This is a genomic window from Streptomyces sp. NPDC032161 (assembly GCF_040636995.1).
Classification (GTDB): Bacteria; Actinomycetota; Actinomycetes; order Streptomycetales; family Streptomycetaceae; genus Streptomyces.
This window is the reverse complement of sequence record NZ_JBEZVN010000037.1, coordinates 1-45762: the sequence shown is the minus strand read 5'-3', so window position 1 is coordinate 45762 and position 45762 is coordinate 1. Positions and strand designations below refer to the sequence as shown.

Genomic DNA, 45762 nt, shown 5'->3' with positions numbered 1-45762 from the left:
TCAGCCCGCCACCCTGTGGATACCTCACGCCCCGGTGATACCGCAGGAGACCACAGCCCGTCAGCCCCTATGACATCACGAGTTCAAACTCAGTAACTCTGGGTGCCGGCACGGTTGCTGAGGCGGAGAGGCGGCACGTGCCCGACCTGGGATGCGAGCGTGCCGTTCTCGGGTCAGGCCCGCACGAGCAACGGGGACGGGAGAAGAGACTTGAACTCGACTCAGGTCAGGCCGCATCGAAGAGCAGGCCCCGCCCTGCCGTCCCAAGGAATTCATGGAGCGAATTCCGTCTGGCCGAATTGCTTAGCAATTCGAGCCCGGGTCGGCAAATTAGGTTGCATTCGACGGTGAACCCGTCGAATTGCTGCAGAGGCACGGGGCAGCCCTTGGGTTCGGCCGAAGAATGCCGCCAGAACGTTGCGCGGCAGACGCTGCCCAGCTCCACACGTCCGGGACAGCTTCCTGGCGACCGGCGCTTCCTGTCAGCTGAGCTCGATCCTTTGGGATTCATCTCGAACGTTGATGATCCCGCGGGGTGCACCAGAGGACTTGAATGCGGAGTTGCCGACTACGAGCGCTGAAGCGGCGGCCCTTCGGCGCATCCATCACTGGCCTCCTCGCTACTCCACTCGTCAGTGCACCCGGCGCCGTCATCCTTGCTGCTCCAGGTACCCCACCGCCGTTGCTCCTCCCTCCGCTGGGCAGCGACACCGGGGATGGCGGCGATGGCCTCGGCAGGGCGGTTCTGTCTGATCAGCAGCTCGGCAAGGTCTGTGGCGATGCTGCGTTCGGCATAGGACCGGAGCAGGTCGATGGCTTCGTCCACTCGGCCGTCCTGTGCCAGCAGCCAGGCGATTGTGGTGTCCCGCTCGTCCGGCTCCAGTCCGGGCATGGCTTCAACCTCCGCGATGGCTTCGCGGCAACGTCCTGATTCCCCCATCAGGAGCCATCGGTTGGACGGTACCCAGTCCAGGCTCTCTTCGAGAAACTCCGGGCTGCGCTCATCCAGGAGTCGCAGTGCCCGTTCGTGGAGTCCGTTTTCGGCGAGCATGAGCACCGCCGGTTGTAGAAGGCCTTCCCAGGGGTCTTCGAAGGTGGTCCGCACCGCCTCGACGGCCTCGTCGATCCGTCCCTGTCGGGCCAGCAACTCCATCAGGAGGGACTGGTAGTTACGCGGGTAGTCGGTGGTGTCGATGAATTCGCGCAGCATCGTCTCGCCTTCAGGTGCCCGCCCCGCGTTCTCCAAGGCCATCACCAACGGACGGAATGCCTCGCGTGCGTGGCCACCGGTGGCCGCCTGGCGCAGCTCCTCCATCCGTCCGTGCCGGGCGAGAAGTTCCGCGTAGGACTGGACCGTGTTCTGGGGGCCATACCGGCGCGCGGCCACGTCCGCGCCGAGGATCCGTATCGCCTCGTCGACCCGACCCGACCTCTCCAAGACTTCGGCCTGCAAATCCAAAGCTCTCCACAGCGCGTGCGGTCGGCCTCCGGCCTGGCCCCTCCTGGCCTCCTCCGCGAGCGGGACAAGCAGTTCCAGGACCCGCTCGTCCCTGCCCTGTCCCTCGGTCATCTCTACCAGTGACGGCAGCACCCACCCCTCCATCAGGTGAGGCTCCAGGACCGTGATCGCCTCGTCCACCCGCCCGGCCTTCACCAGGACGTCGGCGTAGGCCTGGCACACCTCGCCTGCCTTCCACGTCGCTCCGTCCGGGCGCGCCAGCGCCAGCGCCTCCTCGACCCGGCCCCACCGGAGCAGGATGTCGGCGCCCGCCGAAACGGCAGGCAGCCAGTTGGTCTCCGTGAACGGCTTCATCACCGCCCAGGCCCGTTCGAATTCCTCCAGGGCACATAGCTCACGCACCGCCGCCCGTGCGCAGAACCAGTCCCCGCGCTCGTTGGCGGCCTGCACCACGAGATCCAGGTGCCCACATTCCACAAGGGAGTCCACCACCCGCGGGGAGACTCCGCCCCAGGTGTCTGCCTGCCATTCAAGATCTTCAACGTTCACATGGACAGCCTGGAAACCACCGCTACCAAGCACTGCTCGGCTCTGGAGCATGCCAGAGACCTGTACCGCAACTGCCACTACGAGGACGAAATCCGGAGTCACGATCTGAAGGCTCAAGTGTGCCCGCACGTGGACGAGGTGCTCACCCACATCGACGACCTCCGCAGTCAGGCCGGTTCCGGATTCTGAGTCGTGCCGGCCGGCCCTCCCGTCTGTCACGTTCTCCGACGTAAACGCCTCGGAGTTCCAGTCCCAGAGGTGGAGGTGGCCATGTGGCGGGACGCCAATGGTGGAGCAGGGGACGACGCCGGTCTCGTCCCTCGGCGCAAGTCCGGGACAGGCGTCAGAGGTGAACCGCTGAGCGTGCTCACCGCTCCATGCTCGCAGTGCAGAGCCTGGCCCCACCACCGCGCCACGACCGCATTCGCCGGCGCGCTCCCAGGCCCCACACCGACCCGCACGACGCACCGCACCGACGGCGAGTGGGGTCTCGACCCGGGGATTCTCGTGTCCGGCGGCCCGGCGACTACGTATCCCGTATCGCGAATTCAATAGATCGTGTGGTTCATCGGCGTATTGGTCGCTTTGCCGATCTTGTCTGCCGATGATCGAAAGACGCCCGGCTGCCGTCCTGCGGAACGTGTTCGTGATCTCCGGCCCGCCTGGCCGCATGCACTGCCCGACCAAGAGAAATGGCTCATCGTGCATTTGACTCCGCATGAGCAGGAGCGCCTGCTGATCCATGTCGCAGCCGACGTTGCACAGAGGCGCCGCGACCGCGGGCTGCTCCTCAACTACCCGGAAGTAGTGGCTCTGCTGACGGTGCACGTCTTCGAGGCGGCGCGCGACGGCAGGACGGTCAGCGACATCATGGACTCGGGCCGGCGTCTGATCACCCGGGACGAGGTGATGGACGGCGTCCCGGAGATGATCAACAGCGTCCAGGTGGAGGCCACCTTCCCGGACGGCACCAAGCTGGTCACCATCCACGATCCCATTTCGGAGGCCATGGAGGAGACCGAGGTCCATCCGGGCAAGGTCGAGCACCCCCGGCCGCCCCGCACGCCAGGATCGCCGGTCGACTGCGACGACGGCGGCAACTCGCCCGTGGGCTGGGACGAGTACGACGACACGGCCTCCCGGTACGACGCCATCCACTTCAACGTGCACCTCGACGGGGACACGCAGAGTGTCAGCCTGCAACAGGACGCCACCACCTTGCCGGGCCCGGGCAAGACGAAGATCAAGGTGAAGAACGAGTCGGACCGTCCCATTCAGGTCGCTTCCCACTATCACTTCGCCGAGGTCAACCCGGGGCTCAAGGTCATCGGTATCGAGATCCCTGCCGGTCAGGCAGTCCCGCGTGGCGGCAGGCTCTGGGACTGCGATGCGGCGAAGGGCCGACGGCTCAACATCGCCGCAGGCACGGCCGTGCGCTTCGAACCGGGTGACGAGTGCTGCGTGGAGCTGGTGCAGATCCAGGGCGATGTCACGGCCGGCGGCAGCAACACCAGCGACCTCACCAAGATCCAGGGACTGCGCGAAGGAATCGTCCGATGAGCAATCTGCGGGGACAGGGGCGCAGCCGGATGCCGAAGCCCGTGAAGGGCCGGCCGCAGCCGAGCAATGAGCTGACGCGGGCGGACTACACCGCGCTGTACGGGCCGACCACGCGGGACCGGGTCCGGCTCGCCGACACCGACCTCACGCTGGAGATCGAGGCCGACTGGAGCGGCGGCCCTGCGTACAGCGGCAATGAGATGGTCTTCGGCGGCGGCAAGGTGATCCGGGAGTCGATGGGAATGTCCCACCTCGCCAGGGACGGGAGGAACAGCGAAGGCGAGATCACGGATCACAGGCCCGTGGACACCGTCATCACGGGCGCGCTGATCCTCGACTGGTGGGGCGTGGTCAAGGCCGACATCGGCATCCGCGACGGCGAGATCGCGGCCATGGGCAAGGCGTACAACCCCGAGACGATGGACCCGATCCCGAGCGACAGTTTCGAGATGCCGAACCGCGCGACGAACGGCAATACGGTGCCGGTTCCGGTGACGCCGGTGAGCTTCGCGGTCGGGCCGAGCACCGAGGTCATCTCCGGCAACGGGCGGATCCTCACCGCGGGTGGCGTGGACACCCATGTCCACTTCATCTGCCCGGGGGAGATCCACGAGGCTCTGGCCTCGGGTGTGACCACCCTGATCGGCGGCGGCACAGGGCCGGCCGAGGGCAGTACGGCCACCACCGTGACCCCGGGCGCCTGGCACATCACGCGGCTCTTCGAGGCGCTGGACGAGTTTCCGGTCAACATCGGCCTGCTCGGCAAGGGCAGCACGATGAACAAGCACGAGCTCAACGCACAGGTGGACGCCGGTGCCTGTGGCTTCAAGGTCCACGAGGACTGGGGCGCCACGCCCGCGGTGATCGACCGGGCGCTGGACGTCTGCGAAGAGCGCGGCGTCCAGCTCGCTCTGCACGCCGACTCGCTGAACGAAGCGGGGTTCCTGGAGAGCACACGAGCAGCCTTCACGGGCGACGGAAAGGACGCAGAAGGGGAGTGCACGAAGAAGAAGGCACGATCCATCCACATCTTCCATGTCGAGGGTGCCGGTGGCGGTCACGCACCGGACATGATCGAGCTGGTCAAGGAACCGAACGTGCTACCGGCCTCGACCAACCCGACGCGCCCCCTGACGGTCAACACCGTCAAGGAGCACGTCGACATGATGATCGTGTGCCATCACCTCAACCCCGAGGTTCCGGCGGACATGGCCTTCGCCGACTCCCGGATCCGGCCGTCCACCATGGCCGCGGAGGACCTCCTCCACGACATGGGTGCCATTTCCATGATGTCCTCCGACGCCCAGGCGATGGGCCGCATCGGGGAGATGATCATGCGTACCTGGCAGACCGCGCACGTCATGAAGCGCCGCTACGGAGCGCTGACGGAGGACCTCGAAGCCGCGAATGTCCGCAGGATCACCGAGGATGCGACCCACCCCTTCAACGACCAGCAGCTGCAACCGAACGACAACGTCCGGGCGCGCCGGTACGTCGCCAAGTACACGATCAACCCGGCGATCACGCACGGCATCGACAGCCACGTCGGCTCCGTGCAGACCGGGAGACTCGCCGACCTGGTGCTGTGGGAGCCGCGATTCTTCGGTGTCAGACCTCACATGCTCCTCAAGGGCGGTCAGCTCGCGTACGCGCAGGTCGGCGACGCCAATGCGTCGATCACGACGCCGCAGCCCTACCTGCCGCGCCCGGTGTGGGGCTCCACCGGCCGCTCGCCGGGACGCAACTCGGTGAACTTCGTGGCTCCGGGCGTGGCCGGCAAACTGAACGGAGACGGCACCAGCGGCAATCCGGGTCTCGGCCTCGACAAGGACTTCGTCGACATCACGAGCACCCGGCACGTCACGAAGGCCGACATGAAGCTGAACGACGGCACGGCGCTGACGAGCCTCGAAGTCGACCACAACAGCTTCGAGGTCACCATTGGCGGTGCGACCACGACCGACGCCCGCACCGAACTCAATGGCGCGACCGTGCCGCGCTCCTACGTCGACGAAGTGCCCCTGGCACAGCGGTACTTCCTCTTCTGAACCGACACCGGCCCGGCCGTCGGAGCAACAGCATCGAGGCCGGGCCATCGGGGCCGGCGCACCATGCCCGCCCGCGCCCGGCACAACTTCCGACCCTGCGAAAGGCAGCCGCTCGACCATGAGCCGTGCAGCCCTGCTCCTCCTGGCCGACGGCCGCTTCCCCGCCGGAGGGCACGCCCACTCGGGCGGCGTCGAAGCCGCCGTCGCCCACGGAGCCGTACACGACACCGACAGCCTGGAGGCATTCTGCGTCGGCCGTCTGTACACCACCGGCCTGACCGCGGCCGGCCTGGCCGCCGCGGCCGCCGCCGGACATGACCCGCTGCTGCTGGACGACGCCGCCGACGCACGTACCCCCGTCCCCGCGCTCCGAGCCGTCGCCCGTCGGCTCGGCCGACAGATGATGCGCGCAGCCCGTGCGACCTTTCCGTCCGAAGACCTGGAACTACTGGCCGCCGAACGCCCCCAGGGCGCCCACCAGCCGCTCGTGCTGGGCCTCGCCGCCCGGGCCGCCGGGCTCACCCCTCTGGACGCCGCCTGTGCCGCCGCGTACGAGAACGCCGGCGGCCCGGCCACCGCGGCAGTGCGCCTGCTGAGCCTCGACCCCCTCGACGTCTCGGGGCTGCTGGCACGCCTCGGCTCCGATATCGACGCCGTCGCCACAGTTGCCGTCCAGGCCGCGGACCGGGTCACGACCGAGGGTGTCGACGCACTGCCGTCCGCGTCCTCTCCGCTGCTGGACATCACCGGCGAACAGCACGCTGCCTGGACCGTCCGGCTCTTCGCCTCCTGAAACCCTCTCTCCTCACCTGGAGTTCTTCGTGCACCTCGACCCCCCTGTGACCATGCCGCAGCGCCACACCCACAGCGCCGAGCCGCTCCGCGCCGACGGCAGCCGCCGAGCCCTCCGAGTCGGACTGGGCGGGCCCGTCGGCTCCGGCAAGACGGCCAGCGTCGCCGCGATCTGCCGCACCCTGCGCGACCGCTGGTCCATCGCCGTCGTCACCAACGACATCTACACACGCGAGGACGCCGAGTACCTGCTGCGTGAGGCCGTGCTACCGCCCGAGCGGATCACCGCGGTGGAGACCGGCGCGTGCCCGCACACCGCGATCCGCGACGACATCTCGGCCAACCTGGAGGCCGTCGAACACCTGGAGGAGACCCTTCACCCCCTCGATCTCGTGCTCGTCGAGTCCGGTGGCGACAACCTCACCGCCACCTTCTCCAAGGGCCTCGTCGACGTGCAGATCTTCGTCATCGACGTCTCCAGCGGCGACGACATCCCCCGCAAGGGCGGCCCCGGCATCACCACCGCCGACCTCCTCGTCGTCAACAAGACCGACCTCGCCCCGCACGTGGGAGCCGACCTCGTCACCATGGCCGTCGACGCCCAACGGCAACGCGGTGACCTTCCCGTCATCTTCACCAGCCTGATCTCCGACGACGGCATCCGCGAGGTCGCCGACTGGGTCACCGCGCACCTCTCCGAGTGGCGTGCCAAGGCAGCCGTATGAGCCCCGCCGCACGACTCGTCGACGACCGGGCGGCGTCGACCGTAGCCCGCTCCGCCGCCGAGGAGCCCGCCGGGCACCCGCACGGAGTGCGGGCCACAGCCCGCATCCACGCCACGCACAACGGACGCGCCACCACGCTTCCGCGGCTACGCAGTGACGGCCCGTTCCACCTTCGACGCATGCGCACGGACGGGAACTCCGCCAAGGTGGGGATCATCGGTGCGATGAGCGCCCCACTCGGCGGCGACCGACTCACCATCGACGTCACCGTGGAGGACCGGGCCGTCCTGGAGGTCACGACAGCCGCCGCTGCAGTCGCCCTGCGTGGCGCCACCACGGCCCCGGCCACCTACGACGTACGGCTCACCGCCGGGGAACACGCCGGCCTGCGCTGGTTGCCCCAGCCGCTGATCAGCGCCGCCGGCAGCAACCTCCGGCAGACGTGCAGAGTCGAACTCGCCCCCACCGCCCGTTTGTTGCTGCGGGAGGAGCAGATTCTGGGCCGGGCCGACGAGGACCCGGGCCACCTCGTGAGCCGACTCCTGGTCCACCGTGCCGGAAGACCGCTGCTCGACCAGCAGGCGGCATATGGGAGCCCGGAACCCGGCTGGGACGGCCCGGCCGGGCTGAACGGACACCGCGCCGTCGGCCAAATCCTGCTCGTGGACCCGAAGATGGGCACGCGCCACGACCCGGTCCTCCTCCGCGAGGGCTCCCGGGACGGGTGCGCTGTTCTCACACCACTGGCCAACGGCCCGGCACTGCTCGCGACCGCCGTCGCACCGACCCCCTCAACCCTGCGGGAACTGCTTGACGAGGCCCTCGCACACGCCCTCTGCGATGGAGGGGTTCCTGGCGGTCGTCTCATTTGGTGATTCTGCGGGAGCAGATGGGGGTGCAGGCGATGGCGGTGAAGGCCAGGAAGCCCGGCCTTGTGTTCGTAGCGGCGGTGCGGGCGGCGGCAGCCGGCGGGCCGGGACATGGTGCGCTCGATGGTCCGGCGGCGCCGGCCCGGCCGGACGAAGGACTCGATGCCCTGCGAGCGATGCGGCGGCGGGGCGCGAGGTGTCCGGCGGCCCGCCGGCAGGGCCGGAGCGCGGCGGCGCTGGCCTCCCGCACCTCCTCTCCGGGCTTCCACACATCCCGGCTTCCGGCAGGTCGAGCAGCCTCTTGCGCCGCACCTACAGCTTCGCGGCCCGCGGTGACTTCCACCGCTGGGGCGCCCACCGCCCAGCAGGGGGTCCTTCGTGACGTCGGCCTCGGCCCCCAGTGCCGGCCGGCGCCACGAGCATGCGGACGTACGTCACGAGCACGTCTCCGAAGCAGGTTCGGAGAATCGGCGAGCGCTGCGACCAGCAGGCCCGTTACTTCGACGGGCGCCTTGATCAGGACGTCAGGGTGACCCAGCGGCCGGTGCCGCCTGTCTCGACGCATTGCTGATACGGATTCAGCGGGCCCGGCCTTTCGCGACAGCGCCAGGAGGATCCTGAGACGTGGACGGTCGTGGCCCCTTCGCCGTCGCTGTCCCAGCTCCGCGTGTAGGCGCTCGCGACCTGGAGTGCTGTGGCGCAGTCCCTGGCGTGGGCCGTCCCCACCGAGAGCCCCGTTCTGCCGTCGGTGCCGCAGAGGACGCCGACTGCCTCGCTCGTGTTCTCGCCGACGGCCCTCGCCGCCGGTGCTGTCAGCGCCAGTAGGGCGATGCCGACCGCTCCTGCGGCTGCAGTTCTCATCGATGCGTTCATCCTTTTGTCTCCTTCGTGGGATCCATGTCGACCGACGACCAGTCCTCCGCCTCCGCCGCGCCCAGCACAGCAACGGCGGCCTCCGTCAGCCGGCGAGCCGGCCGAGCAGGGATTCGGAGTCGTTGCCGTCCACGTACGGAAAACGACACCCCGGCCGACCGGACACCCTTCGGCAGCATCGCCGACGACCACACCGCCGATCCGCGCATACGCCAGGCAGCACGCAAGGGCGCTGCACCATGACCATCCCGTGCGGTCCGCAATGCGGCTACAGACCGAATGCGACACACCGACGGCGGGAACCGGGGCGGAGGAGCCGGTGGCCACGGCCTCCGCCACCACGCAATCCCGCCATGTCTCCGGCGTAGGGCCGGCTCGCAGCAGCGGCGGCCGGACCGAGCTGAGATGTCTCCCTCCACGAGGAGCCCGGGGGAGTGGCCCGTACTCGATGAGTGAGGCCCGCCCAGCGCCACGCGCACCGCTGAACAAGGCGGTCGTGGTGACGTCGATGCCCGCGTACACGAACGTCGCACCGATGCGTTCGGTGAGGTCTTTGAGGAGGTCGGCGGCCTGGGCGCCGCTGGTGGTGCGGGGGTTGAGGGGAAGGATCTCGTCGATGAGGACGAGGCGGACACCGGCCTGGCTGCAGGTGCGGCAGACCGCGCCGGCGGTCTGGGCCTGGAGTATCCGGGTGGTGACAGGAATGTCGAGGTAGCGGGGCGAACTCCGCGGCGAGGGTCTTCTCGGTGGCGAGGGACGCGACGAAGAGGTGGGGTGCAGGCCGCTGCAGCTGCGCCGCCGAGGGTCCGGATGCCATCGCCCCGGCCCTGCTCGGCTGTTACAAGACAGCGACAATGACCCAGTGAACGTGCGCCTCCGCTGTGTCGTCGTTTCTAGTGACTACGCCAATCGGCATGTAGGTGCTCTTTGGCGCGAAAGGCTGTTCTCATCATCGAAAGGGGCAGATCTGTGATGGTCTCGAAACGGCGCTCCCTGCGCATTGCCGTCGTCGGTGTCCTCGGCGCGGCTTCCCTTGCCCTCGCGGGCACCGCAACGGCAGCCACGCCGGCTACGGACACCACGACCCCGGTCGTCGCACAGAAGGCCGTGCCCGCCAAGGCCGACATCACGGCAGAGCCGTCGGTGTCCTCCGTCCGCGCCTGGCAGTTGTTCCGCGTCACGGGCGGGACCACCGGTCTCAAGGCGGGCAGCAAGGTGACCCTTCAGCAGAAGCAGCACGGCAAGTGGGTCGGCCTGCCCGCATCCACGAGCATCTCGCGGGACGGCTCCTACTCGCTCGGCGTCAAGCTCGGGCTGAAGGGCAAGAACGACCTGCGCATCATCAGCGGCACCACGGCCTCCCCGGTCTTCAACGTGACGGTCCGCTGAGACGCACCGCCACCGCAGCAGAGGCTTGTCGGCACCGGGGTGGTCCCATCCGCCCCGGTGCACGCGCCGTACATCAGAGCCAACGCCGTCGGCAGCCACGCGGACGTGCCCACGGCGGCTGTTGTCTGGGGTTCGTCACGAGGCACGTCGGCGGAACTCCTCCGGACGTCTCCCGCGGCGACCACCACGACGACGCCGCGCCAGATGAAGGCGATCTTCCGCAGGCAGTCCTCCGAGTTCGGTATCGGCGTGCGGGCGGGGCACGCCTCAGCCGCCTTGTACCCCCGGTACAGGGTGCGATCGGTGGGCAGCCAGGTGGTGTGCGCCCGGCAACCCTCACCGAGCCCGAACAGTTCCGGCTCAATAAGTCCGCACCCACTGCCCCGAACTCGACGCCCCACCCGGCACGACCGCTCCTTCGCGGTCATGCTCACCGACCGCCGGGGCGAGCGCCTGCCGAACTGGCTCGACGCCGCCCGGCAGGACGACCTGCCGAGCGTTCATACCCTCGCTGCGGGTATCGACCGAGACCGCGATGCCTTCGTTGCCGGTCTCACCCTGCCCTGGAACTCGAGCGTGGTCGAAGGCCATGTCAACCGGATCAAGATGCTCGAGCGCCAGATGCTCGGCCGTGCAGGGTTCCAACTCCTCTGCGAACTGGTGCCATTGGCGTATCGGGGAGTGTTCGCTGCACGGAAGGTGTGCCAGAACCCGAGAGCGAGGGGCGTTTCGACAGCGGCTCGAGAGGCAGCCGAGCGTCAGCGCCGGTGCGAGCATCCGCGAGTTGCGGCAGCGTCGGGGCGGGAGGGCGTTCGCAAAATAGGCCAGTCACGCTTCGGGCTCCTCTCGAACCGCTCGTCTCCCGACGGCCGGCAGGAAGCGTCCGGTGCCGGCGCTGTAGGCGGCGTAGTCGTCTCCGTGGACAGAGGCGAGATAAGGCTCCTCGACCACTCGGACCTGCAGCTGCACTGCCGCGATCAGGGCCACGAGGGCGGCGCCTGCGATCAGATTGGGCACCATCAGTCCGAGCCCGAGTGCGGTGACGGCCATCGCGGTGAAGACGGGGTTGCGCACATGGGAGAACACTCCGGAGGTGACCAGCGCGGTGCGTTCACCGGCGTCCACCCCGACGCGCCACGAGGCGCCCATGGCCAGCTGGGCGACTGTGGTGAGCGCCATCCCGGCCAGTGTGAGGGCCAGGCCCGACCCGTGCAGCGCCGCGCCGAACTTCCACGTGGGAAGCCCCGTGAGCGCCGCCACCGGGGCGGCGGCTCCGCCCAGCAGAGCGGCGACGAACAGCACACCGGCCCACCAGGAAGCTTCGCCGGGGCGGCCGGCGATGCCGCGGAAGCCCGCATCGCCGGTGCGGCGGCGCTGGAGAGCTGCGCGGATACCGAAGGCGAATCCCGCCCACCCCGAGTAGAGGACGAGCGCCGCCCAGGCCCAGCCCTTCACCGGCCCGCGTCCGCGCCCGGAGCGCAGCAGGCACAGCCCGGCTGGCAGCCGCACGCGTCCGCGCCGGCCGACGGCACCGCCGGGGCGGCGGCGGTGGGTGCGCAGCAGCCCTTGCCCTGCCAGGCGTCGCGGCCCTCCTTCACCGCGACGGCGGCGATGACGAGCGCGGCGATCGGGTCGGCCCAGGACCAGCCGAGTGTGGCGTTGAGGACGAGGCCGACCAGGAGCACGGCGGACAGGTAGGTGCACAGCAGCGTCTGCTTGGAGTCGGCGACCGCGCTGGCGGAGCCGAGTTCACGCCCGGCCTTGCGCTGGGCGGCGGACAGGAACGGCATGATCGCCAGCGACAGGGCCGCGATGACGATGCCGGGGATCGACCGATCGGCCTCGCCGGTCCCGGTCAGGGCGCGGACGGCGTCGATGGCGACGTACATGGCGAGCGCGAAGAAGGAGATGGCGATGATCCGCAGGGCCGTCTTCTCCCGGGCCTCGCGCACCGCGTGCTCGCGGGCGGAGAACTGCCAGGCGACCGCAGCGGCGGAGGAGACCTCGATGACCGAGTCGAGGCCGAAGCCGACCAGGGCCGTGGAGGAGGCGATCGTACCGGCGGTGATGGCGACGATCGCCTCGATGACGTTGTAGGTGATGGTCGCGGCGACCAGCAGCCGTATCCGGCGCGTGAGCGCATCACGCCGGGTCGGGCACGGCCCGAGGGAGATCGCCGTCATCAGCAGCAGCCCTTCTCGTCGGCGTCCGGGCACGACCGGCCGGTCTCGACGGCAACCACGGCGGTGCGCAGGTCGTCGAGCGCGTGGCCGAGACGTTCGTCGGCGAGCTCGTAGCGGGTGCGGCGCCCGTCCGGGGCAGTGACCACCAGGCCGCAGTCGCGCAGGCACGCCAGGTGGTTCGACAGCCGGGTTCGGGAGATGCCGAGGGCGTCGGCAAGGTCGGCCGGGTAGGCGGGGGCCTCGCGCAGGGCGAGCAAGATGCGGCAGCGGATCGGGTCGGCGAGCGCACGGCCGAACCGGGCCAGCACCTCGATGTCGGAGGCAACGGTCAGCATGCCACGACAGTACATTCATTCATGAATCCACGAAACCCTGAACTGTCGAGCTGCTTGGCTCACCGAGGAAGGCAGGTGCTGCCCGTTTCTCGTGAACCTCAAGTCACCCGCCCACCCAGTGCTGCTCGACGACGCGAACAACCGTTGCTCAAACTCGCCAACGGCACCCCAGGCACGTTCCCCTGTTCGGGGGCTGGGCGGCGTCCCTCATGTGCCCTTGACGTGGTGGAGGGTGTCGGCGAGTTGGCCGTGGGTCATGGCGGAGCGCCCGCGGATGTCGGCCTTTGTTGCCTTCTCCTGCGGCTCGGCCTTGGGTAGAGACCGAGGCGATCCACCCTTCGATGTGCTGGCGGCACCCTTCTTCAAGGCGGGCTTCTTCCCGGGGCTGTTCGGTGAGCGCGCGTTGCAGCAGACCGTGGGTCTGCCGCACTGCTCGCCGTACGGCCCGAGGCAGTACGTCTTGTCGAAGAAGATCGGGTCGACCGCGTCGAGGTCGACGAGCCTCTGGACCTCGATGGCCCTGGGCCGGCCGGGCGCGATGTCGTCGAGTTCGCCCGGTTCGACGATCACGTACTCGCTGCCGGCGGCGCAGCCCTTGACGACGTCGCCGACGTCGACCTCGGCGCCGGTGCGCTCGTCGACGCGGCGGTTGCGGATCCGGTCGGCGGTGCCGTGCTGGAACTGGTGTACGCGGATCGTGTGGCTGTCGGTCGCGGTGTACAGCGCGACCGGCAACGAGACGAGCCCGAAGGAGACGGCCCCTGTCCATACGGGTCCGGCCACCATGGATCAACACTCGACCTGCGGTGTCGTGCGGCTGGGCGCCTTCCCCGCTCCGCCCGATCACCCCTGTTGGGCCGATCGGAGCGTCGGTAGCCCCAGCAGGATCGGTCCGTCGGACGTCGTCGAGTCGATCTGGCCGATCTTGAGCGCAGCGTCGGCGGGGCTGACGCGAAGCCCCTCGATCGCGCCGAGCCCGCTCTATCGCTCGGCCTCGGCGATCCGGTCGAGCGGGTTGTCGCGGATCTCCAGCAGCCGGCCGCGCGCTGGGCTGGGTCAGGCGCAGGGGGGAGGGGCGGACGCGGGCTTCTCCGAACCACCAGTCGGCTCGCGTCGAATGAGCCGGCGAGCTCAGCCATCCCAGCAGGCGGGTAGCGCGCACCTTGCGACCTTCAGGGCATCTTCCCGATCTCCAATGCTCGCGCTCGCTCTCCGGCGTTCTCTGGGCGGATTCGTTCGGCCAGACAGTGCCGGTGGGAGATGATGGTGTGGCTTCCTGGACCGTCGTTGCTCCGCGAGTCCAGGACGAGAGCGTCTCTCTACCCGTCCTGGTCCCGATGGGTCACCCTCGCCGTGCTCGCCCACGCCTTCCCGACCGTCGTCCGCGCCGGCGAACACACCCGCCATCCCGCACCGGACAACCTGATCCCGCTGACCTGCAACGAGGTCGCGCGCCTGTTCATCACTGTCGTCATCCAGGGCGTCCACGGCATGACGCACCGGCTTCGCCGGTCCCGCTGGAGACGCCGCCACCAGGCTCGTTCGCAGGTCAGCCACTATCACCGCCAAGCCGCTGCCCCAGCCTGATCACGATCTGCCGCTGGAGTATTGGGCCGTCCGGAGGCATCCGGATGGTGATCCGGCGGATTACCGCGGACGATGATGCTCGAACCACCTGGCAGCGACGGGATTTCCGGGGCCGCTGCGGGGGTCGGAAATCCGCGACGCACCGTGAGGTACGTGCCGCAGGAATTCGGCAGGGATTTGTCGGAGGGCGATTGACCCGTTCAGTGCCCCAGTAGCGGTCGAAGGAGACACCCCGTGGGTCCTCTTGGCGTACTCCGGTGCCGACCGGCGGGACCTTTCCCGGTCGCCTTCGGGCGCGAATCCGGTCGCCGTCAGCGCGCTCGACGCATGGCGTGCGGCCTCAGGGGGATCACGTGAGAATCCCCTCCAAGTCGGCCACCACCACCCGCCTGCGGGCGCAACGGAACATGGTGAAGAGCAGACGCTCGCGGGTCTCCATGGTGGTGATCCTGGTGGTCCTCCTCGTGACGACTGTGGTGATGGGTCGGTTCGGCACTGAGAACTTCAGCGGGGCCCTGACCTTCCCCGGTCGCATCACCGGTGCCGTCCTCATCGTGGTCGCTTTCACCACGTTGCTGGGCGCTGCCGCGGTTGCGGACCACTGGGTCTGGCACAGCTTCCCCCACTCCGGACTGGTGGCGCTGATCGGTGCGTTGGCTGCTTTGTTGGCCAACCTCCTGCTCCTGGCCGACGTACTGAAAAACGGTGATTCCGTGGCCTACCCGGCGCTGCTCGGAGCGCTCACGGCGGGCTCGGCATGGGCTGTCTTCGCGGTGTGGCGGACATCGGTCGTCATCCCCGCTCCGAAGAGGGTGGCTGCGGCACTGATCATTTCTTCCGTCATCGCGATAGCAAATTTCGGCTACCAGAACCTCTACCAGCCGTCTCAGAACGAGGCCAGGCCTGTCATCAGGTTGACCACGGGCAAACCTGTGGTGAGTCATGACCGAAAGGCATTCTCTGTTCCTGTCGACATCACGCTCGAAAACCGCAACGATGCGAATTTCTACGTGCTCGGAACAGAATTCCATGCCATGGCTGAAAGGGTGCCGCTCAGCCCGAAGGACCGGCTGCGCCACCAGTGGCGGGCTGATGCCGAGCAGTGGACTAGATACCAGGATATCAACCCGCTCTCCCGTAGGGAGATCCACCAACCCGGAGAGCTGATTGAGGCGCAACCGTGGCTGCCCATCGGACAGTGGATCGAGGCGAACGACACCTTCGCCACCCGGATGGTTGTACAGCTGCCCATGGACACGCCATACGACCAGGTGGGGTTCTACGCCAGCGTAAGTCTCGCCCGCAAGGACCGTGTCATCCTGAAGAGAATCGATTTCCAGGGATACTCCTGGCGTGGCGGCAAAGTGCCCCCGTGGATGAATACGAAGGAATACGACTCCCTCATCTATCGCGGCAGGTTGCACGAAAACAACGCGATCGACGAGCACACGAGAGTTCCTCGCTTCGTGACCGTCTATTGGAGCTTCGGCACGCAGGGCGCTGGTATACGGGAAACCATCACGCGCCACGGGATCGAAGATCGCACCCAGGCAGAGCTGGTGAGCCGGTATGGTCTTGTCGATGTCCTGACGGGCCCGATCAACCTGACCCTGTGGGACATCAAGAGTCGGTGATGACCGGCACGGCTGCGTCGAGCGCGGGGGGACGGCGGTCCAGTCGCTCCAGCCACATCACCAGGGCGAGCGAGCTGTTGAGGCGATCCCAGGAGTATGAGTCCCCCAGGCCGAGTTGAGCCTCCTTCACCGCCTGGCACAGCGTGTCGACGGCGAACATCTCCGCAATCAGCGGATGCCTGGCGGAGCGGCAGAGGTCGATGAGTTCGTTGCCGTGTGTCCGCAGGCCGCGGGCGTAGAGGTCGTTGAAGGGGATCTTGACAGTCCGGCCGTGGATCCCGGGCGGGAGCAGGTCTGCCATGGCCTCGCGCAGAACCGCCTTCGGGAGGCCCGGATGGAACGTCGCTTCGGCGGGGAGGCGGCGCATCGTGGCGATGACCTCCGGGTCGAGGAATGGATGTGAGAGGAAGAATCCGTCCTGCGGTGCGCGGCTCCAGGACAGAGAGTCGGGAGCGGCAATGTAATTGACCGCGTCGTAGCGGGATTGTTCCGGTTTACGCCCGAATACAAAGCGGCTCTCCGCGACGCTGGCCTCGCGGTAGCCGTGAGCCCGCGCGAATTCGGACCGCAGCCATGGGGGTCGGGCGAAGTTGCCGAGGCCGCCGAGCACCGTGCCACGGCGGTGGATGAGTGCCGTGACCCGTTCGGCTGCCAACGGAAGAGCTGGCTGCACTACGTATGCCGAGACGACGTCCCACAAGCCCCGCTCACTGCCCACGGCCCAGGCGCGTGCCTGCTTCGCCATCCGCCGGAGTTGTGCTGTGCGGGCCAGCCTGTGCAGGTGAAGCGGGTTGGCGTCCACGATCGGATCGGCCCCGCAGCCGGTCAGGAGAGTGTCACAGCCCAGGTCCGCCGCAGCACCATGCAGCCTGCTCCAGAACGGGGCGCGGAAGGCGTGTGCGTAAGGCTCGTCCGCGTCCCCCGCATGGTGCTGGAAGTCGTCGAAGTCGGCTACATCGTCGGCATCGACGATCAGCGGACGGGCTGCCGGTGCGTGACGGCGGATCGCTTCCACCGCCTCGTAGAGGTACGACTGCTCCCCGCCCAGTTCGCCCCTGCCGAAGCGTCCGGCGAGAAGAACGAGTTCCCCCAGGTGGCCCTGTCCCGCAGCCAGCAGACGTGCTGCGAGCAACGCGATGCTGGTGGAGTCCGTGCCGCCGGAGACGTGGCATGCGGTCATCCTGCCCACGCGGCACCGGACAGCGCTCTCCAGTGCGAGGCGCAGATTCTTCGCCGCCCCACTGAGGTGTTGTTGTCCGTCGTCTGCTGCTGGTGCCGATGAGTGGTGGGCCTGATGGAACCGGCGCACCATCCGACCGTGCATCTCCCCGCTGATCGACAGTTCCACCACCTCGCCGCCGAGGACACGGTGCACCGCGGTGAACGGGGTGAGGTCCGAGTGCGGTTGCGCCATGTTGCCGGTCAGGTAGCGGCAGAAGTAGCGACGTTCCAGCTCTGCGATGCCGCCCAGGCAGCGCGCCGAGGTGCTCACCGCGGTCACACGGCCACCGGACTCCCTGAAGAACAGAGGGATACGTGCCTGCTCGTCCCGCACCAGCAGGACCCGGTCGCGGCACACCAAGACGGCCGCGTAGTCGCCGATCGGCAGACGCGGTACGGCTCCCGGTTGGCCGAAGTCCTCGAGAAGGCCGCGTGCGCCCGCCACGCGATCACGGACCGAGCCGACCCAGCCAACGACCGCCGCGGTGCCGGCATGCGAGGAGACGGTCGTCACGAGTCCCTGCCGTGCCATGGCCTCGGCCGTCCAAAGCCTGGGTGAGCCCCCGGCCCACGCGAGGCGGAGCGCTTCCACGTCACTGTCCCCCGCAGCCGATCGAGAGAACCGGCGTGAAGGCGTGCCCTCGTGGATCCGCGTCAGGGATGCACAGGCCGGCCGAAGACGTCCAGGCGTGCAAGGCAAACGGGTGCTCGCGCAGACCGACGTGGAGCACGGCCTCCAGGCCGCGCCGCCGCAGCAGGAGAAAGGCCGTTACGGCCTCGGCCTTGCAGTCGTCGTTGACGAACCAGCTTCTGCGGCCGTGTGATTGCACTGCCCGCTTCAGCCTCGCGACGTCCTCGGCCGAGGACGGGTCCGCACGAGTGTAATCGGGGGCTGCCAAGGACAGGAGTCTAAGGACGCGCCCGAATCCCATGCTCCAGATCAGCAGGTGCACTGCACGCAACCAGAGCCCGGCCTCGATGTGCGGATGCCTCTTTTGGCGGGGCCTCGCACACCCGGCGCGAATGAGACCCGTGACGAGCTCCGCGCGTCCCTGAGCGCTTCCGTCAGCGAACTTCTGGACGTCTGCCGTCGCCATTCCGAGAAAGCGTGTCCGTTTCCAGTCCGCAATCAATGCTCCGCTGGACGTCCTGACGACATGGCAATGCGGTGACAGGAACCGCGCCATGACCACCAGGGCGTCGGTGTCCTCTGCCACCGCACATCCTCCAAGGTCGGCCTTTCGACAACGCCTTTGCGGCAGCGGGCGGTGTCAGGACTGGTATCCGTGACCGTCGTAGAGGCCGCCGCTGAAGCCCCGGATGAGTCGGCCGTTTCCGAGAAGGACAAGCCCATGCGGCCTACCACGCCGCAGCATTCGGAAGAACATCGCTACCTCCAGAATTCAGGCAACGCCGGTCAATTCAAGGCTACTCCGCTTTGGATGGCCCGCAACCGTACTGCCGGGTGCCGCGACGCGCAACAGAGTGGGCGCAGGACAGTCCTTAGCTCGGCCCCGTCGTCGAAATCCCGCCTGCTCCGCGACCGGCCGGTGGTCACCAGTACATGACCGACGCGTTCCCAGAACCCCACGTGGAGTACATCCGGACGCGGAGGACATACCGGCGCCCCTTGAAGAGTTTGACCTCGAAGCGGCCGTTGCGGTCCTCGCCGCTGTCGTCCTCACCCGTGACGTAGCGCAGGTTCTCACCTTCGGTTTCTTCGAAGAGGACCATCTTCACATCGGCGTTCCCGAAAGTGCCGAACTGATACTTCTGGCTATTGTCCGGGACAACCTCGTAGTTGGCCTGCTCTCCTGAGCCGAGGCCGAGGACCGCCGACTGGAACGGCTTCAACTCGTCCATGTGAGGAGCCAGCGACGGATACCACCTGCGCACGTATTCCTTGTCCGGATCGGACAATTTGAGGGGGGAGGGAATTCCGTTCCGATATGCTTCCGGCCGCTTGATCAGACCGGGCCCGAACCCGTATTCCATGATCGACGCCACGTCCCACTGTGAACCGGTCACCTGGTCCGTGGAGAGTTTGCGGATGATGTTGTCGTAGGTCGTCTGCCGTGGCCAGAAATTGGGCGGCCCGGCCATGTAGGCGTAGACCTTCTCCTCGTCCCACTCGATGCCGGCGAACGGATTCTGATGTTCATGACAGAAACCGATCGAGTGCCCTATCTCGTGCCGGACCGTGGCCTTGCCGTAGGGCGAGGTCGGATCCCACCCGAAGTTCATCGTGGCCTTTTCGGCACTGATGCCGAGACAGTCCGTGCCGACGTACGACCAGGATCCGTCGTCGGCGAAGGTGATCCGGATCTCCGATTCCGCAGAGTTGTCCTCGGGGCGAAAATGCAATCCGATTCCAAGGCTCTCCCACTCCTCGAAACCGTTATGAACCTCGGTCAACCACGCCTTTGCCACACCGTCGTCGGCGCCGTCGAGGAAGCTGTACCGCAGCTGGGTACCGTTCACCCACTTCGCATGATTGGCCAGTATGGCCCTGGTCCGTGGGAGGCTGAGACCCGGGGGTAGTGCGGGAATTCTCTGCGGAGGCTGGGCACAATACCGCTGAGCATCCTTTTCCTCTCGAGCAACCATGGCGATGCTCCTTTCTGAACTCGCGCTCGCGGTGGGGGCTCACACGTCCACATTCACGCCCCCGGGATAGGCCTGTTGGTCGTGCGGTTGCATCGTCACTGTCTTCCACGCGCTGGTCGAGCCGATATTCAGGCAGGAGTCGAACGGGTAGAGATAGGTGTAGACGGGTCCGTAGCGGCCGTCCCACCTGTACCCGTCGTCGGACTCGGCGTACCAGTAGAAGAAGTGCGCATTGTTGGGCGCGATGAGAACCCGTTCATAAGGCTTGATGCGCCACCAGCCCATGGTCCGAAAGTTCCCGTACTGCCCGCATGTCTGCGGGTCCCAGTACATTCCGACCACCTGGATCGTCGACGAATGACTGTTGCGGAAGTACGGCATGATCACGCTCCCCGCTGTCGAGACGTCTCTATGTGCTCGCGCCACCGTTCTGCGAGAGTGGTCCGCGGCACTTCTTCCGCCGGCACCACGGGAGGCAGCTGCTCCGCCATATCATCGGTGTCACCGGCCACCGGACCCTCGTTCTCACGGACCGTCGAGTTGAGCCCGCTCCGGACATCCTCCTCTGGTGCCTCCTGGAGCAGTTCGACAGCTGGCTCGAAGCTCCGGAGCGGTGCCGGGACACCCTTCGGTTGATCGTTGGACATAACGGAACACCCCATCGTTTTCTGCCGACGATGACATTCCCGGGGAATGTCGGGGCCGGGAGCAATTGACCGCTGAATGGTCATTCCTGGAGTAGGGTCTTGGAACGCTCGACGGGTGATTACAGTTGGTGAATCACGCAACCGCCCAAGTTCTACCGGCCTGGACGTCAGGCACTGATCGGTACGGGATCCGGCTGCGGCACCCACGCATGCGTCTCCTGGCTCGCCTGTTGAGGCTAACCCAGGATGAACGGCGGTCCGGCGTCCACGGTCACGACTGGGGCCTTGCCGGACTGGCTGCAGAGGAAGGGCGTTCCGGTGGTGTTGGCGCATGCATTCCAGAGATAGATCCACACCTCGTAGGTGTCTCCCTGATGCATGTCGAACAGGACGGGGAAGAGGCGCTGCCCCGGGAAAGGCCCACCTGACATGCCGGTGATGTCGGCCATCGCGATGTTCACGGATTCCCCGGTGCCGGGGGACATGCCGACTCGGTTCCAGAGCGTGGCCTTCGTATCCACGATCGTGGTCCCGCCGCTGCCATAGACGATGGACCCGGCCCCGCCCGTCGTCGTCAGATTCGGATGGGTCTGCAGGTCGAAGAACGAATGCTCGTAGCTCCCCTGCGGGGTCACCGCCACCGAAACGTCCGCGGTAGCCGTGATGAAGAAGCTGAGGCCCGCGCCGGAGAACTCGTCGCCCCCGAGAAGAGACATGTGTCCGTCGACCCCTGACAGGGGAAGCCCGAGTCCGGTCTGCCAACTGTGGTCATACGGGGCTGCCACCACCTGGGTTCCGGGGTGGATGTCCAGCCTGAGCGGGGTGAGTTCGGGCCGAAGACGGTTGGTGAGGCCGTCGAGCAGGTCCCTCTTGAACTCCTCTATCGTCTCGCCGTCACCAAGCGTCGCGGAAGCGCCCGATTCGAGGTCGGTGGGATACCGGTGATGAGTGCGCATCTCTGTGATGAGGGCATTCCCGAATTCCGCCAGGGATTGCTCAAACTTCCTCAGTGAGGTGCCGCGAACGACATCATCGGAGGTGGCCCGGCTGATCGGCCGGGAGATCTTGCGAGTGGGAGGGGCCAGCGTCATGGTGTCACCTCGTTTTCCTGTCGCCATTGACGAGAGAGCCTCACATCGCTGCTCGCGCAGAAGGTGTTCTCGGATGCTCCCGAGATTCCCGGACATCCGACCGCAGCGAGGTGGTCGAACCGCCTGGTCAGATGGTGGCTGCAGACAGAAGGTCCCGGATCGGCCTCGGTTGAGAAGATCCACATCGGGCCGATAGTGGATTTACCGCAGGGGCCAAGACATTTCGCTGCGCCGTCTTCCCGGTGTCACCCAAGGCGTAATGGATCTCCTCACTCCAGGGTGCATCCATCTTTCGGAAGTTTCCACTCGCCGATCCACTTCCATCGGGAGGACTCTCGCCACCGCGACATCGTCGAAATCCGCCTCAGGTGGCCATCGGGGCGGCGATTCCGACTTCGCGGGGGCGAGCGGTGCTTGTGACCGGGGTCCGGCGCGTGGTGCGGGAGGCCGTGATCGGCGTCAGTTCGCTCGTATGCATGAGGTGTTGAGGTCCGAGCGTTGTGGTGTGAGACTTCTCCCGGTCCGGGGACGCGCGGGCGAGCGGTTGTTTGCGGGTGGTGTGCTGTGCGCGGGGCAGCGGCGATCCGTTGCTCGGGGCGGCTTCCCATGCCGTGACCACCGGCAGGAGGGACGGCATCATACGGTCCGGGCCGTCGCCACCATGCGCAACCACGTCCTCGGCGCATGAGCGAGGAGCACCGTGGCCCGGCATCGGGACGCCACCGCTCTCGCTCACGGAAGACGTAGGTGTGCGACATCGGACGAAGGAGGTCGGGCTCGGATGAAGCCAGGCAGGATTTCAGCGACCGCGACGGCCGTGGCGGCCACGATCGCGCTGGCGATCGGGGGTGCGGCGCCTCCCGCGATGGCCTCGGCCTGGACACGGACGGGGGACCACTACCGTTGGACCGGGTTCAACGCGTTGGAACGCGGGCAGGGCGTGGCGACGGACGGGACGTACTTCTACTACGCCGGACCCGGCGGAATGGTGAAGGCCACCGTCGCGAACGACTCGGAAGTCGCGTCGTCGATGTTCCCGATTCCGTCGGCGATGAGCCAGACGTACGGCAGCGATCACATCGGTGACGTGGAGTACCACGACGGCTATGTGATCGCGCCGATCGAGGACGGCGGCAGTGACTACCGACATCCGCTGCTGGCGCTGTACAACGCGAGTGACCTGAGCTACACGGGCCGCTACGTGCAGCTGCCGCTCGCACAGATGCCGGGTGGTGTGCCGTGGGTCGCGGTGGACGCCGCCGCCGGGCTGGTCTACACCGCACCCTGGACCCAGGACGCCGCACAGGGGACGAACAAACTGGTCGTATACAGCCTGAACGATCTACTGACCCTTCCGGCAGGCTCCACGCTCCCGGTGGTGAATACCGTGACGTTGTCGCAGCCCCTGAGCAGGATCCAGGGTGCCGCGATGTGGCAGGGCAAGCTCTACGCGTCCGTGGACGACTCGGCCAAGTCGGTCTACTCGATCGACGCGGCCTCCGGACAGGTCTCCCACGCGTTCGATCAGGACGTCGAATCCGGGGACGAGGTCGAGGGGATCGCCGCCTGGGACTTCGGTTCGGCAGGTCAGCTGCACATCGTGCACGTGGGTTCGGGCTGGAATTCGATCTTCCTCTACCTCCAGCACTATTCCCGGACCGGGTGACCCGTCGGGGCATCAGGAACCCATGCGTGACCAACCGGTGTGCTGCCGGTCCGGTATGCCCATGAAGGTCAGCGCTCGGACGAGCCGACGGCGTACTCAGCACCGCCGCCATCCGTGAGTCCGAAGGGCTCTGAGAAGGATCCCGCCGAGGCCGGACACGACGCTGATGTGAGCCAGCCCGGTGAGTTGATCGGCCTCATGGTCGATACGGACGTCCTCGATGTTCACACCCGTGCGACCGATGTCCGTGGCACGGCCATGTCGACCTGCCCACGCTGCAGCGCCATTCCTGGCGGACGGTGTCGAGGGGGCCTCGTTCTGCTCGACGATGCCGCCGGGCGACTGCCACAGGGCGCCGCCTTTGGCGGGGTGAACGATTGGCTGCTGCGCGAGTTCTGCCTACCTCGTGAGCAGCGCGGCCGAGAGCTCCGGGTCCTTCTCCTTGCCCCGGCTCACCGTCCCTTGCTCGCCGCGCTGCCGAGAGCGGAGAGTCAGCCGAGTCTCTGGCGGCGGCGTTCGCCTCGCCGAAGCGCGGTTGCGCCAGCGACGACTTGACGCGTGAGCTGTACACCGACGCCGTGCGCGCCCGCCGCAGCGCCTGACCTCAGACGCATGAAACCGCCCCCTGTCCGGTCAAAAGCCGGGCAGGGGACGGGATGAGCGAAGCCTCACATACGCGGGGGCCAGAGGCCGAGTCGGACGATGGGCCGTTTCCATCCGGGAACATCTCGGTGTGCGCGGGGACCAGGCTTCTTGACCAGGGATGTTGCCGGACTGGGTGATTCGAAGTACAGCCCTCAGTGGTGAACCAGGAGTTCGCGGACCAGGCGGGCCACGTTCGCGCACGCTGAGATCGCTGCCAGGACCACACTCCAACCGCGCAGGCCATGAGGTCCTGCCTCACGAGCGGAGGTACGGTGTTTGGACACGATGCATCACCTTTCTGCGTGTGATCGTCGGGTGCCCGCCGGTCCCAGAAGAAGCTGCCCAAGGCCGACTTGAACTGGCGGGCTTCTCTATGCCCATTCATAGAAACAGGTCTCGGTCACGACTCCCCGATATCAGGTACAGCAGGATGCTGAAACAGCAGGAAGCTGTGGGGGTGTTCGCATGCAGTGCTTACGGGACCTGCTGCTCCGTTGACACTGCATCGCCCGAACACCCGGCCGGCGGCGACGACGGCTGAGCCCGTACGTACGACACCGCCCTCTGCTCCGGCCGAAGCCGAGCAGAGGGCGGGACAGCGAGGGTGGCCTTCCCGACGTCTCACGCAAGGTGATCCGACTCGGGGTGGCCCAGTACTGCAACGGTGCTTGCCGTGACGGGTGAGCAGGTTGGTGATCGGTGTGTTGTGGGTGGGGATCTCAGTGACGTCAGGTCGTGGGCAGGTGCGTTGAGTGTGGTGCGCGAGCCCGCAGCAGGCGGGCAGCACTGCCCAGGGCGACGGCGGTCTCGGCCCGGACCAGCAGGCGTTGCTGGAGCCAGCCGGCGCTGAAGGTGACCGCCGTGGCCACGGCCAGGGCCGCCACCAGTGGTCAGCGTTCCGGAGTCGGAGCCGAGCAGCGTTCGGTCGACGAAGACCCGGGTGAGCGCGGGCACCGCGATGCCGACGAGGGCGACGAGGGCGACGAGGACGTCGAGCAGCACCGTCTGCGCGACCACTGAGCCCAGGTTGAGCCAGTGTTCCCGCAACCCGGGTGCGGCGGAACCGAGTTCCGCGCTGGAGAAGGTGACCAGCTCCTCGAACCATCCACAGGCCGACCGCGCGCCGAACTCGCCCTGTTGCTGCCCGCCCGCACCTGCCCTTGCCCGTCCGTCCACGCCCGTTCCGCACCCCGGCCGCCCGGCGCCACATGCGAGTTCTACCGTTCCGGCCGCTGGTACGGGCCCGGCCGCCGCGGCCGGTGCCGCCGCCCCGGCCGATTCCGCCGTGACCGTCCGGCAATACGCCGGGGACGAAGGACACCGTGCCCGCAGGCCGGCCCCGACCCGCGTCATCTGCGGCTGCGGCGGTCGAAGGGAAAGACGCCGACGTCTCGCTACATCCAGTTCCGCCGGGCGGCCTGCCATGCCAACTGCATCCGTGTGGTGGCGCCCACGAGGGCCATCATCGACTGGACGCGCCGCTGCCCGGTCCGTCTGCTGAGCCGCATCTGACCGGCTATGGCCTTGTCCGTGACACCTGCGACGAGGAGCGACAGCAACTGACGGTCGGTCGCCGACAGTTCGTGGTTGTTGGGCGAGCCGTCCGTGCCGCTGACCGTTCCGGTCTCGCTCACATGGAGCGGCACCGCGTCCTCCCAGTAGCGTTCGAACAGGGCGACCAGCGCTTCCAGCAGACTGCTGCCACGGACCAGGGCCGTGGTGGGTTCCTCGGTGCTGCCGCTCGGCCCGCCGGGGACCAGGGGACAGATGGCGATGGCCCGGTCGGCGATCGCCAGCCGCAGCAGAAGGCGCGGGACCGCGCGGGCCGTCTCTCCCGCCCGCATGCCCCGCACCACGTTGCCGACGGCTCCGGGGTGGCGGCGGTCGCGAGCCGGAGGTCCAGGTCGAGGGCCTCCACATCGGCCCGCGGGCGCAGGGCGGTCCGTTCGACGGCCCAGGCGCGCGAGAGGATCTGTTTGGACAGGGGCGGCCGGTCGTAGGGCAGGTGGCGTTCTCGGCCGACCAGGGTGAGCGAGCCGTCGAAGCCTTCCCGGCGCAGGGTCTCGGCGGCCGACAGACCGGCCGCCGAGGCACCGACGACGACGATCCGGCGCAGTGGGGCGGCGGTCACGCCCGGACCAGGCGGATCGCCGCGGCCGGGCAGACGGCAGCCGACTCCCTGACGTCGTCGTGGTGGGCGGGGTCGGGGGTTTCGGTGAGCAGTTCGACGATGCCGTCGTCGTCCTGGTCGAAGACATCGGGGGCCAGCAGGACGCACTGGCCGGAGGCGACACACTTGGGCTGGTCGACTTCCACACGCATGGGCTTCTCGTTTCCGCTCGGGGGACAGTGACAGGTCACCAGGTGACGGGCAGTGCATAGACGCCGTAGACGAAGCCGTCGTGCTTGAAGTCCAGTCGGTCGATGCCGGTGGCCAACCGGAGAGTGGGGACGCGCTTGTAGAGGGTGCTGTAGACGCACTGCAACTCGACGCGGGCCAGCGGCTGGCCCAGGCACTGGTGCACACCGAACCCGAAGGCGACGTGGCGGCGGGCGTCGCGGGTGACGTCGAGGCGGTCCGGGTCGGGGAAGGCGTCGGGGTCGCGGTTGGCGATGTCGTTGGCGAAGATGATGCCCTCGCCCGCGCGGATGGTGAGGCCGTCCACCTCGATGTCCTCCAGCGCCACCCGGCGGCGTCCGGAGTGGGTGATGTTCAGGTAGCGCAGCAGTTCCTCGACCGCGGCAGAGGTCACCGCGGGGTCCTCCGACTCGCGCAGCAGGGCGAGCTGGTCCGGGTTCTCCAGAAGGGCGAGGGTGCCCAGCGCGATCATGTTGGCAGTCGTCTCGTGCCCCGCGCCCAGTAGCAGGACGCCCATTCGCGCGGCCTCGCGCTGTGTCATCTCGCCGGTGGCCACACGTTTGACGGCGAGTTCGGACAGCAGGTCGTCGCCGGGCGTCACGCGTTTGGCGGCCAGGAGGTCGTCGAGGTAGTCGGTGAGTGCCTCGGTCGCCTCCCGCACCTCCTCGGGGGTCGATGTGCGACGGACGATGACTTTGGTACGGCGCTGGAAGAAGTCGTGCTTCTCGTACGGGACGCCCAGCAGTTCGCAGATGACCAGGCTGGGGACGGGCAGTGCGAACGCCTCGACCAGGTCGATGGGCCTGGGTCCGGCGAGCATCTCGTCGATCAGATCGTCGACGATCTTCTGGACCGCCGGCCGCAGCGCGTTCATCCGCTTGACCGCGAAGGGAGCGGTCACCATGCGGCGCAGCCGGGCGTGCTCGGGGTCGTCCATGTTGAGGAACGTGGGGTTCTGCCGGTCCCGCTCCCTCATCCCGGCGTTGCGATGCGGGAAACCCGGCAGCGTGGGGTCGGAACTGACGCGCGGATCGCCGAGCAGTGTGCGCAAGTGATCGTGCCGGGTGATCAGCCAGGGGCTGCTGCCGTCCCAGATCCGCACCCGGGCGGCGGGGCTGTCCGTCTGGAGCGTCCGCAGCGCGGGCGGGGGGTCGAACGGGCAGCCGGCCGCCCGGGGGCTGGGGTGCTCGGGCAGTTCGACCGTGGTGTCCGCGGTCTCGGTCATACGGCGCCTCCGTGGGGAAGAGGGATCACGCGGCCACTTTCCTAACAGCGTTAGTAGCCTCATACAACTAAATCGCGGAGGGTGACCGGCCGTTGCGCTCTATTTGGCCACCACCAGATCGAGGAGGTCGTCCACCATTCCCTCGATCCGCTCCCGGTCCGCCGCGAACGGCACCGCCACCGCCATCGCGGCCAGGCCGTGCACCGACGCCCACAGCAGGGCGGTCACCCGCTCGGGGTCGGTCGTTCCCCCGCGCTCGCCGTGGCAGGCCGCCACCGCGTCGGCCCACACGGCATGCACCGTCCACAACGGATGCGATGCCGCCTCGTCCCGCGACACCTCGATCCGCTCGATCCCGAACAGCAGCCGGTACATCCGGGGGTTGTCCAGCGCGAAACCGCAGTACCGCTGCGCCAGTGCCCGCAGGGCGGCATGTGCCCCGGCCTCCCGCTCGCCAGTCCATGCTTCCCGCAACTCGGCGGCCAGCCGCGCGTACGCCCGCTGCGTCACCGTCGCCACCAACTCCGCACGGTCCTTGAAGTGCAGATAGACGCTGGGCGCCGAGATCCCGACCTCCCGCGCCACCGCACGCAGCGACAGATCCCGCTCCCGGCCCGACTCCGTCAGCATCCGCGCCGCGGCCCGGACGATCTCCTCCTTCAGCGCGGCACCCTCGCCCCACCGGCTCTGCGTACGACGTGTGAATCCCTCATCCATCCCGAACTCCTCCTGATCTCGTGGCCGTTCACCCGCCAAGTGTGACCGGAACCGACCGGCACCCATCACACACCGCAACCACCCACCGGACAGGGGCGACCGGGCCTTCCGCGAACCGGGCCGGGTACGGGAGCGGGACGGACGAAGCGGCCTCCGGCCCCGCCGGGGTACGGACGGGCGGTCCTGCGCTCCGCCCCCCGCGTGTGCCGTGCGACGAGGCAAGCCCGGCGAGGATCTGACTGCGAACGTGCTCGCCCTGACAAGTCCTGCCGGGCGATGAGTTCCGACCCGTCCTCGGGCCGGACCCCTCACCGCGTGCTACTCCTCGCAGGCCGCTTGGCCTGCCGGGTGGAAGTTGACGCGTTCCCTTACGACGGGGAAGCCGACCTTGGCGAAGTTCGCGGCCATAGGGAAGTTGCCCTGATCCGTCGCTCCGCTGACGAACTCCGCGCCCTCCTCGACGAGGAAGTGGGCGCACTCGACGAGGAGGTCGTAGGCGTAGCCGTGACCGCGCTGTTCCGGGACGACTCCGATGAAACCGATGGTCGGACCGGAGGGGTTGCGGGCCGGGATGTGGATGCCGACCAGGTCGCCTTCCGGCGTGTACGCGGTCTGCCACCACTCCCGTGGGGAGGGGCACCAGTGGAAGAAGTCGAGCTCCTCCTGGGCGGCCTGGTCGAGGCCGCCCTCCTCGATGGCCCTGAGCGCGTGGGTATCCAGGGTGACGGAGTGGATCTGGCGCAACGCGCCGAAGAACACGGCGTCGTCGGGTTCGGCACTGAAGCGCAGGTGTCCGGGTCGCTCGGGCAGGCCTCGGTCCGGGGTCCAGCGGTACAGGAAGCGTTCTACCAGGGGTTCGTACCCGGCGGCTCGTGCGGCGGCGAAGCGTGCATCGGCGGCGGCGCGCAGGTCGGGCTTGTCCTGCCAGCCGCCTGGCAGGTTGATCTCGAGTTCGACCTGCCAGGGAGCGGAGCGCAGGAGCTCGGCCCCCGCCTCCTCCTCGCCCTCGGCCACGTCGAACCAGTTGATGTTGACGGGCGTCGAGTCGTCGGGGCCGCCCCACCACGCGCCACGTGCGACGAGCTCGCCGTCGCGCAGGGCGACACGCATCCAGTCGGTGCGGAACCGGGTACGCCGATGGCCTTCACGGGCGCCCAGCGGGTCGGGCAGTGTGTCGAAGAGACGGGCGTCGCTCGCGGAGAGCGCGCGGATGACCAGATCGGTCATGGATTCCTCCGGGATACAGGCTGCTTGGAGCGCTCCCGGTCAAGACTCACGAACCACGCCGGGACAGCGGAAAAGGGGAGCGCTGGAAAGGTGTGAACCGCACGGCACTCGCCTCCTTCCGTCCATCTCAGGGCGTGGGGTCACACGGTAGGTGATCTGCCAAGGGTCCGTCCACGGATTTCCGTGGCACCTGGAAGGAGGGCCGGTCTGCGGAGGATGGTTCCTGGCTGGTGTGCGAGGGCGAGTGAACGCACACTTCCCCGCGGGGGCGACATCCCGGCCCCGCGATGTGCAGCCACGAGTGTGCGTCGTACGGGCCCCGGGTGCGGGCAGGCCCGTTGAGCCCCGTCCGACGGGGGCGCGCAAGGTCGAGCCGCGGGTCCCGAAACAGGGGCGAAGCCCCGGCACCACCACCCCGACGAGGGACCCGGACGCTCGTGGGGCGGCCTGATCTGCCAGATCCGTCTCACCTGTGAGGGCGGCTGCCGCCCCGTGGCCCTTCTGCTCACGCCGGGCCAGGCGCCTTCGTCGGGCCGCAGACAGCGAGCAGGCCGTGGCCACCCCCGGTGGAAGCCCGGACCTCCCGGCAGGGGTCGGCTGACCCGAGTGGCCCGGGCACCGGGCTCTGGCGATCTCGCAGAGAAAGCAGTTGTCCTCCGCACGGTTTCCGCGAACGATCCGAGTGTGACCACGTTGTTCCTGACAGTCGGCCTGCCAGGGGCCGGAAAGACCACGAAGGCTCGGCAGCTGGCCAAGGAGCACAGCGCGCTGCGCCTGACCCCCGATGAGTGGATGATTCCGCTGTTCGGCGAGCCGGAGGCGGAGGGGAAGCGCGATGTGCTGGAAGGCCGACTGCTCCGGCTTGCTCTGGAGACGCTGAGGCTCGGAACGAACGTGGTCCTGGATTTCGGATGCTGGTCTCGCGATGAGCGGTCCGCGATCCGCTGGTTGGCGGCTTCTGTGGGTGCGTCCTGTCACCTCGTGTATGTGCAGGTGGACCATGACACCCAACGCGATCGGATCGCCCATCGCCAGTCCACCGCCCCGGACCAGACCTTCCCGATGGGCGAGGCGGACCTCTTGAACTGGAGGGCGCTGTTCCAGGAACCCGACGCCGCGGAACTCGCAGGGCGGGAGATCGGTGCTCCGCCTCCGGGGTGGCCAGGGTGGCTGGAGTGGGCCGCCGATCGATGGCCATCGTTCATGTGATCGGTCAGCTGTGCCGTGGACAGCATGAGCCGCGGCGGGATCAGTCTCCACTGGCCCCCGGCCAATTCCAGCTCGACCTGCTGCCCCAGAAGGAAGCCGACGTCGACCTGGGTACGCCCACCATCAGGAGCGAGGGCTCTTGAACGCTGACGCCGCATCCGCGCAAGGGCCTTGGGGCGGGCGAGCAGGACAGCCGCCGCGTTGCCGAGGGCCGTCACCCTCGTGCCGTAGCCACCCTGGAACACCACCCGCGCCGTGGACAACGACTGTCCCGACGCGGCCGGCGGCACCATGTCCGACGCGGGTCCTCACCGCCCCTCCGAGGAGCAGCAACACGACGGACAGCCCGATCACCGGGCGTAGTCCGGGCCATCGGTTCCGGCGCGTGGTGTGGCTTGGCGGCCGGGTCTTCTGATCGAAGTGAAGCAGCGAGATACCCACGGTATGGCGATGTGAAGCGTCCCCGGTGCGGCGGGGTGGTGCTCGGTAGCGCGGGTGGCGTTGCGGGAACGGCCGGTCCGATCCGATTGACTCCCCGCCGTCAAACGGTTCGGCTGTTCGTGCCAGCGTGCGCCCGTCAGATGGCGGGTGGGGTGCGCAGCGCGAGGATGGCCAGGTCGTCGTGGCCGTCGCTGGGGTGGCGGTCGGCGAGGAAATGCACGAAGTCGTCGAGCGGCAGGCGGACATGGTCGGCGGCGAGTTCGGCGAGTTGGGCCAGGCCGTGGTCGATGGGGTGGCGGGGGTGTTCGACGAGCCCGTCGGTGAAGAAGACCACGGTGGCCCCGGCGGGCACGGGGTGGGTGTGGTCGGGACGGTGCTGGTCGGTGTTGACCGCGAGCGGCAGGCCCGGCTCGGCATGGAGATACTCCGTGTGCCCGTCGGGGCTGATCAGGAGCGGGGGAAGGTGGCCGGCCGTGCTCCAGTGCAGCCTCCAGCCGTCTTCTGCGGGCTCGATACGGGCCAGGCAGGCGGTGGTGACGGGCAGGTCGGTGATGTCGTGCAGGGTGCGGTCGAGCTGGGTGAGGACAGAACTGGGCGGGGTGAGGCGGTCGTAGAGCAGGGCCCGCAGCATGCTGCGGGCCTGGGCCATGGAGGCGGCTGCGCGCAGGTCGTGGCCGACGGCGTCGCCGATCACGACGGCGCACGTGTTGTCGGGCAGCCACAGGGCGTCGTACCAGTCCCCGCCGAGATGGCCGGGACTGGGAGCTGGGCGGTAGATGGCGGCACCGGTGAAGGGGCGCAGGTCGGGCAGGGTGGGCAGCAGAAGGCGCTGGAAGTGTTCGGCGCTGGTGCGGACCTGCTCGAACAGGCTGACGTTCTCGATGGCGATGCCGGCGGCGCCGGCCAGGGCGACGACGATGTCCTCGTCGTTGTGGTCGAAGGGCTGCCCGTCACGGCGTTCGGACAGGTAGAGGTCGCCGTAGATGGTGCCGCGGACGCTGATGGCGACGCCCAGGAGGGTGCGCATGTGCGGGTGGCCGGGCGGGAACCCGGCCGAGGCGGGATGGGCACGGATGTCATCGACGCGCAGGGGCTCGGGGTGGTGGATCAGATGTCCGAGAACACCGCGGCCACGGGGGAACTCGATCCCGGCCAGGCCGTCGCGCTCGGACCCCGACAGGCCCGCCGTGATCAACTGCTCCAGTTGCTCGCCGGACTCGTCCAGTACGCCCAGCGCGCCGTAGCGGGCGCCGACCAGGTCCTTGGCGTTGGTCACGATGCGGTGCAGGACCGCGGGCAGATCCGTCTCCTGGCTGATCGCCAGCACCGCGTTCAGCAGCCCCTGCAGCCGGTCCTTGGCGGCGGCCAGGTCCCGCAGCTGCGCGGCGATCTGGTCCAGCTGGCGATCCAGCCGCAGCCTCAGGTCAATGTGCGGCTGCTCGGGTTCTTCCTGGCTGCCCGCCATCATGACCGCCCGGCCACTGCATCCGCACCGCGGTCACGCATCGACTCACACAGCCACTCACGCCAGCGATACACGCCCGGCCTCCTGACCCCACTGTGATCGGACAACACCACAGCGTGACACGACGAGGCGGTCCACCCCGGCCATTACTCCCGCGGCAGCATGCCACCCCCAGTCGGCACCCTCCGGTGCGGTGGGGCGGGGAAGGCCCACCCGCCCCACCGACGGTGGCGTCTTCAGGCTCGGGTGATCTCGATAGCCTCCGGCGCCTCGTCCACCTCGTGCTGGCACCGCTTCTCGCTGCCCCAGTCAGCGGCTCTGCCCTGGGGAAGCGGCTTCATGCAGGCCGGCGGTTCAACGGCGGCATTTTCTGCTATTCGGGCATGGACTGCCGCGCGGTGTCGTGGAGCGGGCGGCAGTCCTGGAAGGCCTCGGTGAACGCGTCTGTCGGCGCGTTTGCATCAAGTGGCCATCTCTGCCAGGGCTCCCTGGGTCCTGGCAGAGGGCGATGCCCCTGAAGAGGGGCGAACAGGGCGATCTGTCGGTCGGTGGGTGTGAGGTTCTTCGGGATCGTGGCGTCTTTTCGGTTCAGGGGCGTGGGTCCAGGACGCGGGCGAGCGAGTCGAGGGATGTGAGGGGGTCGGGGCCGGTGGGGGTGAGGACGACGCTGGTCGCGCCGGCTGTGTGGCGGGCCTTGATCGCTTCGCGTGCCTGGGCGGGGGTTCCGGCGATGCTCAGTCGGCGGACCCAGTCGACGGGCATGGTCTGTGCGAATGTCCGGGCGTCGGTGCAGGCGGCGCGGTGTTCGCGCAACTGTGCGGCGAAGGGAAGGGGGTTGATGTGTGCGGCCCAGGCCGGCTCGCCGATGGCGGTCAGGCCGTCGCGGACGCGGGCGAGAGCGGTGTCCTCGTCGTCGTCGACGGCGGCGGCGTCGTAGGTGACGACTTCGGGGCTGCTCGTGTGAGGGGTGCCGTTCATGTGCTGCAGCGAGGAGGAGATGTAGGCGGGGGCCGCGGGCTCGGCCAGGAGGAGCCCGTCGGCCACCTCGCCTGCGGCCGCCTGCGATTTGGGACCGCGTACGCCGAGGATGACCGGGGGGACGATGTCGGGGGTTTCGGTGAGGACGACGCCCTCGCAGCGCACGTAGCGGCCGTCGGCAGGGCCGGGCTCACCGCGTATGAGCAGGCGCAGCGCAGTCGTGTATTCCCTGATCAGGGTCAGGGGACTGGCGGGCCGGGCTCCGGCCTGGCGCATCCAGTCGGCCATGCCGTGTCCGATGCCGGCGATCAGCCGGCCGGGGTAGAGCTGGGCGAGGGTGGCCAGTTCCATCGCGGCGAAGCACACGTTGCGGGCACCGGCGGGCATGATGCCGATGCCGACGGTGATGCGGGTGGTGCTGGCGAGGACGGGGCCGGCTTGTGCGAGTCCGCCGCGCCAGCCGAGGTCTTCGACCACCCATATCTGGTCGAATCCCAGTTCTTCTGCTCGCCGGGCGAACGGCAGTATGTCCTGGACGGGTAGGTCGCGGGGGAGCATTACGCCAATGCGGCCGGAGGTGGGGTTGCGGTCTGATTCGGGCATGGCGGGTTCCTTGTGCAGAGTGGCGGGCTTGTCCTTCACCCGGTCCGGCAGCCGGCCGGGGCGAGCGGGGCACGGTGCCAGGGCGGTGGCGCCCGGGCGTTCAGTGGCTGTGCGCCGTCCCGTGCGGGCGGGTCGGTTCCGGCACGCAGGATAGTCGCAGTCGCAGTCGCAGTCGCAGTCGCGGTCGCGGAGAGCGGGGCGGCAGCGGGAAGGCGTGGTCGAGCGCCATGAGGCGGGTCATCCGGCCGCTGTGGGCGGGGCCGGAGGGCGTGCCGAGACAGCCGAGTTCGGCGGCGAGGGGGACGTTGGTGCCTGCGGCGAGGGGCAGGCGTGGCCGGCTCGCCGACAGCCGAATGCAGCCCCCACGTCCGGGCCGCCCACTGCGGGTGCTTTGCCATTGATCCGACGCAGGCACGAAAGGTGCGTCACAGCCAGCCCGCCTTCCTCGTCACCTCGGCGGCGACCTCACCGATCGGGCGCGTGGTGGCGTCGACGGTGAAGTCGTCGACCACTGCTCGTTCGAGGATCCCGGCCAGTTCGCCGGCCCTGGCCAGGTGCCATCGCAATACCTCGGGCTCTCCATCGTGGCGCCGCGTAAGGCGCTGGTGGATGACGGGCAGTTCGGCCTGGAGGCGGCACACCGAAAGCTCGATACCGATCGCATCGCCGCACAGCTTCCGGTCCTCCTGATTCTCGATCACACCCGCGAGGACCAGCCGATCTGCTCCTGCAGCGAGGTAGTTACCCGCGACGCCGCGTAGGTTTCGCAGCATCATGCCGAAGTTGAAGCGGTCTTCCGACGGCGTCGGCCAGGACTGCCTCAGCCAGTCGAGGTCGATGACGGCGTTGGGTATGCCCGCATGGGTGAGAAGGTCGCCCACGCTTTCGGCCACCGATGTCTTGCCGACGCCGACAGTGCCGTTGATCAGGAGGGCACGCGGCTCGGGAGAACGTTCTGCATGCATGCGTGAGACTCTACGACCCACCGTCCACGAGCCCCTCCTCCATTTCGTCTCGGCGAGCGCGGGCAGGGTCCACACATGGCGGAGCCATGTGACGGTCTGGGCGAGCGCGGCGGCGGGGGACTGCTCGTCCACGCGCCCCATCGCACCGGCTGTCCCCGACCCCATCAATCCGGCTGTCCCGGAAATGGCAACAGAATTTGCTCGTGGCGCAGTGCTGGAGCACCTTGGGGGCCGGAGGTGATCGCAGTGATCAAGACGACGGTGAATACGCGCGGCGGAGGCGCGGCGCCGACTGGTGACCAGGTCTACGACGTGGCGGTGATCGGTGCCGGAGCAGCCGGCCTGAGTGCCGCGCTGCTGCTGGGACGGGCCCGTCGCAGGGTGGTGGTGATCGATTCCGGTGAACCACGTAACGCGCCTGCCGCGCACATGCACGGCTTCCTGTCCCGTGACGGCCTGCCCCCGGCCACCCTGCTCGACCTGGGGCGGGCCGAGATCGCCCACTACGGGGTCGACGTCATCCGGGGCCAGGTGGAACATGCCGAGCCCGGCTACGGCGTGCGCCTGGAGGGCGGACCCGTGCTCAGGGCCCGCCGTCTCCTGGTCGCCACCGGGCTGCGCGACGAACTGCCCGACATCCCCGGTGTCCGGGAGCGCTGGGGCAAGGACCTTCTGCACTGCCCGTACTGCCATGGCTACGAGGTCCGTGACCAGCCCCTCGCCGTTCTCGGCACACACCCGGGGGCCGTGCACCAGGCCCTGCTTCTGCGCCAGTGGAGCGAGGACATCGTCTTCCTCACGCACGCTCTCGAACTCTCCGAGCAGGAGCGGGAACAGCTGGAGGCGTTCGGCGTGAGCGTCGTGGAGGGCCAGGCCGTGCGGCTCGTCGTCGACGACGACCGCCTGCGCGGCATCGAGCTCACCGACGGCCGGGTGATCTCCCGGACCGCGGTCTTCCTCTTCCCCCGGCCCGCCCCGCGCGACGACCTTCTGGCGCTGCTCGGCTGCGCCAAGGACGACCAGGGCTGGGTCGTGACGGACCGCACCGGCCGCACCAGCGTGCCCGGGGTATGGGCCGCCGGGAACGTCGTCGACCCGCGCGCACAGGTCATCGCCGCCGCCGGCATGGGCTCCACCGCTGCGTTCGCCATCAACACCGACCTGCTCCACGAGGACGTGGAGCATGCCACAGCGCGCCACCGCGCCACGGCTGCCCAGACCTGATCGCTGCGCCGGCCACGGGGGAGTCGTCGTGGCAGCCCGCGTTGCCCTGCGAGAGATCGGGGCGGCCGAGCAGGCCCGGCCCCGGGGCGCTCGGTGATCTGCGCGGTCGGATCGCCCCTGGCGTCGGGGTACTCGCTCACGAACACATCGACAAGGAGAGTCTCACCATGGCAGCAAAGCGCGGTGGTCCCGTGGACAGCGTCACCGAGCAGACGTTTCCCGTCCGCGTACTGCAAGCGAAGCGGCCCGTCCTGATCCAGTTCTGGGCCCCCTGGTGCGGGCCGTGCATCAGGGTCACCCCCATCATCGAGGAGCTGGCCGCCGAGCGTGCGGGCGTCCTGGACGTCGTCAAGATCAACGTCGACGAGGAGCCCGGACTGGCGGACCGGCACACAGTCTCCTCGATCCCCGCTTTCGTGGTCTACGCCGACGGCGCCCCCGCGAAGGCATGGACAGGGGCCGCGCCCAAACCCATTCTGGAACGACACCTGGGCCCCTTCCTCCGCTGAGCTCCGGCGGGCATCACGGATTCCGCGCGCCGGAACACGTCATGCCCGCCGTGCGCACCTCTGGCCAAGCCCCGTCCAGCAGGCCATGGCGCAGGCGGAGCGTCGGCAACCGACGACAATGCCGCAGATGGGCGTGCCGGACCCCGCTCACCTCGGCCGACATCCGACCTCTGGTTTCGTGCGCCTCGATCCGCCGGACAGACCCCAGCCACCTCCTCCCGGATCGGAGTACCTCATGCACCACCACGTTCACCGCCACACCCAGGAGCACGCCCACGACATCGACTGGGACGCCCTCTGCTCCCATCTGGAACGCGAGGCCGAACTGCACACCCCCGCGCTCACCCAGGCCACGGACTGGCTGCGCGATCTGCTGGCCGGCGCCGACCCGAGGCGTGTACTCGATGTCGGCAGTGGACCGGGCATAGTCACCGGCCTGCTCGCCGACGCCTTCCCGGACGCCGAGGTCGTCGCCGTCGACCAGTCGCCTGCCCTGCTGGAGCACGCCCGCGCACGCTCGTCCGGCCGTATCGCCACCCAACAGGCCGACCTCCCGGACGAGTTCGGAAAGCTCGGCATGGCCGATCTGACCTGGTCCGCCAACGCCGTCCACCATCTCGGCGACCAGCAGGCGGCATTGACCGCGCTCGCCGCCTCCCTGCGCCCCGGCGGGCTGCTCGCCGTGGCCGAACGCGGCCTGCCCGTACGTTTCCTCCCTCGTGACATCGGTCTGGGCCGCCCGGGACTCCAAGCCCGCCTGGACGCCGGCAACGAGGAAGGCTTCGCCACCATGCGTGCCGAACTCCCAGGCTCCGTGGACGAGATCGAGGACTGGCCCGCCATGCTGGCCCAGGCCGGACTCGTCCCCACCGGCACGCGCACCTTTCTCACCGATCTGCCGGCGCCACTCGGACTCCCGGCCCGCGAGTACCTGCACACCCGTCTCGCCCGGCAGCGCGATCAGTTCGGCGAGCACCTGGACGACCAGGACCGCGCGGCCCTGGATACCCTCCTGGACGCCGACGCCCCCACCGGCATCCTCTGGCGCCCCGACGCCTTCTACCTCACCGCCACCACCGTCCACACCGCCCGCTCCCGCACCGCCTAGTGCCGCTCCCGGCAACGTTTGCCCCGTCGCGCCGCCGGCACTTCCCCGAGCTCTCAGCTTCGTTCGAGCAGGGGAGACCCCATTGCTCGCGGCGTTGGCCACAAGCCCACGTAGCCCTTCCCCGAGCTCTCAGCTTCGTTCGAGCAGGGGAGACCCCATTCGGGGGCTTCCGGCCGCCTTGCGATCGCACGCACCGGACGACGCTCCTTCCGGGCAAACCTTGCCGGTCACGGCACTGGAAAATCACTGAACACCGTTCAGGTTCTGGCCTCGCCCGTTCCGGCGCGAGGCCAGACCGCTGTGTGTTCAGAGAGAACGGGGTGAGTGGTCGGCCCGGCCAGATCCGGGAGACGGGAGACCTGGCGGGAGCCGAACCCCGCGTGCACGGCCAGCCGCCGGGACATCCTGTTCCGGGCTCGATGTCCGCGGACCCGTGGCCGTCGAGAATCGGGCGGAGGAGCCGAGCACGCCATCTCAGGCCCTGACAGAGACAGCCGTCCTGCAGCGTCTGCATGCGTTGGGCTCCGACCGGTACAGGAGCCGCGAGCCGCGCTGCGATCCGCGGCGGAAGGCCGCCTGCGGTCCCGGCCCGCGCGACATCGCGTTCGGGGGTGCACGCTCCGGCGCTTCCTCACGGCACCGCGTGCAGCAGGCATGCCGGCGGGCGTGCCCGCCGGCCCCGCACACGAAGCCGCTCCGGGAGCTCGCCCAGCCGCGCCGCTCGACGATCCGGCCGGACCCACGCCATCGTGATACGTCCGGTGGCCGACACCGGCACGCCGGTCCGGGTAGGGGGCACACTGCGGCCCGGCACCGCCGCAGTGGTGGTGCCGGGCCGGAGGGCGAGTTCGGCCCTCTCATCCGCGCCTGGCCGATGCCCGGCACCGAGGCTGGTTGCAGCGCCCTGACAGGTCGTTTCAGCCCGCGGCCGCTCGGTCGACGGTGCGGGCGGTCCGGACGAAGCCGACGCCCGGCGCCCTTGTGTCACCGCGAATCAGGTCGATGTCACGGTCCAGGTGCCCGAAGGGCGGGACGCCCACGCCGAGGGGAACTGGGGCGGTGGTGAGGGTGAGCTCGTCGAGGATGCCTTCACGAGGGAAGGTCTGGATGATCTGGCCGCCGTCCGCGTACACGTTCTTGGCCCTGGCGGAGACGAGTGGGCTTGGCCCGGACGTGCACGCGTTCTCCTTGGGGGCCGAACAGGTTGAGTACCTCCACGGGGGACTCGCCCGCGGGGCCGAACCAGTGTGGCAGGCGGGTGTCGAACTCGGCCGCCTCGCCCGGCCCCAGGGTCAGGTCGTGGTCGGCCAGGATGAGCCGGACCTGTCCGGACAGGACGTACAGCCACTCGTACCCTTCGTGCGTGACCGGTTTGGGCCGGTTGTGTTCCGCGGGGATGATCGACTTCCAGGCTTGCAGGCGTCCCGGCCGTGTCGACAGGGGAATCGTCGTACGACCGTTGTGGACGCGGGGCTTGCAGCGGACCCGCGGGTCGCCGACCTCCGGTGCCCCGACGAGTTCGTCCAGGGGCACCTGGTGGGCCTGTGCGATGGGCAGCAGCAGCTCCAGGCTCGGCCGGCGCTGCCCCGACTCCAGCCTCGAAAGGGTGCTCTTGGAGATGCCAGTGGCCTCGGCCAACGCCGACAGGGACACGCCGCGCTGCGCGCGGACGCGCCTGAGGCGGGAGCCGACCTGGGCCAGCGTGGCGGCGATCGGTGAGTGTTCGTCCATACCCCCATTCCACCTCGCACGTCCCGGAAATGGCAACAGAAGTTGTCGTTCCAGTGCCAGGCGCGCACGATCACGGCAGGAGGTCTTTCCCGTGATCAAAACGACGAACAACAAGAACAGCACGGCGCAGCACGGCGACACGGACGAGGTCCACGACGTGGTGGTGGTCGGCGCCGGAGCGGCCGGCCTCAGCGCCGCCCTGCTCCTGGGCCGTGCTCGCCGCAAGGTGGCGGTGATCGACGCCGGCGAGCCGCGCAACGCGCCCGCCGCGCACATGCACGGCTTCCTCTCCCGCGACGGCCTGCCCCCGGCTGCCCTGCTCGACCTCGGGCGCGCCGAGGTCGACCGCTACGGTGTCCAGCTCCTCCAAGGCCGGGTGGAACAGATCGACCACGGCTACTACGTCCGCATGGCCGGCGGGGTCGTGCTCAAGGCACGCCGCGTCCTGATCGCGACCGGACTGCGCGACGGACTGCCCGACATCCCCGGCGTCCACGAACGGTGGGGGAGGGACCTGCTGCACTGCCCGTACTGCCACGCCTACGAAGTCCGCGACCAGCCCCTCGCCGTCCTCGGCACCCACCCGGGAGCGGTCCACCAGGCGCTGCTCCTGCGTCAGTGGAGCGACGACGTCGTCTTTCTCCCGCACACCCTGGACCTGAGCGCGCAGGACCGGGAACAACTGGAGGCACGGGGTCTGCACCTGATCGAGGGTGAGATCAAGCAGCTCGTCGTCGACGACGACCGGCTCCGCGGAATCGAACTCGCCGACGGCCGCGTCGTCCCGCGCGCTGCCGCGTTCCTCTTCCCGCGTTTCGTCCCGCAGGACGAACTGCTGGCCCGGCTGGGCTGCGACAAGGACGACGCCGGCTGGGTCGTCACCGACCGCACCGGCCGCACGAGCATCCCGGGTGTCTGGGCCGTCGGCAACGTCGCCGACCCGCGAGCGCAGGTCGTGGCCGCCGCCGGCATGGGGTCCACCGCCGCCTTCGCCATCAACACCGACCTGCTCGACGAGGACGTCGACCGCGCCGTCGAACAGCACCGCCACACGGCCGCCGCCACCCGGTAGCCACCAGCACGGCAACGCCGGACCCCACTCTCCCACCCGTACAAGACAGGAAGACCACGCATGCCCGCACATGCCCCTCGCTCGGTTGACAGCGTCACCGAGCAGACGTTCACCGAGCGCGTTCTCCAGGCGGAGCGACCCGTCCTGGTCCAGTTCTGGGCCACCTGGTGCCACCCGTGCCGGATGGTCACCCCTATCGTGGAGCAGTTGGCCGCCGAACAGTCCGGCCACCTGGACGTCGTCAAGGTCGACCTGGACGAGGAACCCGGGCTGGCCGCCCAACTCGGCATCACCTCTGTTCCCGCCTTCGTCGTCTACACCAGCGGCCGGCCCGCAGGCTCGTGGGTGGGTGCGGCGCCCAAGCACGTCCTGGAGAAGAAGCTCAACTCGATCCTGCGGGCCGGGAGTGATGGCCGGTGAGTTCCGAAACCGAACAGGCCGCACCGCGGTTGCATGCCACACACGGGAGGCTGCCGTTCGGCGTCTATCTGCTCGCCTTCTGCCTGTTCGCGATGGGCAGCGCGGAGTTCCTGGTCGCCGGGGTGCTACCGGCAGTCGCGGACGACCTGCACATCACATTGTCATCCGCCGGTGCCCTGATCTCGGCGTTCGCCATCGGCGTCGTCATAGGCGGGCCTCCGCTGGCCATCCTGACCCTGCACTGGCCACGACGAACCACGCTCATTGCCAGCCAGGCCATCTTCGCCGCATCCGTGGCAGTCGGTCTTCTGACCGACAACTACACGGTGCTGATTGTCACCCGCTTCCTCTGCGGTCTCGCCTACGCCGGATTCTTTGCTGTTTCGACGGTCACCGCGATCAGCCTTGTCACCCCCGACCGCACCGCCCGTGCCTCCGGTGTCGTCGTCAGCGGGCTCAGCCTCGCGATGACTGCGGGTGGACCGGCCGGCGCGCTGATCAGCCACTTCACGGGATGGCGGGGCGGATTCTGGGTAGTGGTCGTCCTCACGGTCCTCGGCGCGCTCTCCGTCCTCTTCGCGCTGCCGGCAACGAGCACGAGCGTGGAACCGAGTGTGCGGCGTGAGCTCAGTGCCGTCAGACGACCGCAGCTGTGGATCGTCTACGCCATCACCATCCTGAGCACCGCTGCCTACATGATCTCGTTCAACTACCTCGCGGCATTCCTGACCGACGTCACTGGCATCCGCGATGTCTGGGTTCCCGTGATATTGGCGCTGTTCGGCGTCGGCGCTTTCATCGGCCTGTCCATCGGAGGCCGGATCGCCGACAGACGGCCCTCGCAGGCTCTGATGACCGGGGCGGTCGGAATCCTGGTCTGTTCCGTCCTGCTGGCGCTCCTCGCCAAGTACGCGCTGGCTGTCGTTCCCCTGGTCCTGCTCCTCGGGATAGCTGGATTCGTGCTCAACCCAGCCATCTACGGACGCGTTTTCACCGTCGCATGGGACGCGCCGACACTCGCCGGGGCCACCTCCACCTCCGCGCTCCAGCTCGGCATCGGCCTCGTCCCCGTACTGGCCGGGACCGCCCTCGGCACCGGTGTCGGTATCACCTCGGTCGTCTGGATCGGTGCCGGCCTGGCCGTGGTCACCATGCCGGTCATCCTTCTCGATCGAGTGATGGCACGTCGCAGCGTGCAGCCGGATCAAGCGCCGGCGTGATGCCGGATCACCGCACAGGAGGGACTGCCGCTGCCTGCGGTGGCGTCAGCACAATCGTCTTGGACTTGGTGGCAGCCAGGCTTTCGACGAGAGGGACGACCGTCAGCCGGCCTCGGCCGCGCTCGCCGCAAGGTGGTGGTGATCGACGTCGGCGAGCCGCGCAACGCGCCCGCCGCGCACATGCACGGCTTCCTCTCCCTCGACGGCCTGCCCCCGGCTGCCCTGCTCGACCTCGGGCGCGCCGAGATCGACCGCTACGGTGCCCAGCTCTCGTCAAACACTTCTGAAACCCGGGCGCGTCCGGCCGTACGACCATCCAGGGCATCGCCCAGCCATCACCGACCACGATGAACAGAAAGTCCCAGACGTGTTCCCTTCCGCCATCACCGACTTCTGGCTGAGCCCGTCCCCGACAGGCCGACTCCTCTACGGCGACGACAATTTCAGGGTCACCGCCGATGCCGCCCTGGAGGAGGACGAACGACTCACCATTCTCACCACGACCGACGGAAGGACACGCGTACTGCTCACCCCGACCATCGCCGCGATCATGGCACTGGAAGAAGGACAGCCGGTCGACGAGGCGGGCTTCAGGCAAGGCCCGGAAGAGTCCGGCATCTCGCTGCACGGGGCCGACAACCTGTTCTACTTCACCGAGAAGGACCGGGAGATGCTGCTCGGCGAACCGGACGCCCCTTCGATCCGCCCGCTCACCGAGGCCGATGCGCCGGCATTCGAGCAGTTCGAGGAAGCCGCGTCGGAACAGGATCTCGACGACGCATCTGTCGAACTGGATCACTGGGCCGTCTACGGCGCGTTCGAAGACGGACGGCTGGTGTGCGTGGCGAGCATGTACCCATGGAACGATGCTCCGCTGGCCGACCTCGGCGTGCTGCCCCTCCCGCCCTACCGCGGCAAGGGCCACGCCCGGCGCCTTGTACGGGCGATCTCCCGGCAGGCCCTCGCACGGAAACACGAACCTCAGTACCGCTGCCAGCTCGACAACCATGCCTCGGTGGCGGTGGCCGAATCTGCCGGCTTGACACGATTCGGCACATGGGATGTCGTCTCGCCGGATTGAAACTCTCCACGACGGCGGCAGGTGGCCGCGGCGAGACCGGCGTGCCCGAATGACTGATCGGCCGTCGGCGGACCGGCGGCACAATGATCAGCTGTTCCGGGGCATCGCCTCCACTGCGGAGACACCGCCCGGCGGAGACACCGCCCGGCGGAGACACCGCCCGGCGGCGAGACCGCCGGGCGCTCACCGGTCGACCGCGGTGGACAAGGTCTGAAGCGCCCGGTCATGACTGATGGTTACGGAATCCCGCCCGGGCGGGTCCTGGCCGGAGCCAACCGCCACGACTCGCCGCTGCTCGCCCCGACCCTGGATCTGCTGGAGGAGCTGGGGCCGCTGTCCGACGGCATCACCGTCCACCTGGACGCTGGCTACGACTCGGGCAAGACCCGGACCGAACTCGCCGAGCGTGGTCTGCACGGCAGCATCGCGCACAAGGGCGAGAAGGCGCCGATCCAAGCCAGCCAACGACGGCACGTCGAGCGCACCCACGCCTGGTAGAACCTTCCACCGGCTCGCCCGCTGCTACGAACGCCGTATGACGGTCATCGATGCCTTCTTCGACCTCGCGGACACGATCAACGCAATCCGCAGCCCATCCGCCGCGCCTGGACGACCCACCGCCGGGACGAGCGACCCAACCCGCCATCCGTGAACACTCGCCCGATGGCGCAACGAGCGTTTCATTGCGCGTCGTCGAGGCCTTCGACGTCGACAGGCTGCGTTCCGTTGAACGTCACGAGGATGCCGTAGGGGTCCGCCAGCCGGAGCCTGCTCTCCGCGAAACGGATTGCCCAGGCCTGGTCGGCCCACACCGTTGCTTCGGGAACTGCCAGTGGCAACTCCGGAAGATCCAGCCAGCCCAGTTCCTCAGTTGTGAGTTCGAAGTGTGGTTCCCGGAGCCGGGTGCGGCAGTACTCCAGAGCTTGGTCGACGAAGAGATCGAAACGGCTCACAACGTCGTGAGCGAATTGGAGGGTGGCCTCGTCTGGCGGAGCGGCTGGCTCGATCACCAGACTCATCCCGGTCTCGACCGCGCCTGCCGACTCCGGGAAGCAGCCGGTCCAGCAGGCCAGCGATGGAGGACTCTCCATCCTTCTCAACACAACCCCAGCGATACGCACGGTCGCGGGCAGCTTTGCGTCAACACCAGGGGGACCTGCCCCCGAGTGGTGGACACCTCTGATCCCGGCCCGGTAGGGGCCGGGTAGGAGGCGTCTTTTATGGTGATGAAGGTCTACTCGCCCGAGTTCAAGGCGGACGCTGTCGCGCTGTACCTGTCGGACCCGAGCCACACCTTCGAGGGCATTGGCAAGGATCTGGGGATCAGTCGCGAGACACTGCGTAACTGGGTGCGGGCCGAACGAGCCCGCCGCGGCGGGGGCAGCACGATGAGCACGAGCACGGAGAAGAACACGGTGGATTCCCCGCCGACGGCCGAGGAGCTCCAGGCCGAGAACGAGGCCCTGCGCCGGGAGCTGGCGGCAGCGCGCAAGGAGATGCACAAGCTCGCCACCGAACGGGACATTCTCCGCAAGGCGACGAAGTTTTTCGCACAAGAGATGACCTGGTGACCAACCGCTTCCAGTTCATCGAGGACCACCACCGCGCCTGGGGCGTGAAGCGGTTGTGTGCCGTGCTGGAGGTTACCCGCTCCAGCTTCTACAAATGGCGGGCCGGCCGCCAGGCCCGTGCCGCCCGCGAGCGGGCCGATGCCGCGCTCGCCGAGCGGATCAGGGCCGTGCACGCCGAGTGGGACGGCACCTACGGCCGCCCCAGGATCACCGCCGAGCTGCGCGGGGACGGTGAGCGCGTGAACCACAAGCGCGTCGGGCGGATCATGCGGAAGTTCGGCATCGCCGGGCTGCGGTTGCGAAAGCGGCAGGTCACCACCGTGCCCGAATCGTCCGCCACCCCGGTGCCGGATCTGCTGGGGCGTGACTTCACCGCGAGCACGCCGAACACCAAGTACGTCGGGGACATCACCTACCTGCCGGTGGGTGACGGCGAGTTCCTGTATCTGGCGACGGTGATCGACTGTTTCTCGCGGCGGCTGGTGGGCTGGTCGATCGCCGACCACATGCGCACCTCCCTGGTCGCCGACGCGCTCCGGGCGGCCGCCCGGGTCCGCGGCAGCCTGGCCGGAGCCATCTTCCACAGCGATCACGGAGCCCAGTACACTACCCGCCAATCCGCTGATATATGCGCCGAGTTGGGTGTCATACGGTCCATGGGCGCGGTCGGCACGAGCGCGGACAACGCACTTGCCGAGTCGTTCAACGCGGCCCTCAAACGCGAGACGCTCCGTGATGCCCGCCGCTTCGACGGGGT

The 45762-nt window shown here is 68.5% G+C and carries 40 protein-coding genes and 8 pseudogenes; 24 read left to right on the top strand and 24 right to left on the bottom strand.

All coding sequences use genetic code 11. From position 1 onward, the window contains the following. Positions 1–568 precede the first annotated feature (568 nt). Positions 569–2008: a hypothetical protein gene (locus AB0E67_RS31730; RefSeq protein ID WP_362033246.1), complete on the bottom strand. Its 1440-nt coding sequence runs from the start codon at positions 2006–2008 to the stop codon at positions 569–571. Here AB0E67_RS31730 and AB0E67_RS31725 point away from each other — a divergent pair, their 5' ends adjacent. From AB0E67_RS31725 to AB0E67_RS31695, 7 genes and pseudogenes are all read left to right on the top strand, one after another. After that, a complete protein-coding gene (locus AB0E67_RS31725) occupies positions 2009–2197 on the top strand; it encodes a hypothetical protein (RefSeq protein ID WP_362033243.1) in 189 nt (62 codons plus the stop codon). Positions 2198–2710: 513 nt separating this feature from the next. Beyond that, positions 2711–3007, top strand: a pseudogene (locus tag AB0E67_RS31720) (urease subunit gamma); the annotation flags it as partial. A gap of 9 nt (positions 3008–3016) precedes the next feature. Continuing rightward, entirely contained in the window at positions 3017–3568 is a 552-nt protein-coding gene (locus AB0E67_RS31715; protein ID WP_362033260.1) for an urease subunit beta, read from the top strand. A gap of 29 nt (positions 3569–3597) precedes the next feature. Continuing rightward, complete coding sequence (locus AB0E67_RS31710) at positions 3598–5616, top strand: urease subunit alpha (RefSeq protein ID WP_362033257.1); 2019 nt, start codon at positions 3598–3600, stop codon at positions 5614–5616. Positions 5617–5734: 118 nt separating this feature from the next. Further along, on the top strand, positions 5735–6409 hold the full coding sequence (locus AB0E67_RS31705; RefSeq protein ID WP_362033241.1) for an urease accessory UreF family protein: 675 nt from the start codon (positions 5735–5737) through the stop codon (positions 6407–6409). A 28-nt stretch (positions 6410–6437) separates the two neighbouring features. Next, positions 6438–7133: an urease accessory protein UreG gene (ureG, locus tag AB0E67_RS31700; protein ID WP_362033238.1), complete on the top strand. Its 696-nt coding sequence runs from the start codon at positions 6438–6440 to the stop codon at positions 7131–7133. Continuing rightward, positions 7130–8008, top strand: coding sequence for an urease accessory protein UreD (locus AB0E67_RS31695; protein WP_362033235.1), 879 nt, complete (start codon positions 7130–7132; stop codon positions 8006–8008). Before ureG ends, AB0E67_RS31695 begins: the two co-directional genes overlap by 4 nt. A gap of 510 nt (positions 8009–8518) precedes the next feature. Here AB0E67_RS31695 and AB0E67_RS31690 read toward each other — a convergent pair. Beyond that, positions 8519–8863, bottom strand: a complete 345-nt coding sequence (locus AB0E67_RS31690) for a hypothetical protein (RefSeq protein ID WP_362033262.1) — start codon at positions 8861–8863, stop codon at positions 8519–8521. A 441-nt stretch (positions 8864–9304) separates the two neighbouring features. After that, positions 9305–9626 (bottom strand): annotated as a pseudogene (locus AB0E67_RS31685) (ATP/GTP-binding protein); the annotation flags it as partial. Positions 9627–9847: 221 nt separating this feature from the next. On the opposite strand from AB0E67_RS31685, the gene AB0E67_RS31680 reads away from it, so the two are divergent. Beyond that, entirely contained in the window at positions 9848–10264 is a 417-nt protein-coding gene (locus AB0E67_RS31680; protein ID WP_362033232.1) for a hypothetical protein, read from the top strand. Between the two features lie 360 nt (positions 10265–10624). Here AB0E67_RS31680 and AB0E67_RS31675 read toward each other — a convergent pair whose 3' ends face one another. The 5 genes from AB0E67_RS31675 to AB0E67_RS31655 all read right to left on the bottom strand — a co-directional run bounded on the left by AB0E67_RS31675 (position 10625) and on the right by AB0E67_RS31655 (position 13568). Beyond that, on the bottom strand, positions 10625–10909 hold the full coding sequence (locus tag AB0E67_RS31675; RefSeq protein ID WP_362033229.1) for a hypothetical protein: 285 nt from the start codon (positions 10907–10909) through the stop codon (positions 10625–10627). A gap of 183 nt (positions 10910–11092) precedes the next feature. Continuing rightward, positions 11093–11719 carry an isoprenylcysteine carboxylmethyltransferase family protein gene (locus AB0E67_RS31670; RefSeq protein WP_362033226.1) on the bottom strand — a complete coding sequence of 209 codons (627 nt, stop codon included), beginning with the start codon at positions 11717–11719 and terminating at the stop codon, positions 11093–11095. Beyond that, a complete protein-coding gene (locus AB0E67_RS31665; RefSeq protein WP_362033223.1) occupies positions 11716–12447 on the bottom strand; it encodes a cation transporter in 732 nt (243 codons plus the stop codon). Before AB0E67_RS31665 ends, AB0E67_RS31670 begins: the two co-directional genes overlap by 4 nt. Further along, positions 12447–12782 carry a metalloregulator ArsR/SmtB family transcription factor gene (locus AB0E67_RS31660; protein ID WP_362033220.1) on the bottom strand — a complete coding sequence of 112 codons (336 nt, stop codon included), beginning with the start codon at positions 12780–12782 and terminating at the stop codon, positions 12447–12449. Before AB0E67_RS31660 ends, AB0E67_RS31665 begins: the two co-directional genes overlap by 1 nt. A 207-nt stretch (positions 12783–12989) precedes the next feature. Next, positions 12990–13568 carry a Ku protein gene (locus AB0E67_RS31655; RefSeq protein WP_362033218.1) on the bottom strand — a complete coding sequence of 193 codons (579 nt, stop codon included), beginning with the start codon at positions 13566–13568 and terminating at the stop codon, positions 12990–12992. A gap of 534 nt (positions 13569–14102) precedes the next feature. Between AB0E67_RS31655 and AB0E67_RS31650 the strand changes: the two are divergent. Together AB0E67_RS31650 and AB0E67_RS31645 are read left to right on the top strand one after the other, a co-directional pair. Next, positions 14103–14369, top strand: a pseudogene (locus AB0E67_RS31650) (IS701 family transposase); the annotation flags it as partial. A gap of 353 nt (positions 14370–14722) precedes the next feature. Then, positions 14723–16003, top strand: a complete 1281-nt coding sequence (locus AB0E67_RS31645) for a hypothetical protein (RefSeq protein WP_362033215.1) — start codon at positions 14723–14725, stop codon at positions 16001–16003. Here the strand turns inward: AB0E67_RS31645 and AB0E67_RS31640 are convergent. The 5 genes from AB0E67_RS31640 to AB0E67_RS31620 all read right to left on the bottom strand — a co-directional run bounded on the left by AB0E67_RS31640 (position 15990) and on the right by AB0E67_RS31620 (position 21569). Beyond that, positions 15990–17756 (bottom strand): asparagine synthase-related protein, encoded by a 1767-nt coding sequence (locus tag AB0E67_RS31640; RefSeq protein ID WP_362033213.1) that lies wholly within the window; start codon positions 17754–17756, stop codon positions 15990–15992. The two genes, AB0E67_RS31645 and AB0E67_RS31640, sit on opposite strands and share 14 nt — an antisense overlap. Positions 17757–17817: 61 nt before the next feature. Continuing rightward, complete coding sequence (locus tag AB0E67_RS31635) at positions 17818–18441, bottom strand: lasso peptide biosynthesis B2 protein (RefSeq protein ID WP_362033210.1); 624 nt, start codon at positions 18439–18441, stop codon at positions 17818–17820. A gap of 337 nt (positions 18442–18778) precedes the next feature. Then, the gene (locus AB0E67_RS31630) at positions 18779–19831 is read right to left on the bottom strand and encodes a M12 family metallopeptidase (protein ID WP_362033207.1); all 1053 of its coding nucleotides are present in this window, start codon (positions 19829–19831) and stop codon (positions 18779–18781) included. Between the two features lie 39 nt (positions 19832–19870). Further along, a complete protein-coding gene (locus tag AB0E67_RS31625; RefSeq protein WP_362033205.1) occupies positions 19871–20212 on the bottom strand; it encodes a hypothetical protein in 342 nt (113 codons plus the stop codon). A gap of 502 nt (positions 20213–20714) precedes the next feature. Further along, a complete protein-coding gene (locus AB0E67_RS31620; protein WP_362033202.1) occupies positions 20715–21569 on the bottom strand; it encodes a hypothetical protein in 855 nt (284 codons plus the stop codon). A 781-nt stretch (positions 21570–22350) separates the two neighbouring features. Between AB0E67_RS31620 and AB0E67_RS31615 the strand changes: the two genes are divergently transcribed. Together AB0E67_RS31615 and AB0E67_RS31610 are read left to right on the top strand one after the other, a co-directional pair. After that, positions 22351–23235 carry a hypothetical protein gene (locus AB0E67_RS31615; protein ID WP_362033199.1) on the top strand — a complete coding sequence of 295 codons (885 nt, stop codon included), beginning with the start codon at positions 22351–22353 and terminating at the stop codon, positions 23233–23235. Positions 23236–24741: 1506 nt separating this feature from the next. Continuing rightward, positions 24742–24900 carry a hypothetical protein gene (locus tag AB0E67_RS31610; protein WP_362033197.1) on the top strand — a complete coding sequence of 53 codons (159 nt, stop codon included), beginning with the start codon at positions 24742–24744 and terminating at the stop codon, positions 24898–24900. A 374-nt stretch (positions 24901–25274) separates the two neighbouring features. Here AB0E67_RS31610 and AB0E67_RS31605 read toward each other — a convergent pair whose 3' ends face one another. The 6 genes and pseudogenes from AB0E67_RS31605 to AB0E67_RS31580 form a co-directional block, all read right to left on the bottom strand. Continuing rightward, on the bottom strand, positions 25275–25724 hold the full coding sequence (locus AB0E67_RS31605) for a LuxR C-terminal-related transcriptional regulator (RefSeq protein WP_362033194.1): 450 nt from the start codon (positions 25722–25724) through the stop codon (positions 25275–25277). A gap of 29 nt (positions 25725–25753) precedes the next feature. Next, positions 25754–25996: pseudogene (locus AB0E67_RS31600) on the bottom strand (FAD-dependent oxidoreductase); the annotation flags it as partial. Positions 25997–26007: 11 nt separating this feature from the next. Beyond that, positions 26008–26202: a ferredoxin gene (locus AB0E67_RS31595; RefSeq protein WP_362033191.1), complete on the bottom strand. Its 195-nt coding sequence runs from the start codon at positions 26200–26202 to the stop codon at positions 26008–26010. 35 nt (positions 26203–26237) lie between these two features. Further along, the gene (locus AB0E67_RS31590; RefSeq protein WP_362033188.1) at positions 26238–27464 is read right to left on the bottom strand and encodes a cytochrome P450; all 1227 of its coding nucleotides are present in this window, start codon (positions 27462–27464) and stop codon (positions 26238–26240) included. A gap of 99 nt (positions 27465–27563) precedes the next feature. Then, positions 27564–28181: a TetR/AcrR family transcriptional regulator gene (locus tag AB0E67_RS31585; protein WP_362033186.1), complete on the bottom strand. Its 618-nt coding sequence runs from the start codon at positions 28179–28181 to the stop codon at positions 27564–27566. Positions 28182–28499: 318 nt separating this feature from the next. Beyond that, positions 28500–29408 (bottom strand): GNAT family N-acetyltransferase, encoded by a 909-nt coding sequence (locus tag AB0E67_RS31580; RefSeq protein ID WP_362033185.1) that lies wholly within the window; start codon positions 29406–29408, stop codon positions 28500–28502. Positions 29409–29763: 355 nt separating this feature from the next. Between AB0E67_RS31580 and AB0E67_RS31575 the strand changes: the two are divergent. Beyond that, positions 29764–29927, top strand: a pseudogene (locus AB0E67_RS31575) (IS5/IS1182 family transposase); the annotation flags it as partial. Between the two features lie 165 nt (positions 29928–30092). Then, on the top strand, positions 30093–30617 hold the full coding sequence (locus AB0E67_RS31570) for an ATP-binding protein (RefSeq protein WP_362033254.1): 525 nt from the start codon (positions 30093–30095) through the stop codon (positions 30615–30617). Between the two features lie 577 nt (positions 30618–31194). Here the strand turns inward: AB0E67_RS31570 and AB0E67_RS31565 are convergent. From AB0E67_RS31565 to AB0E67_RS31555, 3 genes are all read right to left on the bottom strand, one after another. Next, on the bottom strand, positions 31195–32526 hold the full coding sequence (locus AB0E67_RS31565; protein WP_362033182.1) for a GAF domain-containing SpoIIE family protein phosphatase: 1332 nt from the start codon (positions 32524–32526) through the stop codon (positions 31195–31197). A gap of 585 nt (positions 32527–33111) precedes the next feature. Next, a complete protein-coding gene (locus AB0E67_RS31560; protein ID WP_362033180.1) occupies positions 33112–34104 on the bottom strand; it encodes an LLM class flavin-dependent oxidoreductase in 993 nt (330 codons plus the stop codon). 425 nt (positions 34105–34529) lie between these two features. After that, complete coding sequence (locus AB0E67_RS31555) at positions 34530–35201, bottom strand: hypothetical protein (RefSeq protein WP_362033177.1); 672 nt, start codon at positions 35199–35201, stop codon at positions 34530–34532. Between the two features lie 117 nt (positions 35202–35318). Between AB0E67_RS31555 and AB0E67_RS31550 the strand changes: the two genes are divergently transcribed. The 3 genes from AB0E67_RS31550 to AB0E67_RS31540 all read left to right on the top strand — a co-directional run bounded on the left by AB0E67_RS31550 (position 35319) and on the right by AB0E67_RS31540 (position 37910). Beyond that, on the top strand, positions 35319–36293 hold the full coding sequence (locus tag AB0E67_RS31550) for an NAD(P)/FAD-dependent oxidoreductase (RefSeq protein WP_362033252.1): 975 nt from the start codon (positions 35319–35321) through the stop codon (positions 36291–36293). Between the two features lie 167 nt (positions 36294–36460). Further along, the gene (locus AB0E67_RS31545; RefSeq protein ID WP_362033175.1) at positions 36461–36802 is read left to right on the top strand and encodes a thioredoxin domain-containing protein; all 342 of its coding nucleotides are present in this window, start codon (positions 36461–36463) and stop codon (positions 36800–36802) included. A gap of 235 nt (positions 36803–37037) precedes the next feature. Next, positions 37038–37910 carry a class I SAM-dependent methyltransferase gene (locus AB0E67_RS31540; RefSeq protein ID WP_362033172.1) on the top strand — a complete coding sequence of 291 codons (873 nt, stop codon included), beginning with the start codon at positions 37038–37040 and terminating at the stop codon, positions 37908–37910. A gap of 1089 nt (positions 37911–38999) precedes the next feature. Here the strand turns inward: AB0E67_RS31540 and AB0E67_RS31535 are convergent. Next, a complete protein-coding gene (locus AB0E67_RS31535) occupies positions 39000–39641 on the bottom strand; it encodes an XRE family transcriptional regulator (RefSeq protein ID WP_362033169.1) in 642 nt (213 codons plus the stop codon). A 94-nt stretch (positions 39642–39735) separates the two neighbouring features. Between AB0E67_RS31535 and AB0E67_RS31530 the strand changes: the two genes are divergently transcribed. The 6 genes and pseudogenes from AB0E67_RS31530 to AB0E67_RS31505 all read left to right on the top strand — a co-directional run. Further along, complete coding sequence (locus AB0E67_RS31530) at positions 39736–40713, top strand: NAD(P)/FAD-dependent oxidoreductase (protein WP_362033249.1); 978 nt, start codon at positions 39736–39738, stop codon at positions 40711–40713. Positions 40714–40749: 36 nt separating this feature from the next. Beyond that, positions 40750–41133: pseudogene (trxA, locus tag AB0E67_RS31525) on the top strand (thioredoxin); the annotation flags it as partial. After that, on the top strand, positions 41130–42353 hold the full coding sequence (locus AB0E67_RS31520; protein ID WP_362033166.1) for a Cmx/CmrA family chloramphenicol efflux MFS transporter: 1224 nt from the start codon (positions 41130–41132) through the stop codon (positions 42351–42353). The pseudogene trxA and the gene AB0E67_RS31520, both read left to right, overlap by 4 nt. Before the next feature lie 111 nt (positions 42354–42464). Then, positions 42465–42623 (top strand): annotated as a pseudogene (locus AB0E67_RS31515) (thioredoxin reductase); the annotation flags it as partial. Between the two features lie 97 nt (positions 42624–42720). Further along, positions 42721–43434, top strand: coding sequence for a GNAT family N-acetyltransferase (locus AB0E67_RS31510; RefSeq protein ID WP_362033163.1), 714 nt, complete (start codon positions 42721–42723; stop codon positions 43432–43434). Between the two features lie 156 nt (positions 43435–43590). Continuing rightward, positions 43591–44070 (top strand): annotated as a pseudogene (locus tag AB0E67_RS31505) (transposase); the annotation flags it as partial. Between the two features lie 44 nt (positions 44071–44114). Here AB0E67_RS31505 and AB0E67_RS31500 read toward each other — a convergent pair. Then, positions 44115–44555 carry a hypothetical protein gene (locus AB0E67_RS31500; protein WP_362033161.1) on the bottom strand — a complete coding sequence of 147 codons (441 nt, stop codon included), beginning with the start codon at positions 44553–44555 and terminating at the stop codon, positions 44115–44117. Positions 44556–44654: 99 nt separating this feature from the next. Here AB0E67_RS31500 and AB0E67_RS31495 point away from each other — a divergent pair. Then, positions 44655–45762, top strand: a protein-coding gene (locus AB0E67_RS31495; RefSeq protein WP_362033159.1) for an IS3 family transposase whose coding sequence is annotated in 2 segments (ribosomal slippage) — positions 44655–44979 and positions 44979–45762 — 1109 coding nt annotated over the 2 segments. Because the reading frame shifts where the segments join, the coding sequence is not laid out codon by codon here. This gene is flagged as partial in the annotation.

What these genes read in the sequence shown, in the direction of transcription:
- AB0E67_RS31585 (WP_362033186.1), bottom strand. Translation starts at nt 28,181, where the DNA reads ATGGATGAGGGATTCACACGTCGTACGCAGAGCCGGTGGGGCGAGGGT.
- AB0E67_RS31630 (WP_362033207.1), bottom strand. Translation starts at nt 19,831, where the DNA reads ATGGTTGCTCGAGAGGAAAAGGATGCTCAGCGGTATTGTGCCCAGCCT.
- AB0E67_RS31545 (WP_362033175.1), top strand. Translation starts at nt 36,461, where the DNA reads ATGGCAGCAAAGCGCGGTGGTCCCGTGGACAGCGTCACCGAGCAGACG.
- AB0E67_RS31725 (WP_362033243.1), top strand. Translation starts at nt 2,009, where the DNA reads ATGGACAGCCTGGAAACCACCGCTACCAAGCACTGCTCGGCTCTGGAG.
- AB0E67_RS31665 (WP_362033223.1), bottom strand. Translation starts at nt 12,447, where the DNA reads ATGACGGCGATCTCCCTCGGGCCGTGCCCGACCCGGCGTGATGCGCTC.
- AB0E67_RS31595 (WP_362033191.1), bottom strand. Translation starts at nt 26,202, where the DNA reads ATGCGTGTGGAAGTCGACCAGCCCAAGTGTGTCGCCTCCGGCCAGTGC.
- AB0E67_RS31655 (WP_362033218.1), bottom strand. Translation starts at nt 13,568, where the DNA reads ATGGTGGCCGGACCCGTATGGACAGGGGCCGTCTCCTTCGGGCTCGTC.
- AB0E67_RS31690 (WP_362033262.1), bottom strand. Translation starts at nt 8,863, where the DNA reads ATGAGAACTGCAGCCGCAGGAGCGGTCGGCATCGCCCTACTGGCGCTG.
- AB0E67_RS31620 (WP_362033202.1), bottom strand. Translation starts at nt 21,569, where the DNA reads ATGACGCTGGCCCCTCCCACTCGCAAGATCTCCCGGCCGATCAGCCGG.
- AB0E67_RS31695 (WP_362033235.1), top strand. Translation starts at nt 7,130, where the DNA reads ATGAGCCCCGCCGCACGACTCGTCGACGACCGGGCGGCGTCGACCGTA.
- AB0E67_RS31715 (WP_362033260.1), top strand. Translation starts at nt 3,017, where the DNA reads ATGGAGGAGACCGAGGTCCATCCGGGCAAGGTCGAGCACCCCCGGCCG.
- AB0E67_RS31660 (WP_362033220.1), bottom strand. Translation starts at nt 12,782, where the DNA reads ATGCTGACCGTTGCCTCCGACATCGAGGTGCTGGCCCGGTTCGGCCGT.
- AB0E67_RS31640 (WP_362033213.1), bottom strand. Translation starts at nt 17,756, where the DNA reads ATGGCACGGCAGGGACTCGTGACGACCGTCTCCTCGCATGCCGGCACC.
- AB0E67_RS31580 (WP_362033185.1), bottom strand. Translation starts at nt 29,408, where the DNA reads ATGACCGATCTGGTCATCCGCGCGCTCTCCGCGAGCGACGCCCGTCTC.
- AB0E67_RS31710 (WP_362033257.1), top strand. Translation starts at nt 3,598, where the DNA reads ATGCCGAAGCCCGTGAAGGGCCGGCCGCAGCCGAGCAATGAGCTGACG.
- AB0E67_RS31705 (WP_362033241.1), top strand. Translation starts at nt 5,735, where the DNA reads ATGAGCCGTGCAGCCCTGCTCCTCCTGGCCGACGGCCGCTTCCCCGCC.
- AB0E67_RS31605 (WP_362033194.1), bottom strand. Translation starts at nt 25,724, where the DNA reads ATGCGGGCGGGAGAGACGGCCCGCGCGGTCCCGCGCCTTCTGCTGCGG.
- AB0E67_RS31540 (WP_362033172.1), top strand. Translation starts at nt 37,038, where the DNA reads ATGCACCACCACGTTCACCGCCACACCCAGGAGCACGCCCACGACATC.
- AB0E67_RS31560 (WP_362033180.1), bottom strand. Translation starts at nt 34,104, where the DNA reads ATGCCCGAATCAGACCGCAACCCCACCTCCGGCCGCATTGGCGTAATG.
- AB0E67_RS31625 (WP_362033205.1), bottom strand. Translation starts at nt 20,212, where the DNA reads ATGCCGTACTTCCGCAACAGTCATTCGTCGACGATCCAGGTGGTCGGA.
- AB0E67_RS31590 (WP_362033188.1), bottom strand. Translation starts at nt 27,464, where the DNA reads ATGACCGAGACCGCGGACACCACGGTCGAACTGCCCGAGCACCCCAGC.
- AB0E67_RS31680 (WP_362033232.1), top strand. Translation starts at nt 9,848, where the DNA reads ATGGTCTCGAAACGGCGCTCCCTGCGCATTGCCGTCGTCGGTGTCCTC.
- AB0E67_RS31615 (WP_362033199.1), top strand. Translation starts at nt 22,351, where the DNA reads ATGAAGCCAGGCAGGATTTCAGCGACCGCGACGGCCGTGGCGGCCACG.
- AB0E67_RS31535 (WP_362033169.1), bottom strand. Translation starts at nt 39,641, where the DNA reads ATGGACGAACACTCACCGATCGCCGCCACGCTGGCCCAGGTCGGCTCC.
- AB0E67_RS31565 (WP_362033182.1), bottom strand. Translation starts at nt 32,526, where the DNA reads ATGATGGCGGGCAGCCAGGAAGAACCCGAGCAGCCGCACATTGACCTG.